56 protein-coding genes and 3 tRNA genes (2 of these 59 cut by a window edge) are annotated in these 56,196 nt (G+C 64.9%); 29 read left to right on the forward strand and 30 right to left on the reverse strand.

What is annotated here, in order from left to right; genetic code table 11:
- The 3 genes from LK12_RS09820 to LK12_RS09830 form a co-directional block, all read right to left on the reverse strand.
- Positions 1-941, reverse strand: the 5' portion of a protein-coding gene (locus LK12_RS09820; RefSeq protein ID WP_039282924.1) for an acyl-CoA dehydrogenase family protein. 76 nt of this gene lie to the left of the window's left edge; only the first 941 of its 1,017 coding nucleotides appear in the window; the start codon lies at positions 939-941; the stop codon falls past the left edge of the window.
- Between the two features lies 1 nt (position 942).
- A complete protein-coding gene (locus LK12_RS09825; RefSeq protein ID WP_197063507.1) occupies positions 943-2,136 on the reverse strand; it encodes an acyl-CoA dehydrogenase family protein in 1,194 nt (397 codons plus the stop codon).
- 71 nt (positions 2,137-2,207) lie between these two features.
- The gene (locus LK12_RS09830; RefSeq protein WP_039282930.1) at positions 2,208-2,522 is read right to left on the reverse strand and encodes a Rieske (2Fe-2S) protein; all 315 of its coding nucleotides are present in this window, start codon (positions 2,520-2,522) and stop codon (positions 2,208-2,210) included.
- Between the two features lie 219 nt (positions 2,523-2,741).
- Here LK12_RS09830 and LK12_RS09835 point away from each other — a divergent pair, with 219 nt between their 5' ends.
- The 4 genes from LK12_RS09835 (at position 2,742) to LK12_RS09850 (ending at position 7,486) form a co-directional block, all read left to right on the forward strand.
- Positions 2,742-4,460 (forward strand): FAD-dependent oxidoreductase, encoded by a 1,719-nt coding sequence (locus tag LK12_RS09835; RefSeq protein WP_039282938.1) that lies wholly within the window; start codon positions 2,742-2,744, stop codon positions 4,458-4,460.
- Positions 4,461-4,529: 69 nt separating this feature from the next.
- The gene (locus LK12_RS09840) at positions 4,530-5,303 is read left to right on the forward strand and encodes an SDR family NAD(P)-dependent oxidoreductase (RefSeq protein ID WP_039282939.1); all 774 of its coding nucleotides are present in this window, start codon (positions 4,530-4,532) and stop codon (positions 5,301-5,303) included.
- A gap of 120 nt (positions 5,304-5,423) precedes the next feature.
- A complete protein-coding gene (locus LK12_RS09845) occupies positions 5,424-6,569 on the forward strand; it encodes an acyl-CoA dehydrogenase family protein (protein WP_039282940.1) in 1,146 nt (381 codons plus the stop codon).
- A complete protein-coding gene (locus LK12_RS09850) occupies positions 6,569-7,486 on the forward strand; it encodes an acyl-CoA dehydrogenase family protein (protein WP_039282941.1) in 918 nt (305 codons plus the stop codon). The genes LK12_RS09845 and LK12_RS09850 overlap by 1 nt, the downstream gene beginning before the upstream one ends.
- A 135-nt stretch (positions 7,487-7,621) precedes the next feature.
- On the opposite strand, the gene LK12_RS09855 is transcribed toward LK12_RS09850, so the two are convergent.
- Both LK12_RS09855 and LK12_RS09860 read right to left on the reverse strand, forming a co-directional pair.
- A complete protein-coding gene (locus LK12_RS09855) occupies positions 7,622-8,410 on the reverse strand; it encodes an SDR family NAD(P)-dependent oxidoreductase (RefSeq protein WP_039285081.1) in 789 nt (262 codons plus the stop codon).
- Between the two features lie 5 nt (positions 8,411-8,415).
- On the reverse strand, positions 8,416-9,594 hold the full coding sequence (locus tag LK12_RS09860) for a DUF1214 domain-containing protein (RefSeq protein WP_039282942.1): 1,179 nt from the start codon (positions 9,592-9,594) through the stop codon (positions 8,416-8,418).
- A 98-nt stretch (positions 9,595-9,692) separates the two neighbouring features.
- Here LK12_RS09860 and LK12_RS09865 point away from each other — a divergent pair, with 98 nt between their 5' ends.
- The 6 genes from LK12_RS09865 to LK12_RS09890 all read left to right on the forward strand — a co-directional run bounded on the left by LK12_RS09865 (position 9,693) and on the right by LK12_RS09890 (position 15,360).
- Positions 9,693-10,496, forward strand: a complete 804-nt coding sequence (locus LK12_RS09865) for an SDR family NAD(P)-dependent oxidoreductase (RefSeq protein ID WP_039282945.1) — start codon at positions 9,693-9,695, stop codon at positions 10,494-10,496.
- A 122-nt stretch (positions 10,497-10,618) separates the two neighbouring features.
- Complete coding sequence (locus LK12_RS09870) at positions 10,619-11,488, forward strand: FAD binding domain-containing protein (RefSeq protein WP_039282947.1); 870 nt, start codon at positions 10,619-10,621, stop codon at positions 11,486-11,488.
- A complete protein-coding gene (locus tag LK12_RS09875; protein ID WP_039282957.1) occupies positions 11,485-11,985 on the forward strand; it encodes a (2Fe-2S)-binding protein in 501 nt (166 codons plus the stop codon). The genes LK12_RS09870 and LK12_RS09875 overlap by 4 nt, the downstream gene beginning before the upstream one ends.
- Positions 11,982-14,267, forward strand: a complete 2,286-nt coding sequence (locus LK12_RS09880; RefSeq protein WP_039282961.1) for a xanthine dehydrogenase family protein molybdopterin-binding subunit — start codon at positions 11,982-11,984, stop codon at positions 14,265-14,267. The genes LK12_RS09875 and LK12_RS09880 overlap by 4 nt, the downstream gene beginning before the upstream one ends.
- A gap of 6 nt (positions 14,268-14,273) precedes the next feature.
- Positions 14,274-14,513, forward strand: coding sequence for a hypothetical protein (locus tag LK12_RS09885; protein WP_231568313.1), 240 nt, complete (start codon positions 14,274-14,276; stop codon positions 14,511-14,513).
- Positions 14,514-14,517: 4 nt separating this feature from the next.
- Positions 14,518-15,360, forward strand: coding sequence for a TauD/TfdA dioxygenase family protein (locus tag LK12_RS09890; protein ID WP_039282963.1), 843 nt, complete (start codon positions 14,518-14,520; stop codon positions 15,358-15,360).
- 40 nt (positions 15,361-15,400) lie between these two features.
- Here LK12_RS09890 and LK12_RS09895 read toward each other — a convergent pair whose 3' ends face one another.
- From LK12_RS09895 to LK12_RS09910, 4 genes are all read right to left on the reverse strand, one after another.
- Positions 15,401-16,474 (reverse strand): ABC transporter substrate-binding protein, encoded by a 1,074-nt coding sequence (locus LK12_RS09895; protein ID WP_039282967.1) that lies wholly within the window; start codon positions 16,472-16,474, stop codon positions 15,401-15,403.
- 102 nt (positions 16,475-16,576) lie between these two features.
- Complete coding sequence (locus LK12_RS09900) at positions 16,577-17,104, reverse strand: nuclear transport factor 2 family protein (protein WP_039282969.1); 528 nt, start codon at positions 17,102-17,104, stop codon at positions 16,577-16,579.
- Between the two features lie 23 nt (positions 17,105-17,127).
- Positions 17,128-17,940: an SDR family NAD(P)-dependent oxidoreductase gene (locus LK12_RS09905; RefSeq protein WP_039282970.1), complete on the reverse strand. Its 813-nt coding sequence runs from the start codon at positions 17,938-17,940 to the stop codon at positions 17,128-17,130.
- A 90-nt stretch (positions 17,941-18,030) separates the two neighbouring features.
- Positions 18,031-18,438, reverse strand: a complete 408-nt coding sequence (locus LK12_RS09910) for a hypothetical protein (protein ID WP_039282971.1) — start codon at positions 18,436-18,438, stop codon at positions 18,031-18,033.
- Between the two features lie 138 nt (positions 18,439-18,576).
- Between LK12_RS09910 and efp the strand changes: the two genes are divergently transcribed.
- The 6 genes from efp to LK12_RS09940 all read left to right on the forward strand — a co-directional run bounded on the left by efp (position 18,577) and on the right by LK12_RS09940 (position 22,411).
- On the forward strand, positions 18,577-19,140 hold the full coding sequence (gene efp, locus LK12_RS09915; protein WP_039282972.1) for an elongation factor P: 564 nt from the start codon (positions 18,577-18,579) through the stop codon (positions 19,138-19,140).
- A 41-nt stretch (positions 19,141-19,181) separates the two neighbouring features.
- Positions 19,182-19,517 (forward strand): hypothetical protein, encoded by a 336-nt coding sequence (locus tag LK12_RS09920; RefSeq protein ID WP_156135440.1) that lies wholly within the window; start codon positions 19,182-19,184, stop codon positions 19,515-19,517.
- Between the two features lie 43 nt (positions 19,518-19,560).
- Positions 19,561-20,382 carry an inositol monophosphatase family protein gene (locus LK12_RS09925; RefSeq protein WP_039282975.1) on the forward strand — a complete coding sequence of 274 codons (822 nt, stop codon included), beginning with the start codon at positions 19,561-19,563 and terminating at the stop codon, positions 20,380-20,382.
- 58 nt (positions 20,383-20,440) lie between these two features.
- Positions 20,441-20,854 carry a hypothetical protein gene (locus LK12_RS09930; protein ID WP_197063508.1) on the forward strand — a complete coding sequence of 138 codons (414 nt, stop codon included), beginning with the start codon at positions 20,441-20,443 and terminating at the stop codon, positions 20,852-20,854.
- 93 nt (positions 20,855-20,947) lie between these two features.
- Positions 20,948-21,031: transfer RNA gene (locus LK12_RS09935), tRNA-Leu, on the forward strand.
- Positions 21,032-21,082: 51 nt separating this feature from the next.
- Positions 21,083-22,411, forward strand: coding sequence for an amidohydrolase (locus tag LK12_RS09940; RefSeq protein WP_039282978.1), 1,329 nt, complete (start codon positions 21,083-21,085; stop codon positions 22,409-22,411).
- Between the two features lie 4 nt (positions 22,412-22,415).
- Here LK12_RS09940 and LK12_RS09945 read toward each other — a convergent pair whose 3' ends face one another.
- Both LK12_RS09945 and LK12_RS09950 read right to left on the reverse strand, forming a co-directional pair.
- Entirely contained in the window at positions 22,416-22,901 is a 486-nt protein-coding gene (locus tag LK12_RS09945; protein WP_039282979.1) for a hypothetical protein, read from the reverse strand.
- A gap of 265 nt (positions 22,902-23,166) precedes the next feature.
- Positions 23,167-23,988, reverse strand: coding sequence for a hypothetical protein (locus LK12_RS09950; RefSeq protein WP_039282981.1), 822 nt, complete (start codon positions 23,986-23,988; stop codon positions 23,167-23,169).
- A 170-nt stretch (positions 23,989-24,158) separates the two neighbouring features.
- On the opposite strand from LK12_RS09950, the gene LK12_RS09955 reads away from it, so the two are divergent.
- From LK12_RS09955 to LK12_RS09970, 4 genes are read left to right on the forward strand one after another with little or no spacing between them, the layout of a single operon-like run.
- Complete coding sequence (locus LK12_RS09955; protein ID WP_039282983.1) at positions 24,159-25,544, forward strand: TIGR03013 family XrtA/PEP-CTERM system glycosyltransferase; 1,386 nt, start codon at positions 24,159-24,161, stop codon at positions 25,542-25,544.
- A complete protein-coding gene (prsK, locus tag LK12_RS09960) occupies positions 25,541-27,652 on the forward strand; it encodes an XrtA/PEP-CTERM system histidine kinase PrsK (RefSeq protein WP_039282986.1) in 2,112 nt (703 codons plus the stop codon). Before LK12_RS09955 ends, prsK begins: the two co-directional genes overlap by 4 nt.
- On the forward strand, positions 27,652-29,016 hold the full coding sequence (prsR, locus tag LK12_RS09965; RefSeq protein WP_039282988.1) for a PEP-CTERM-box response regulator transcription factor: 1,365 nt from the start codon (positions 27,652-27,654) through the stop codon (positions 29,014-29,016). The genes prsK and prsR overlap by 1 nt, the downstream gene beginning before the upstream one ends.
- A gap of 31 nt (positions 29,017-29,047) precedes the next feature.
- Positions 29,048-30,823 carry a tetratricopeptide repeat protein gene (locus LK12_RS09970; protein WP_231568314.1) on the forward strand — a complete coding sequence of 592 codons (1,776 nt, stop codon included), beginning with the start codon at positions 29,048-29,050 and terminating at the stop codon, positions 30,821-30,823.
- Between the two features lie 29 nt (positions 30,824-30,852).
- Here LK12_RS09970 and panB read toward each other — a convergent pair whose 3' ends face one another.
- Entirely contained in the window at positions 30,853-31,728 is an 876-nt protein-coding gene (gene panB, locus LK12_RS09975) for a 3-methyl-2-oxobutanoate hydroxymethyltransferase (RefSeq protein ID WP_039282991.1), read from the reverse strand.
- A gap of 122 nt (positions 31,729-31,850) precedes the next feature.
- Here panB and LK12_RS09980 point away from each other — a divergent pair, with 122 nt between their 5' ends.
- From LK12_RS09980 to LK12_RS09990, 3 genes are all read left to right on the forward strand, one after another.
- Positions 31,851-33,416: an amino acid permease gene (locus LK12_RS09980; RefSeq protein WP_039282993.1), complete on the forward strand. Its 1,566-nt coding sequence runs from the start codon at positions 31,851-31,853 to the stop codon at positions 33,414-33,416.
- Positions 33,417-33,583: 167 nt separating this feature from the next.
- Positions 33,584-34,567 carry an LLM class flavin-dependent oxidoreductase gene (locus tag LK12_RS09985; protein WP_039282995.1) on the forward strand — a complete coding sequence of 328 codons (984 nt, stop codon included), beginning with the start codon at positions 33,584-33,586 and terminating at the stop codon, positions 34,565-34,567.
- A gap of 30 nt (positions 34,568-34,597) precedes the next feature.
- Positions 34,598-35,545, forward strand: coding sequence for an SDR family NAD(P)-dependent oxidoreductase (locus LK12_RS09990; RefSeq protein WP_039282997.1), 948 nt, complete (start codon positions 34,598-34,600; stop codon positions 35,543-35,545).
- A gap of 50 nt (positions 35,546-35,595) precedes the next feature.
- Here the strand turns inward: LK12_RS09990 and LK12_RS09995 are convergent, their stop codons facing one another.
- The 9 genes from LK12_RS09995 to recJ form a co-directional block, all read right to left on the reverse strand.
- Positions 35,596-35,973: a limonene-1,2-epoxide hydrolase family protein gene (locus LK12_RS09995; protein ID WP_052223303.1), complete on the reverse strand. Its 378-nt coding sequence runs from the start codon at positions 35,971-35,973 to the stop codon at positions 35,596-35,598.
- 42 nt (positions 35,974-36,015) lie between these two features.
- Entirely contained in the window at positions 36,016-36,786 is a 771-nt protein-coding gene (locus LK12_RS10000) for an SDR family NAD(P)-dependent oxidoreductase (RefSeq protein ID WP_039282999.1), read from the reverse strand.
- Between the two features lie 3 nt (positions 36,787-36,789).
- Entirely contained in the window at positions 36,790-38,007 is a 1,218-nt protein-coding gene (locus LK12_RS10005; RefSeq protein ID WP_052223305.1) for a cytochrome P450, read from the reverse strand.
- 96 nt (positions 38,008-38,103) lie between these two features.
- Positions 38,104-38,478 (reverse strand): winged helix-turn-helix domain-containing protein, encoded by a 375-nt coding sequence (locus LK12_RS10010; RefSeq protein WP_156135442.1) that lies wholly within the window; start codon positions 38,476-38,478, stop codon positions 38,104-38,106.
- Positions 38,471-38,815: a hypothetical protein gene (locus LK12_RS10015; protein ID WP_156135443.1), complete on the reverse strand. Its 345-nt coding sequence runs from the start codon at positions 38,813-38,815 to the stop codon at positions 38,471-38,473. Before LK12_RS10015 ends, LK12_RS10010 begins: the two co-directional genes overlap by 8 nt.
- 44 nt (positions 38,816-38,859) lie before the next feature.
- Entirely contained in the window at positions 38,860-39,075 is a 216-nt protein-coding gene (locus tag LK12_RS10020) for a hypothetical protein (protein WP_039283001.1), read from the reverse strand.
- 173 nt (positions 39,076-39,248) lie between these two features.
- Positions 39,249-39,324, reverse strand: a tRNA-Glu gene (locus LK12_RS10025).
- Positions 39,325-39,361: 37 nt separating this feature from the next.
- A tRNA-Glu gene (locus tag LK12_RS10030) sits at positions 39,362-39,437 on the reverse strand.
- A gap of 91 nt (positions 39,438-39,528) precedes the next feature.
- On the reverse strand, positions 39,529-41,316 hold the full coding sequence (gene recJ, locus LK12_RS10035) for a single-stranded-DNA-specific exonuclease RecJ (protein WP_039283004.1): 1,788 nt from the start codon (positions 41,314-41,316) through the stop codon (positions 39,529-39,531).
- 70 nt (positions 41,317-41,386) lie between these two features.
- Here recJ and LK12_RS10040 point away from each other — a divergent pair, with 70 nt between their 5' ends.
- From LK12_RS10040 to LK12_RS10050, 3 genes are all read left to right on the forward strand, one after another.
- Positions 41,387-41,860 carry a flavodoxin family protein gene (locus LK12_RS10040; protein WP_039285094.1) on the forward strand — a complete coding sequence of 158 codons (474 nt, stop codon included), beginning with the start codon at positions 41,387-41,389 and terminating at the stop codon, positions 41,858-41,860.
- Positions 41,861-41,976: 116 nt separating this feature from the next.
- Positions 41,977-42,726, forward strand: coding sequence for a hypothetical protein (locus LK12_RS10045; RefSeq protein ID WP_039285095.1), 750 nt, complete (start codon positions 41,977-41,979; stop codon positions 42,724-42,726).
- Between the two features lie 25 nt (positions 42,727-42,751).
- Positions 42,752-43,267 (forward strand): AHH domain-containing protein, encoded by a 516-nt coding sequence (locus LK12_RS10050; protein ID WP_082010451.1) that lies wholly within the window; start codon positions 42,752-42,754, stop codon positions 43,265-43,267.
- Here LK12_RS10050 and LK12_RS10055 read toward each other — a convergent pair.
- On the reverse strand, positions 43,264-44,214 hold the full coding sequence (locus LK12_RS10055; protein ID WP_039283006.1) for an NAD(P)H-dependent flavin oxidoreductase: 951 nt from the start codon (positions 44,212-44,214) through the stop codon (positions 43,264-43,266). The two genes, LK12_RS10050 and LK12_RS10055, sit on opposite strands and share 4 nt — an antisense overlap.
- A 195-nt stretch (positions 44,215-44,409) precedes the next feature.
- On the opposite strand from LK12_RS10055, the gene LK12_RS10060 reads away from it, so the two are divergent.
- The gene (locus LK12_RS10060) at positions 44,410-45,576 is read left to right on the forward strand and encodes an FAS1-like dehydratase domain-containing protein (protein WP_039283008.1); all 1,167 of its coding nucleotides are present in this window, start codon (positions 44,410-44,412) and stop codon (positions 45,574-45,576) included.
- Positions 45,577-45,639: 63 nt separating this feature from the next.
- Here LK12_RS10060 and LK12_RS10065 read toward each other — a convergent pair whose 3' ends face one another.
- Positions 45,640-46,731, reverse strand: coding sequence for a YeiH family protein (locus tag LK12_RS10065; protein ID WP_052223308.1), 1,092 nt, complete (start codon positions 46,729-46,731; stop codon positions 45,640-45,642).
- 109 nt (positions 46,732-46,840) lie between these two features.
- Between LK12_RS10065 and LK12_RS10070 the strand changes: the two genes are divergently transcribed.
- A complete protein-coding gene (locus tag LK12_RS10070) occupies positions 46,841-47,761 on the forward strand; it encodes a LysR substrate-binding domain-containing protein (RefSeq protein ID WP_052223309.1) in 921 nt (306 codons plus the stop codon).
- A gap of 9 nt (positions 47,762-47,770) precedes the next feature.
- Here LK12_RS10070 and leuA read toward each other — a convergent pair whose 3' ends face one another.
- The gene (leuA, locus tag LK12_RS10075; RefSeq protein WP_039283011.1) at positions 47,771-49,444 is read right to left on the reverse strand and encodes a 2-isopropylmalate synthase; all 1,674 of its coding nucleotides are present in this window, start codon (positions 49,442-49,444) and stop codon (positions 47,771-47,773) included.
- Positions 49,445-49,754: 310 nt separating this feature from the next.
- On the opposite strand from leuA, the gene LK12_RS10080 reads away from it, so the two are divergent.
- On the forward strand, positions 49,755-50,894 hold the full coding sequence (locus LK12_RS10080; protein WP_039283014.1) for an epoxide hydrolase family protein: 1,140 nt from the start codon (positions 49,755-49,757) through the stop codon (positions 50,892-50,894).
- On the opposite strand, the gene LK12_RS10085 is transcribed toward LK12_RS10080, so the two are convergent.
- The 6 genes from LK12_RS10085 to miaA form a co-directional block, all read right to left on the reverse strand.
- Positions 50,895-51,218: an I78 family peptidase inhibitor gene (locus LK12_RS10085; protein WP_039283016.1), complete on the reverse strand. Its 324-nt coding sequence runs from the start codon at positions 51,216-51,218 to the stop codon at positions 50,895-50,897. It lies immediately after the preceding gene.
- Between the two features lie 33 nt (positions 51,219-51,251).
- Positions 51,252-51,506 carry a hypothetical protein gene (locus tag LK12_RS10090; RefSeq protein WP_039283018.1) on the reverse strand — a complete coding sequence of 85 codons (255 nt, stop codon included), beginning with the start codon at positions 51,504-51,506 and terminating at the stop codon, positions 51,252-51,254.
- A 109-nt stretch (positions 51,507-51,615) separates the two neighbouring features.
- Positions 51,616-52,635 carry a ketol-acid reductoisomerase gene (gene ilvC, locus LK12_RS10095; protein WP_039283020.1) on the reverse strand — a complete coding sequence of 340 codons (1,020 nt, stop codon included), beginning with the start codon at positions 52,633-52,635 and terminating at the stop codon, positions 51,616-51,618.
- A 110-nt stretch (positions 52,636-52,745) separates the two neighbouring features.
- Entirely contained in the window at positions 52,746-53,264 is a 519-nt protein-coding gene (gene ilvN, locus LK12_RS10100; protein WP_039285100.1) for an acetolactate synthase small subunit, read from the reverse strand.
- 29 nt (positions 53,265-53,293) lie between these two features.
- Entirely contained in the window at positions 53,294-55,036 is a 1,743-nt protein-coding gene (gene ilvB, locus LK12_RS10105; RefSeq protein WP_039283022.1) for a biosynthetic-type acetolactate synthase large subunit, read from the reverse strand.
- A 217-nt stretch (positions 55,037-55,253) separates the two neighbouring features.
- Positions 55,254-56,196, reverse strand: partial view of a tRNA (adenosine(37)-N6)-dimethylallyltransferase MiaA gene (gene miaA / locus LK12_RS10110; protein ID WP_039285101.1) — the 3' portion only. It continues 44 nt past the right edge of the window; 943 of the gene's 987 nt are visible here — the last part of the coding sequence; the start codon falls outside the window, past its right edge; it ends in the stop codon at positions 55,254-55,256.

Here is a 56,196-nt window from a genome sequence, read left to right on the forward strand (position 1 = left end):
AGCATCGCGCGCTTCATGAACAGGTGGCTCTGGTGCTCTTCGGTAAGGCCGATGCCCCCGTGAAGCTGGATCATCTCTTCCGTGACGTACTGGTAGGTCTCACCGGCGAGGGTCTTCATGGAGCCGAACTCGATGATGTCCACGTCTTCGTCGTGCACGTAGCTCCACATCAGTGCTTCGGCGACGACGATGCGGGTCTTCATGTCGGCCGCACGGTGCTTGAGCGCCTGGAACATCGCGATCGGCCGGTCGAACTGCTTGCGCATGGTCATGTATTCGACCGTCATTTCGAGGGCGGCAGCGGCACCGCCAAGGCAGTCGGCCGCGATGGCGAGATGCGCCTCGGGCGCGAGGGCATCGTGCAGGCCAGGTGCGGATTTGACCTCTGCCAGGTCGAGAGCGGGATCGGGACGATAGCCGTCCAGCACGAGATCGAACATGCGACGGCTCGGATCCCAGACCGGCCTTTCGTTCAGGCTGACGCCTTCAGCGTCGAGGGGAACGATCGCATAGCCGTGCGGCAGGCTGGCGACCACGGCGCCTGCCATGTCTGCTTCCAGAACGCCGGAGATCGTCCCGCTGAGCGCGCCGTCGTCACCGGGCGTAAGCCGGGCTGCCCGCATGTGCAGCGGCACGTACTCGCCGCCGCAGATGCGCTCTATCCAGTCGGCCCGGTCTGCAAGCGTCTTGCTCAGCACGATCGCCTGCAGGCCGAGTTGCGCCGGGATCAGCGGCGCGCGCGAGAGGACCCGGCCCATCTCGTAGTGAATTGCGGTCGAGGCTTCCCGGCCAAGGCCGAGGCCGCCGTCTTCCTCGGGCACGCGAATCATCAGCCAGCCCATCTCGGCCATCAGTTCCCAGCTCGCATCGCGGTCGGGCGAGAGCTTGTCGGCCGGAAAGGCTTTCTGCGCGGCGGAAGTGAGTTCGTTCAGCTCGATCATGTTAAACCACCCAGCTCTTCGGTTCGCGCGGCATTTCGAGCATGCGCTCGGCGATGATGTTGCGCTGCACTTCCTCGCTGCCGCCGGCAATGGTCCACGCGTAGGAGTTCATGAAGTCGGCCATCCAGTTGCCGGTGTTGAGATCGCCGAAGGTGATCGGCGCGACATACTGCTCGGCCATTCCGCCCAGGCGGAGGCCCAGCTTGGAATAGGCCCGCAGCGCGCGACTGTAGGCGTTCTTGACGATCGAGGCGTCGCCGATCCGCTCGACCCCCTTGATGCGGTTGTCGAGGAACCGGTCGGCAATCGCACAAACGGCATCGACTTCGGTGACGAGTGTACCGAAATCGCGCAGGACGCCGCGGTCTTCCTCGTGTCCGTGGGTGCGGATCAGCTCGGCCACGCGGCCCAGTGCACCGCGCATGCGGTAGCCGAGTTCCATCAGCGTCAGACCGCGCTCGCTGGCGAGCGTCGCCTGCGCCACGGCCCAGCCCTTGCCTTCCTCGCCCACGCGTTGTTCGACGGGAATCTCGACATTGTCGAGGAAGATCTCGGAGAATTCCTCGTCGCCCTGGATCTGGTGGATTGGACTGACCGAGACGCCGGGCGTCTTCATGTCCATCAGCAGGTAGGTGATGCCGGCCTGCTTCGCACCTTCCGAGGAGGTGCGCACCAGCAGCAGGCACATGTCGGCGAACTGGGCCATGGTCGACCAGACCTTCTGGCCGTTGACGACATAGACTTCCTTGCCGTCGCGGACTTCGCGCACCGCCTTGCACTTGAGCGCGGCAAGGTCGGAGCCGGCCCCGGGTTCGGAGAAGCCCTGGCACCAGGTCTCGCCCTCGAGAATGCGGGGCATGTACTTCGCCTTCTGCTCTTCGCTGGCACATTCGTGCAACGTCGCGAAGGCATGGTAGGTCGAGACGAAGGAGAGCAGCAGGCGCGGGCAATCGGCCTTGGCCAGTTCCTCGTAGATCACTTTCTGTTCGGCCAGGGAACGGCCGCCGCCGGGATATTCCTTCGGCCAGTGCGGGATCGCGTAGCCGGCTTTCACCAGCTTGGCGAACCAGTCGCGCTGGGTCTTGACGAAGTCTTCCTGGGTGCGGCTGGCATCGCGCCAGCCGTGCGGTTTTTCGGCTTCGAGAAAGCTGCGCACTTCGCCGCGCAGCGCTTCGAGATCAGCGTTTTCCGTCATGCCCTCTCCATGCACAGCGGCCCCATTCGCGTCCAGACGAGCGGCTACGCGCCCGCGATATCGCTAATTGCTCAGACCGCGACTTCGATCGTATCGCCTTCGACCCGCAATTCGTATGTTTCGATCGGCAGGGTCGCAGGCGGGTTCATAGGGTTGCCGGTTTCCAGATCGAAACGCGCCCCGTGAACCGGGCACGAAATCCATCCCGCGCGCACGCGACCGCATTCCAGCGTTTCATAGGCGTGGCTGCACAGGTTGCGCACGGCAAAGAGCTTGTCCTTGCTGTTCACCAGGATCACGCTGGTCCCGTTGACGTCCACTACCTTCTTGCCGCCGGGGGGGACCTCGTCCACTTTCGCCACGGCGACGAATGTCTTTTCACTCATGTTCGGTCTTCGACTTTCTGCATTTCTCGACTGTCGCCTGAAGCAGGCAATACGTTTCGGCCCTGCGGCCCGCACCCTCATGGCGCAAGGCCGCCGCGCGCGCCAGAGCACGGCCAAGCAATTTGCAGTACCCCGGCGGTCATTTCTAGGGCAAGCCGTGGACGCGATAAGGCACACCGATGGCCCGTACAGTCAACGGATGGCCAAAGGGAGATAAGGGTGACAGTCGGCGAAACTTTCGATGTCGTGGTCGTGGGATCGGGTGCGGCAGGCGCCATGGCGGCACTGCGCGCGGCGGAACACGGCATGAAGGTGCTGATCGTCGAGAAGGCGCACAAGTTCGGTGGCACCTCGGCGACATCGGGCGGGGTCATGTGGATCCCGAACCACCAGCTGGATGGCGACAAGGGTGACAGCCGCGAATCCGCGCTGGAATATCTCGACGCGACCATCGGTGTGCCGGTGAACCGCGAAAGGCTCGAAGCTTTCGTGGATGAAGCGCCCAAGATGCTGGATTATCTGAAATCCACCGGGGTTCAGGTGATGGCGGCGGCGTGGCCGGACTACTATCCCGATCGCGCCGGGGCCCGCGCCGACCGCTCGGTGATCGTACCTACGTTCGACGGACGTCAGCTCGGCGATGACCGCTATGCGCTGATGCGCGAGCAGTACAACCGCTTCAAGCTGTTCGGCCGATACGCGATGGACCTCACCGAGACCTTCGCGCTGATGATGCAGTCGAAGGGCTGGCGCACGGTCGCGGCCAAGGTGATCGGCCGCTACTGGAAGGATCGCAGCACGCGGAAGATATCGCACCGCGACCGCCGCTTCACGCAGGGCGCGGCTTTGATGGGTGCGACCTACGAGCAGGTTTTCAAGCGCGGCGTCGAACTGCGCATGGAAACGAAGCTGGAGCGGTTGCTGGTCGACGATGGCGGCCGCGTAATCGGGGTCGAGGTTTCGAACTTCGGCCGCAAGTATCAGGTCCCGGCGCGTCACGGTGTGGTTCTGGCGGCCGGTGGCTTCGAGTGGAACCAGGAGCTGCGCGACCGTTTCTACCCGGTCCCCGGCCTCACGCGTCATTCCTCTACGCCCGAGGATGCCAACCGTGGCGAGGCGCTGATCGAGGCGGAAAAGGTCGGCGCGTCGACCGAGCATACCGAGCAGGGCTGGTGGATGCCGACGATGACGCTGCCGATGCCCAAGGCGTCGAACTTCCACGAAATCCACCAGGCGGCCTTCGACGTGGGCCGTCCGTGGAGCGTTGTGGTCAACCGCAAGGGCGTACGCTTCGTCGACGAGGCCTGCGGCTACGACCAGTTCGGTCAGGCCATGGTGCGCGACCATATGGAAACCGGTGCCAACATGCCGTGCTGGCTGATCTTCGATTCGAAGTTCCGCAAGAAGTTCAGCGCCGGCGGCCTGATGCCCACAGTTCATACACCGGAGAAGAAAGTCCCGGCAGACTGGTGGGATCATTACGTTTTCCGCGCGGATACGATCGAGGAGCTGTGCCGAAAGACCCACTTGCCGGTGGATACAGTGAAGCAGACCGTCGCCAAGATGAACGAATATGCCAAGACCGGTGTCGATCCCGAATTCGGGCGCGGCATGAACCCCTACGACCAGATGTTCGGCGATCCCAGCTCTACGCCCAACCCGAACCTCGGCCCCATCGACAAGGCGCCGTTCTACGCGGTGCCGATCAACAACGGCGATCTCGGTACCAAGGGCGGCCTGCGCTGCGATGCGCGGGCGCGTGTACTGGACCAGCAGGGCAACCCGATCGCCGGGCTCTACGCCGCGGGCAACAATTCGGGCACGCCTTTCGGCGACACCTACCCGGGTGCCGGCGCGACCATCGGCCCGGCCATGACCTTCGGCTACGTGGCCGCCAACGACATCGCCGAGCGCGCGGGCAACCAGCGCGCCGATTGAGCGCGGCAGCCCGAACAGACATTCCCTCGTCCGCATGGATGACGGCCAAGAGATCAGGAGTACGGAAGAATGCAAGGCAAGGTAGCCATCGTCACGGGCGCTGCTGGCGGCATCGGTGAGGCCTGCGTGCGGGCGCTCGTCGCGAAGGGCGTCAAGGTGCTCGGCACCGGACGCAGTGCCGACAAGCTGCAGGCCCTCAAGGAGGAACTCGGCGGCTCGGTCGAGTTCGACTTCGTGGCCGTCGATGTCACCGCGGACGATGCGCCCGAGAAGATCGTGAATGGTGCGATCGAGAAGTTCGGCCGTCTCGACATTCTCGTCAACAATGCCGGTTCGTTCAATTTCGGGCCTGTCGATCAGACCACCGACGAGATGCTCGACGAAGTGCTCGACATCTCGCTGCGCGCGCCATTCCGGTTGTGCCGCGAAGCGCTCAAGCACATGGGTGAGGGCGCCTCGATCCAGTTCATCGGCTCGACCTGGGGCATCTACGGCACGCCCGGCGGCGGAGCCTACAGCACGGTCAAGGCCGGGCAGATTGGCCTCATGCAGACCATGGCCGCCGAATACGGCCGCCGGGGCATCCGCACCAATTACGTCGCGCCTTCCGTCGTGCGCACGGGCATGACCGATGCCTTCTGGGATCTCGACTTCTTCCGCCGCACCAATCACGAACTGACCCCGATCGAGCGCGACTGCACGGCCGAGGACATCGGCAACATGGTGGCCTTCCTCGCCTCGGACGAAGCCGGCTTCGTCAACGGCCAGACCATCGCGGTCGACGGCGGCATCTCGACGACGCGGTTTGTGGCGCCAGAGGCGGTCGCGGCGGTGCGGCAGTAGCGACCCCGGCCCGGATCGCACAGGCGATTGCGCAGGCACGCGGTGTTGTCGCGCCTGCGCTCTTGCGCCTAACGGTCCTGCCAAGGACCCGCGAGGGACGAAAACCAGGATGCTGCGCCGATGCAATTCGAATGGACCGAGGAACAGGACGCTTTCCGGCACAAGATCCGGGACTTCCTCCACGCCAATCTGCCCGACGACTGGGAGAAGTTCTCCGAACACGGCCCGGCTTCCCCGGCGCTGACGGCCTTCGCCCGCGAATTTTGCGTAAAGCTGGCCGATGCCGGCATTCTCTTCCCGCACTGGCCGGTAGAGATGGGCGGCGAAGGACTGGGGCCCTGGGAGCAGCAGATCCTCGCCGAGGAAATGTGGATCGCCGGCGAACCGCGCGGCGGCCAGTACATGAACGTCAACTGGATCGGCCCGACGCTCGAGAAATACGGCACGGACGAACAGAAGAAGCGCTATCTCGAGCCGATCACCAAGGGCCAGTCGTTGTGGTGCCAGGGCTTTTCCGAGCCCGATGCCGGGTCCGACCTTGCCGCGCTGCGCACCCGCGCCGAACTGAAGGACGGCAACTACGTCATCAATGGCCAGAAGATCTGGACCAGTTATGCCGGGCTGGCCGACACCTGCTTCCTGCTCACCCGCACCAGCGACGACCGCAAGCGCGGGATCACCATCATCCTCGTGCCGATGGACACGCCGGGCATCACTGTGCGCCAGATCCCCTCGCTGATCGGTGAGGGCGACATCCACGAAGTGTTCTTCGACGACGTCACCGTGCCCGAAAGCGCGCGTTTCGGCGATGAAGGGCAGGCCTGGGAAATCATCGGCTATTCGCTGCGCAACGAACGCCTCGGCATTCCGCGCTTCACGCTGGCGCGCGCGGCGCTCGACCGGGCGGTGCAGATGCTCAAGGACGCCGGCGACTTCGACAGCGAATACGTGAAGATCGAGGCGGCGCGTTGCGCGGCCCTGTGCGAGGCGGCGGGCACGGCGAATTACGCCGTCGTTCAGCGCCGCGTCGACGGTCTGGCAATCGGGGCCGAGTCCAGCTCGGCGCGCTATGCCACGGTCATGGCCGAGCGCGCGGTCTGCGAATTCGTGATCGAGTTCCTGCCCGAAGGCCTCGCCGGCGCATCGCCCTATCTCAAGATGCACCACCAGCGCGGCATCGTCGCCGGTGTCGCCGCCGGTTCCGCCGAGATCCAACTCAACATCATCGCCAGCGAAGTACTGGAACTGCCCAGGGAGCCGCGCTGATGCAGCTTTCGCTCAACGAAGACCAGACGCAGGTCCTCGACTTCATCGACAGCCTCGCCAAGCCCTACGCCACCGTGCCGATGCACGACGTCTCGCTCGCACTCGAAAGCGCGGAGCTGGACGAGGCGCTGGTCGAAAACGGCTTCCTCGACGTCATGGCGGTCGAGGAACTCGGTCCGGTCATGGCCGCGCTCGTGATCGAGAAGCTGGCCCGCCTGCCGTTCGCGGTGGAAGCGGCGGCCTCGGCGATGGTGCGTCCACTGATCGATCCCGAACTGCCGCGCCCGCTGTGCCTGATGGAAGAGGGCAAGGCCCGCAAGCCGCTGCGCTTCCTGCGGCCAGGCGCGACCGTGGTGGTCGTCGGCCCCTCGGGCGTGAAGAGCTTCACCGCGACCGAGAACATGATTGCGCCGGCCCAGGAAGACACGCTCTACGGCTATCCCGTCGCGTTCCTGACTTCGCAGCCCGACAGCATGACGTCACATGACGTCGATGCCGCCGAGATCCTGCGCGCCTGGCGCGTGGCGATGGCCGCCGAAGCCGCCGGGTTGCTGGGCGCAGCGCTGGCGAGCACGGTGACCTACGTGTCCGAACGCAAGCAGTTTGGGCGTCCGCTTGCGACGTTCCAGGGCATGCGTCACCGCCTTGCCGAGGACCAGGTGCTGACTAACACCGCCTACTGGATGGCCATGCGCGCGGCGGGCACGGGCTCGCAGGCGGATGCCGCGATGGCGCTGCATCACGCGCAGGAAGCGGCAAAGCGCGTGTGCTACGACTACCACCAGTTCCTTGGCGGCATGGGCATGACGCTGGAGCACCCGCTTCACCTGTGGACCTACCGCCTCAAGCTGCTCACGGCCGAACTCGGCGGGCGCGGCGCGCAGGGTCTGGCCGCAGCCGAGGCGCTCTGGGGCTGAGGCCCTCCGCCCACACACGACCGTCGTCCCCGCGAAGGCGGGGTCCCCGCTTTCTTCTCTGACGGCAGGGGCGTCGCAAGAAGCGGGATCCCCGCCTGCGCGGGGATGACGATTAAGGGGAACGCGTCGGCCCCCTCAATCCACGTCGATCATGCCTTTCGCTCCCGGGCCACCGCTTACCGCCAGTGTCTCGCCGGTGATGTAGCTCGCGGCATCGCTGGCGAGGAACGCCACCGCCTGTGCCACTTCCTCCGGCTTGCCGGGACGACGCAGCGCGAAAGCGGTCTTGGCGGCGCCAAGGGCGTCGAAGCCGGTCTTGGCCCAGCCTTTCTGCGCCAGTTCGGTCGCGGTCATGCCCGGTGCCACGGCGTTTACGCGCACGTTCGAGCCGCCCCATTCGGTCGCGGCAACCCTGGTGAACATCTGCAGGCCCGCCTTGGCCGCCGAATAGGCGCCGCAGCCCGGCGTGCCGGTGATTCCCGCCTGCGAGGAGATGTTGACGATGGCGCCGTGCCCGCTCTTCTTGAGGTGCGGGATTGCCGCGTGCGAGCAGTAGAACGCGGCATTGAGGTTCAGCTGCACGTCCTTGTCCCACATCGCCGGGGGCATCTTGGAGAAGCCGGAAAAGCTCGACTTGCCGGCGTTGTTGATGAGGATGTCGAGGTGCCCGAAGTGCTCGACGGTCTTGTCGACGAGCGCCTGCACTTGCTCGGGGTCGGTCGCATCGGTGGGCACGCACAGCACGTCGCGTCCCGTCTCGGCGCGCAGTTCCTCGGCGGTGGCCTCGAGCGCTTCCGCCTTGCGCGCAGCGAGCACCAGATCGGCGCCGCGCTGGGCCAGCAGCCGGGCGATTTCCTTGCCGATGCCCGTGCCGCCGCCAGTCACGATGGCCACGCGGCCGCCGAGATCGAATCCTTCCAACATCGTGCTCACCATCTCCGCCGGCGCTGGCAGCCCCGGACCCTCTCCTGAAGTTCGGCCGCGCGCTCCTGCGGCGATACCGTCGGGGTGTCGGGCGGGAGGTGGTTGCGCAACTCTGCGAATTTGACGCGTTTGAGCGTCGGCGTCGGGCACGAATCGCAATCGTACCAGCGCCCGTAGATCGTGCCCTGCTGGAAGCCTGCGGGATCGAGCCAGTTCGGCACGCCGGGGTCCTCGAGCGAGATGACGGCGCGGAACTTGCCGTCGCTGGACACCTTCGCGAAGTGGCCGTTGGTGCTGCTCAGCCGGTAAACGTATTCGACCGCGTTGTAGTAAGGATCGTTGAGCTGGAAGTTCCAGTACGGCCGCACTTCGGGCAATTCCGTCTCGATGATCAGCGCTTCGTCGGCCTCGAATTCGAAGACGGCGGGAATGTAGATCTGGCGCGAGAGGGCACCGCCGATGGGGGCAGGCTTGAACACGTTGATCCCGGCTTCGTCCCGCACCTGGTTCTGCATCCAGTAGAAAAGCTTGGTGGCTTTCCCAGGCATTGCCGCCATATGCTTGATTCGCTGTAGAATTTCTTCAACCGATAGCCGCGGTTTGGGCGGTACCGGATCGAGGTTTTCGATCGACAGGACCGGGTCTACCTCTCCAGCCCAGTCGTAGGAGCGCTTGCGCACCATCAGGACGGTCGCGCCGGGCTTGATCTGCAGCCAGTTTCCGGTGTGCCCATCCGGCTTTTCGGCGCTCAGAAGGATCTCGAAGGTCCCGTCCGGCGCGATCTGCAGATGCCGGTCGTCGAGATCGGCGTACTGCTCGCCGGTCATGTCGACATCGCCCGGATAGCCGGCGTTGTTCATCTGCGTGTTGAAAGTGATCATCTTCACCGTGCCGCGCGTGCCGGAGACGCGGTAGCGATAGGCCGGGCTTATCGGAGACTGCAGGTAGATGTCGTCCGGATTGGGCTGCAGCGTATAGACCGGGTTCCACAACGGCGACCAGTCCGGGTGCTCGGGCGTGGCGTGGAAGAACGCGAAATAGCCGTACGACATCTGCATCATGATCTGCCGGTAAACGTCGGCGCGATATTGCGGGTCGTCGGGCCGCCAGGTGTTGGCAATTCCGGCGACCGCCTCTTCAAGATCCTGCAGATAGTCGAACAACGGGCCTGGTTGTGTGGTCATCGTCCTGGTGATCCTCTCCCTTGGGCCCCTGTTCGGGACTCGCCTCAGCTAGATGGTATATACTATCTAGCGGGGCTGCAAAGTGGAGTGGAACACGCATGAGCGATACCGATCTTCTCGATCTTGGCGGGCAGGTCGCCGTAGTTACCGGCGGCGGCCAGAATGCGGGCCGCGCGATCGCGCTCGAACTGGCGCGCCACAACGCGGGCGGCATTGCCGTCAACGACTTCGTGGCCGAACGCGCGGAGGCCGTGGCCGAGGAAATTCGCGCCATGGGCGTGCCGGCGCTCGCCGTGCCTTTCGATGTCTGCGATCTCGACGCGGCGAAGGCGGCAGATGCGGCGATCAAGGACAAGCTCGGCGCGGCGACGATCCTCGTCAACAATGCCGGCATGGCCGGACCGGGTGGCTCGCTGCGGCCCAAGCTGAATTTCTGGGAGGAGGAGCCGGAAGCCTGGCAGCGCTACCTCGGCACCAATCTCTACGGCGTCTACAACTGCAGCTACGCCTTCATCCCCAACATGGTCGAGGCGAAGCGGGGCCGCATCGTGACGGTCGTTTCCGATTCCGGGCGCATCGGCGAGCCCAAGCTGGCCGTCTATGCTTCGGCCAAGGCGGGCGCGCAGGGCTTCATGCGTTCGATCGCCAAGGAGCTCGGCCGCTACAACGTGACCGCCAACTGCGTGTCGCTTTCCGCGCTCATGCCCGACATGCCCGAAGAGCAGTTGGCCGAGATCATGGCCAGCGACCAGACCAAGGCGATGATGTCGCGCTACACGATCCGCCGCTTCGGCAAATCGACCGACGTGGCCGCGCTCGTCACTTTCCTGTGCTCGGGCGCTTCGGATTGGATCACCGGCCAGACCTATCCGCTCAACGGTGGTTACGCGCCCTCGATGTAGAGCGGGATGGACCGCGGACCATGGGGACCGGCCGTTACAAAAATCGGCTGGTCCCGGTTGACTAAACGCATCCCGATACCGATCATCTCCGGTGAGGAACCGCCCGGTTCCGGGGAGAAATCATGCCATCAACCGCATTTCACGCACCCGACTCTGTCGAAGACGTCGTAGCCCTGCTTGCTGCCGATCCCACGGCGCGACCGCTGGGAGGCGGCACCGATCTCATCGTTCAGATGCGGTCCGGCCGGCTCGCTCCCGGCAGCGTCGTCGATTTCAAGCGCATCGCCGGCATGACAGGCGTGCGGCGCGAGGGTGACGGCTTCGTCATTGGGGCGGCCACGCCGTGCACGGCGCTCAAGGCCGATGCCGCGCTGGCGGCTGCCTGGCCGGGCGTGGTCGAGGCGGCGAACCTGATCGGCTCGGTGCAGGTTCGCAATCGCGCGACGATGGCGGGCAACCTGTGCAATGCCTCGCCGGCGGCGGACAGCGTCCCGGCACTGATCGCGGCGGGCGCCACCTGCGTTGTCGCCGGTCCATCGGGCAAGCGCGAAGTGCCGGTTCAGGAAATTCCGGTGGCGCCCGGCAAGACCTCCCTGGCTCCCGGTGAATTCGTCGTCGAGATCCGCCTTCCCGCCAGGCCTGAAGGCGGAGGCGACGCCTACCTGCGTTCCACGCCGCGTACCGAGATGGACATCGCCGTCGTCGGCGCGGGCGTCAGCCTCGTGCTCGACGCGGACGGAACCTGCACCTCGGCGCGCGTCGCGCTCGGCGCGGTCGGGCCGACGGTGGTGCTGGTCGAGGAGGCCGGCAAGGCGCTTGTCGGCACCAAGCTCGACGACGACGCGCTCGCCGCCATGTCCCGGGCCGTCCAGGCCGCCAGCAATCCCATAGACGACAAGCGCGGCAGCGTTTCCTATCGCAAGGCCATGGCCGGCGTTCTCGCCCGCCGTGCTGCCCTGATCGCCGCCACGCGGGCCGGAGCCAAGGCATGAGCAAGATACACGTTTCCACGACACTCAACGGCGATGCTGCGGAGTTCCTCTGCGATCCCTCGGCCTCGCTGCTCGATGCCCTGCGCGACGAACTGGGGCTGACCGGTTCGAAGGAAGGCTGCGGCTCGGGCGACTGCGGGGCCTGCACCGTGGTTCTCGATGGCGAGATGGTCTGCTCGTGCCTCGTCTTCGCGGCGGAGGCCGAAGGCGGCACGATCCAGACCATCGAAGGCGTTGCGGAAAGCGCAGTGCTGCATCCGGTCCAGCAGAAGTTCCTCGAACATGGCGCGCTCCAGTGCGGGTTCTGCACGCCTGGCTTCATCGTCGCGGCCAAGGCGCTGCTCGACCGCAACCCCGACCCGACCGAAACCGAAGTCCGCTACTGGCTGGCGGGCAACCTGTGTCGTTGCACCGGCTACGACAAGATCGTGCGCGCCGTCATGGATGCCGCTGCCGAGCTGCGCCAGGACCGCCCGAGTGAAAGGACGCCCGCATGAACGCGCCGGAAACCATGAAGCAGTTCCGTCCAAAGGAATTTAGGCACGTCGGCACCCGGCCCGTCCGACCCGACGGCGTCGACAAGGTCACCGGCCGGGCGCTCTATGGCCCCGACTTCAAGGCGCCGGGCATGCTATGGGGCGCGATCGTACGCAGCCCGCATCCGCATGCGCGGATCGTCTCGATCGATACGAAAAAGGCCGAAAGCCTGCCCGGCGTGAAGGCGGTGGCGACGGGCAAGGATTTCCCGACGCTGCAGTCGCTGGTCATGCATGTGGGCGAGGGCGCCTCGGACATCGTTCACGTGGCTCGCAACTGCCTCGCGCTCGACAAGGTTCTCTACGAGGGCCACGCGGTGGCCGCCGTGGCCGCGACCACGCCCGAGATCGCCCGCGAGGCGGCGGGCCTGATCGCGGTGGAGTACGAGGAACTGCCCTTCGTGCTCGGTCTGGAGGAAGCGCTCGCGGAAGGCGCGCCGCTGCTCCACGACGACGTGTTCACCAAGGGTGTCGATCCCAAGCCGGACAAGCCCTCGAACGCCTCGATGCGTGTCGAGATGGGCGGCGGCGACGTGGAAGGCGCGCTTGCCGGCGCGGCGGTGACCGTCACCGGGCGCTACACCATGGAGCCGGTGCACCAGGGCTATATCGAGCCGCACGCCTGCGTTGCCTCGTGGGGCGGGGACGGACAGGCGCAGATATGGTGTTCGAGCCAGGGCCATTTCGCGGTGCGTTCGCTTACCGCCTCGGTGCTCGCCCTGCCGCAGGCCGACATTCGCGTGATGCCGCTGGAGATCGGCGGCGGCTTTGGCGGCAAGACGACGATCTACCTCGAACCCGTCGCGATGATCCTCTCGAAGAAGTCGGGCCGTCCGGTGCGTCTCGCCATGACGCGCGAGGAAGTCTTCCGGGCGACCGGACCGGCGCCGGGCGCCGTGATCGACGTGCGCATCGGCGCGGATGCCGACGGCACGCTCGTCGCTGCCGATGTCGAGTTCAAGTATCACTCCGGCGCCTATCCGGCGGTCGATGCCGGGGCGGGCGTGGCGAGCGCCATCGGGCACTACAAGATCGCCAATACCCGCGTGGTCGGCACCGAAGTCCTGTGCAATCGTCCTGCCGCCAAGGCCTATCGCGCGCCCGGTGCGCCGCAGGTGAACTTCGCGGTGGAAAGCGCCGTCGATGAACTGGCCGGCAAGTTGGGTATCGACCCGCTCGAACTGCGCCTCAAGAACGCCGCAGTCGAAGGTGATCCGCAGACCTCCGGCGTCCCCTGGGGCCGGATCGGCTGGGTAGAATGCCTCGAGGCTGCGAAAGCCCATCCGCACTGGTCGGCGCCGCTAGGTCCGAACCAGGGCAGGGGCCTCGCGGGTGGATACTGGGGCAACTACGGCGGTCCCTCGACCGTGGTGGTCAGCCTGACCGAGGATGGCACCTTTACCGTTACGACCGGCAGCCCCGACATCGGCGGTTCGCGCGCTGCGATGGCGATCATGGCGGCCGAGACGCTGGGCGTGCCCTACGAGCAGGTGCGCTGCGTAATCGCGGATACCTCCTCCATCGGCTTTTCGATGGTCACCGGCGGGAGCCGCACGACATTCGCCACCGGTAAGGCCGTGGTCGAGGCCGCGCGGGAAGTGAAGCAGGTGCTGTGCTCGCGGGCGGCCAAGATGTGGAACGTGGCAGAGGATGCCGTGGAATGGCAGGACGGCGAGATGGTCTGCACGGCGGGCGAGAAGGAAGGTACGCGCATTACCGTGGCCCAGATCGCGCCGCGCGTCGCGTTCATGAGCGGGCCGGTGTCCTGCGTTGCGGGCATCAATGCCGCGGGCTGGCTGCCGGGCTTCGGCCTGCACATCTGCGATACCGAGGTCGATACCGAAACCGGCCACGTGAAGATCGTGCGCTATACCGCGATCCAGGATGTCGGCACCGCGATTCACCCCGATTATGTCGAAGGGCAGATCCAGGGTGGCGCCGTGCAGGGCATCGGCTGGGCGCTCAACGAGACCTACATTTACGGCGAGAACGGCAAGCTCGATAATCCGGGCTTCCTCGACTACCGCATGCCGGTGGCCTCGGACCTGCCGATGATCGATGCGGTCGTGGTGGAAGTGCCCAATCCCGATCACCCCTACGGTGTGAAGGGCGTGGGCGAAGTGCCAATCGTCCCGCCGCTCGCGGCCGTCGCCAACGCGATCCATGCCGCGACGGGAAAGCGGCTGAACAGCCTGCCGATGTCACCGGACCGGGTCTACGCGGCGCTGCATCCCGAAGGGTGACGGGCCGTGCGGATCGTCGTGATGCCGCCGTTCGACAAGGAGTTCTTCGCTACCGACCGGCTGGACCTCGCGCCGCATAACCTGTTCGATCTGGTCGACAGGCTCGATGGGTTGGCGCCCGGCTTCGCCGCGATTGCCCAGCCGCGGGTGCATTTCGCCGTCGATGGCGTGCTGGAGGCTGACTGGTCGCGCGATCTGGCGACGGCAAGTGAAGTGATCGTGCTGCCGCGCGTCGGGGGAGGATGAAACCGTGGCCGTGACATTGCCCTTCCGCCATCTCGAACCGTTCGGCGTCGAGATCGATTTCGACCTTTCGCAGCCACTCGGGCCATCGCTGGCGTACCACTTCCGCGAACTCTGGCGCGAGCATGGCCTCGTGCTGGTGCGCGGCCAGAGGCTGACGATGGAGCGCCAGCGCGAGCTTTGCGCATTGCTGGGACCGATTCTCGTGCGCGAAGGCGAGGGCGAGACGATGACCAACGCAGGCGGCGGGCCGAGCGCCTCACCGCTCGCCTGGCATTCCGATGCGGCCTATACCGATCATCCCTTCGACGCGATTGCGCTGCATGCGCTCGACGTGGTGGACGATGCCTCGTCCACGCGCTTCGTCAGGGCCGAGGTGGCACTGCCTGCCAATCTGCGGGAGGCGCTGGAGGGGCGCGAGCAGGAAATGATCTCGCCGCACTACACCCAGCTTGCCGGGCGAACGTGCGATCAGCGCGAGCCGGACGCGATGAAGCGCGGGGTGCGGCCGACAGTGCTCGAAAATCCTCACAACGGCCGGGAGTGCCTCTGGGTCAGCGAACTTCAGACTGCGCGAGTGCTGGACATGGCGTGGGAAGAGAGCAGGGATCTGCTCCATGCCGTCTTCGACCGGCTCTACGCCCCCGAGCGCGTATTCGAACACAAGTGGCGCACCGGAGACGTGATCTTCTGGGACAACATCGCCCTGCAGCACGCGCGCGGCAATCTCGAAAGCGTCGGAACGCGCGTGTTGCAGCGGGTGATCGTCGGCGTCGAGGGGGTGGCGCCGCATGTGGCGAGTCAGGTGGAACCGTCATCCCAGCGAAGGCTGGGATCGGTCTCGACGTAGCGCTCGGCTGCCAGCGTTCCCAGCCTTCGCTGGGATGAGGTCAATGCGGGGAAGCCACTTCCGCGGACTGACCGCCCAGCCACTGCCGGACCACCAGATAGCGGCCCTTCAAGGCGCCGCGATCCTGAATGCCGAAGCCGAGCAAGGTACCTTCCTCGCCCTCGGCAGCCGGTAGCCATTTGACTTGCTCCAGGCCGACGCGGACGCCTTCACGGCTGAAGTCCTTGGCGTGGGCCAGTCCCTCGGCGACGAGGCGGCCGATGTCGTGTCCCTTGGCAATCGCCAGCGCGCGCTGGGGCGGGGCGCCCAGTTCCTTCATCAGCGCCTGCAAGGTGCGGTTCGAATCCGAATGCATGTCGATATAGAACCAGCCGTCGCAGGCCTTGGCGAAGTCTCCGTGGTATCCGCGTAGGCCAGCGGTGTTCATGATCTTCGGGCCGTCCCACTGCCTATCGGCAAGCGCCGCGGCCACGGGGTCGGCCGAGAGGCCGAGACCGAGGTAGACGAAGCCGTCGGGCTTTTCTGCCAGCACCTTGGCGACTTGCTCCTGCGCTTCATCCGCCATGGGCGACACGCCTTCGGCGGCGACGACGTCGATGCCGAGGATTTTCGCCTCGTCCTTGAGGTACTTCAGGTGGCGCGTGCCGATCGGCGAGATATCGTAGACCACGCCGAGCCGGCGGGCGCCGAGCGATGCCATGTGCCGCGCCATGACCAGCGATTCGTCCTCGTGGCTGCCCACCTGATGGTGGAACATGTAGCGGCTGCGCGCGCGCTCGGCCCCGGCCCAGTTGATCGTGGGAATGCGCAGTTCCTCGGCCAGCGGCGTGGCGATCAGCGCATTGTCGCCGATGGCAGGGCCGACGATCAGGCTCACGTCCGCATCGGAAAGCTGGCGAAAGGCCCGTTCCACGGCTTCGGCAGTCCCGGAGGGCAAGCCCAGTCCGTAGGCATGGACGAATTCGACCGGAGCGGTTAGCCGCCCGGACTTGCGCAGCGCGCCGATCTCGCGTTCGAGCCAGTCGGTAATGTCGCCCGGGCCGGGGGCGCCGTCGTCCAGATCCGACAGGTCGGCCATGTCGTTGAGCACGCCGACCTTCACGCTTGCAGTCATAGGGCCTCCCGGCTCGGTTGCTTAGGCTTGTCGGCTAGCAATGAGCCAGCAGGCAAAAGGCTGCATGACAGTGTTGCGAATTCTGCGCGGCCGGAGGGGGAATTAGGCGCGCGCGCCGCGCTGGAACAGGCGCTGGGTGCAGACCGAATAGCTCGGATCCTTGTCGCCCTGGCCCAGCGTGCCACCGCCGTCGAAGGGACGACGCACCTTGAAGTCATAGGTCACGACGCGCTTGGAAAAGCGCCACTTGCCGTCGGCGCAGCGGCGGTAATTGTCGATGTAGCGCACCGCCATGAAGTCCTCTTCCTGCCCGCCTTCGCGTGTGGGGATGAGGTGGTAGGCGAGGGCATAGACTTCGCCGCTGGCCTCGTCGCCGTCCACCGCGATCAGGTGATTGCAGATGTGGTGGCCGGAATAGGGCATGTAGGGAAACGAGCCGGCTATGAACTTGCAGTAGTCCTCCGCCGAACCGTCGAAGCTGTCTCCGTGGGTATCGGTGGCATCCTCGGTGTAGAGGTCCTTGAGCAGGTCGATGTCCTGCCGGTCGATCGCGCGCGAATAGAGCAGGACGAGCTCCCGGATCGCGTCCTTGTCGATGACCTGCTGCAGCGCCTTTTCGTCGATGGCCATGCAATCCTCTCCGTACTGAATGCCTAAAGAAGGGCGCCCCCGTCGACGGGATAGACTTGCCCGGTGATGAAGCTCGCCCGGCTCGAGGCGAGGAACGTGATGAGCCCGGAAATCTCGTCAGACGAGGCAAACGGCTTGCCCACGAACGTCCGGCGCTGGCGGATGGCGCGATCTTCCTCGCTCACGCTGGCCGCGCCCTGGGAAAACATGCCGTTTTCAGGATTGAAGCGGCTGCCCTGGCTCAGTTCGGCCGGATCGGTGGGGATGGTTGCATAAGGGGCGACTGCATTCACGCGGATGCCATGCTGGCCCAGTTCCTTGGCGAGGACGATGGTGAAGCTGTGCACGGCGCCCTTGGCGGCCGAATAGACAGGTAGCATGTAGTCGCCCACGAGTGCGGCGGTCGAGCCGACATTGACGATGGCGCCCGACTTGCGCTCTATCATGCCGGGCAGCACGGCGTGCGTCATGCGCAGCACGGTGCCGAAGTTGAGGTCTATGTCGGCCATCCACTTGGCCGGATCAGAATCGACGAAAAAGCCCTGATCGACATTGCCGCCGATGTTGTTCACCAGCACTTCCACCGGTCCGAGCGCTTCGGCGGCCTCGAGGATCTTCGCGGGGGAAGCGGGATCGAGCATGTCGGCGGCAACGAAAACCGCATCGCTGGCGCCGCGCTGCTTGCAGTCTGCCACCAGCCGGGCGCCGGCTTCCGTATCACGCCCCACGGCCACGACCTTGGCGCCTTCCGCGGCCAGATCGAGCGTCGTGGCCCGACCGATATTGGCTGTGGCGCCGGTGACGATGGCGACCTTGTCGCGCAGATGACAATCCATGATCCGCTCCCGAACAGCGTTTGTACGGGAGCTACGTCGATCCTGCGCGGAGGGCAAACCGCAGCGGCGATCAGCGCCCCGACGGGCTGTCTATTTTCGTGAGGTCAGCACGCAGCGCATGTCGCCGTCGCTGCCGTCGGCGGCAATTTCACGCAGAAAGCCTTCGGAAATGCGATGTAGGGTCAGGCCCTTGAGCTTGCCCCCGGTCATGACCACGCGGTTTCCGGTGTAGAGATAGCTCCCGCGCATGCCGCCCGCCTTGTAGCTGGAAGCGTTGACCACCCGGAAGCTGGATTCCGGTACCGGCCTGCCTGCCACGCCTGTGGCATCGCCCGGCATTTCGCAGGTGTAGTGGCCGATCGCGAGGGTGTGGATTCGTCCGCCCGGCACGGGCGGAGGCGGCGGGCCGTCGGCGACGCAGGCCGTGATCGCCGGGAGCGCTGTTCCCAGCAGGATTGCCGCAAGCAGGGTAGGGCGGGACGCGAGGGATGGCATCATGGCCAAGCGCTAGCACCGGCGCGAAGCAATTGCCATGCCCGCCCGCCTCGTCTAAGGGCGCAGGCTTTCAGGGTCGGTCTCCGGCGCAACGGACCCCGGCCGAATCCACAAGCTCTTTCCCATCGAAGGCAAGAACCCATGAAGATCAGCGGCGTCGACATTCGTCCCGGCAACATTCTCGAATACGAAAAGGGCATCTGGAAGGTCGCCAAGACCCAGCACACCCAGCCGGGCAAGGGCGGCGCCTACATGCAGGTCGAGATGAAGAACCTGATCGATGGCCGCAAGACCAACGTGCGCTTCCGCAGCGCCGACACGGTCGAGAAGGTGCGCCTCGATACCAAGGACTTCCAGTACCTCTACGCCGAAGACGACATGCTGGTGTTCATGGACACCGACACGTTCGAACAGATTCAGCTTCCCGCGGATTTGCTCGGCGATGCCGTGGCCTTTCTGCAGGACGGCATGCAGGTCCTGCTCGAACTGTGGGAAGAACGCCCCATCTCGGTCCAGTTGCCCGAGCAGGTCGAAGCGACGATCGTGGAGGCCGACGCGGTGGTCAAGGGACAGACAGCTTCGTCCAGCTATAAGCCCGCCGTGCTCGACAACGGCGTGCGAGTCATGGTTCCGCCCCATATCGAAAGCGGCACCCGCATCGTTGTCGACGTGTACGAGAAGACTTACGTCAGAAAGGCAGATTGATGCGGAACATTGCGAAAATCACCACTTCGGCCCTGCTGGGTATGGGTTTGCTCTTCGGCAGCAGCAGCGCCTTTGCCGCTGCGCCGGCCAAGGCTTCCCGGGGCAAGGGCGAAGTGCAGGACGCGATGCTCTATCTCAAGGTACTCATCAGCGGCTTGCAGTCCGAGAAGGTGGCGCAGCCGATGAAAGGCGCCCTTGTCGGATGCATCTACAACAATTCGCTGGGCAAGATCACGGAGTCGATGGACAAGGTGATTGCCGAAAATCCGGGCAAGATCGACAAGGACAATCCCAGCGAACTGCTCAGCGTGATGGTCCGCATCTGCGGCTACAATCCGCAGGATGCAGCATCGGACAACCCGGCCAAGGGCCGCTGAACGTTTCCGGCCCGACGCCGGTTCCAGGAGTAGAGAATAGGTCATGGCCGCAATTTCCGGTCTCATTCGCGTCATGGAAAAGGCTGCCCGCAAGGCGGGTGGCCGGCTGCGCCGCGACTTCGGCGAAATCGAACACCTGCAGGTAAGCCGCAAGGGGCCCTCGGACTTCGTCTCCAAAGCCGATCAGGCTTCGGAACGCACCATCTGGGACGAGCTGCGCGCAGCCCGCCCGGACTGGGGATTCCTGTTCGAGGAAGGCGGCGAGATCGAGGGTGACCCGAACAAGCCGCGCTTCATCGTCGATCCGCTTGATGGCACCACCAACTTCCTGCACGGCATGCCGCATTTCGCGATTTCCATCGCGGTGCAGGAGCCGCGGCTGGACGGCAAGGGCTGGGGCGAGGTGACCGCCGGTCTGGTCTATCAGCCCATCACCGACGAAAGCTTCTGGGCCGAAAAGGCGCGCGGCGCCTGGCTCCAGGACCGGCGTCTTCGCGTGTCCTCGCGCCGTCATCTCGATGAAAGCCTGATTGCCACCGGCATTCCCTTTGCCGGTCACGGCGATGCCGGACAGTGGACCAGGATATATCATGCGCTTGCCCCGCAGGTCGCCGGTATCCGCCGGTTCGGCTCGGCCGCGCTCGATCTCGCATGGGTGGCCGCGGGCCGCTACGAGGGGTTCTGGGAAGCCGGGCTCAAGCCCTGGGACACGGCGGCTGGATGCCTGCTCGTCCGCGAGGCCGGCGGTTTCGTTTCCGACTGGAAGGGGCGTTCGCTCCCCTATTGCGACAGCGAAATTCTCGCCGGCAACGATGCCCTGCATAGCCGTCTGCACAAGATCCTGGTCAACGCCCTGAAGGATTGAGGCGAAATGGCGACCGTCGCGCCCGGCAAACGCCCGGCGCGTTTTTTTTCGGGCGTCATTGAAGCGCAATCAATTTGACGCGGCACTTTCCTGGTCCGCGTGCATTGAGTCCTGCATGGATATCAGGCGCGTCGTCGTTATTTCGCTGGCTGTCGGCAGCATTGCCGCTCCTCTTTCCGCGTCGGCGCAGAGTGGGACGGCGCAACCCGTCTTCAGCGCGGTTGGTGCGCCCTTGGCCGGCGCCGCCAGCTTTGATCTCGAGGGCCCTGTCCCAGCAGCGCAAGCGCATCCTGCCTCTTCGGATCGGCTCGCGGTGCCCCTTGCTGCCAAGGCATCGCCTCACGAAAAGATCAAGATTCGCTGGCACTACGAACCGGTCGCGGGCGGTCCCCGCTTCGAGGTCGGGGCGCTGGGCGCCGGCAAGGACACCAAGGCCAAGCTCGTGCATGTCGGGATGGACTGGGTGTTCTGATCCACGTTTTGCGACAGCAACAAACGGCGCGTTTGCAAATACGCCACTTGAATGCAGGATAAGGCGCGGCTAAGCGTCCGCGCGCGCTTCCGTGCCCCTGTGGCGGAATGGTAGACGCGAACGACTCAAAATCGTTTGTCGCAAGACGTGCCCGTTCGAGTCGGGCCAGGGGCACCACCAAGCCATTCATGGCTTGCGCACCGCCGCGCCGGGCAATAGCCTTTCCCCATGAAGTTCCTTCCGTTCGCGGCAGCCGCCGCCTTCGCCGCGTTTCCAGTAATCGCCCAGGCCCAGACCGTTGCCGAATCCGTCGCTTCCGACATGCAGGCGCTGATGGACATCTATCGCGACCTCCACGCCCATCCCGAACTCAGCTTTCAGGAAACCCGCAGTGCCGGGATCATGGCCGAGGCTGCGCGCGAGGCCGGGTTCGAGGTGACCGAGAACGTCGGAAAGACCGGCATCGTCGCGGTCTTGAGGAACGGTCCCGGTCCGACGGTGCTGGTCCGCGCCGACATGGATGCGCTGCCGGTGACCGAACGGACGGGACTGCCCTTCGCTTCCAGACAGCGCGGCGTTTCCACCGCCGGGGTCGAGAGCGGGATCATGCACGCCTGCGGGCACGATACGCACATGACCGCCTGGGTCGAGACGGCCCGCCTGATGGCCGCGCGCAAGGATGCCTGGTCGGGAACGCTGGTGATGGTCGGCCAGCCCGCCGAGGAACTCGGGCTCGGCGCTGTCGAGATGCTCAAGGATGGGCTCTACACGCGCTTTCCCAAGCCGGACTACACGCTGGCATTCCACGATACGCCCGAGCTTCCATCGGGTGTGGTCGGAGCCGCCAAGGGCTGGGCGCTCGCCAATGTCGACAGTGTCGACATCGTGGTGAAGGGCGTAGGCGGCCACGGTGCCTATCCGCAGGCGACCAAGGACCCGATCGTGCTGGCCAGCGCCATCGTGATGAAGCTGCAGACGCTTGCCAGTCGCGAGATCGATCCGCAGGACCCGGTCGTGGTGACGGTCGGCTCGTTCCATGCCGGGACCAAGCACAACATCATATCCGATCAGGCCAAGCTGGAACTGACGGTGCGCAGCTACTCAGACGAGACACGCGCGAAGTTGCTCGACGGCATCCGGCGAATCGTGAACGGCGAAGCCATCGCGTCCGGCATCCCGGAGGCTCTGATGCCGGAAGTGACGGTCAAGGAGCCCTACACGCGTTCGACCTACAACTCGCCCGAATTCACGCAGGAGGCCATCACCTACCTGCAGCAGGAGATGGGCAAGGACCGGGCCACGATCACGCCCTCTGTCATGGGTGGCGAGGACTTCGGGGAATTTCGCCGCGCCGACGAGGACCACATAAAGTCGGTCATCTTCTGGGTCGGCGGATCGCCGGCCGACAAGATTGCCGCCGCCAGGGCCGGCGGTCCGGCGCTACCGTCCTTGCACAGCCCGTTCTGGGCCCCGGAGGCGAACAAGGTGATCGCTTCGGGAGCACAGGCGCTGACGCTGACCGCGCTCCACCTGATGAACAAACAACCCCGTCCCTGACGGGTCAGAAGTCGCTTTCGCCCGGCGCCGTAGCGGCGCCGGCGCGCTGGCGCGAGAGCGCGATCATGTCGTCGATGTCCTCTTGCCGCGCCTGCTCTTCCTCGGCTTCGCGTTTGCGACGCTTCTCGATCAGTTCGTTCCACTTCTCCGGGGTCATGTTGGCCGGCAGCACGACGTCTGCCATGTCACCGAATGATCCCATCGCCGCATGTGCTCCTGAAGGGAAGTCGTCGAAACTGCTGCTGTAGGTGCCGCCGCCATAGCTGTGGGACCCGCCCGTATCGGGGCCGAACGACCCGACCACGCGGCTGGTCGACGCGATCTGGATCTTGTTGGCATCCTTGCCCTGCACGGCCAGGTCGACCTGGTCGGGTTTCTGGGCATCTTCCTGCGCCGCGGATTCCGCGGCCTCGGCCTTGCGTTCGCCGTCCGCAAAAAGGGCAACCATGAAGGTAATGACCAGTGTAACCACGGCAAAGTGCGTGTACATCCTGGTCTGCGAGGACGGGCCATCTTTTCGGGTGCGGGAAATGCGCGACATGGGACCGGTTTATAGGCCCTGACGGTTAACCGATTTTCACCATGCCGTGGTTATCATAACGTTTTCCGCGGCATCAGGGTAATGCCCCGCCGCCACCGGTCGTCTGTAAAATCTCCCGACGTCCTTGCTGTTTATCCTGCTCGTCACAAAAAAGGGGCAATCGCGGGACGGGCGCAACCTTGGGCACACGACACAAGTTCGGTACGCGATGAATTCATCGCCTGGACCACCAGCGCTTGCGCACGATTTTCATGTGTTCCGGCGTGATGTCCGAATTGTCCTCGGGGTGCGGGGGCAGGGTGGAGCGTCGGTACCTCTCGCCGGTTATGTGCTCGTCTATGAAATCGAGATCGGGTGAAAGCCGCTCGATCATGGCTTCCTGCACGTCAAGCGGAGGGCCGCCTATCGCGGGTTTGAAGTGGGGCATCTGCCGCACGAACTTGCGCAGGTACTTTCGCCCGTGAAGTTCTCCGAGCCGCAGTTCCGAAATCGAGAGGGAGCGGTTTACCCTGCCGGGGAAAGGATCGAGTTCCACCCCAAGCCATTCGTTGACGGATGACATCAGGTCGATGGCGGAATAATTGAGGATTTTCAGGTCGACATCGCAGTTTTCGAGCAGCTGGATAAACCACCTCACCCGCCGGGGAATGCTGTACTGGCGGAAGTAGTCCGGCAGGGAGTCGACGGTAAGCCGCCCCATTTTCACATTCTGTTGCCATACCGAAAGAGCATGTTCGACCGGGTCGCGAACGAACAGCAGGAGGCGCGGTCTGCCCATCTGTGCCAATTCGTACTCCAGGATTTCGCGGGTCAGCATCCGCCGCCACATATGCTCGTTGCAGTACAGCACATTCGGGGCCGACGGGGGCGGTAGCGGGGCATGGAACAACCCAGCGCCGTTGCCTCCATGCTTTTCGTACTTTGCCTTGGGATAGGCGATGCCAGCATCGCGCAAGCGGGACCGACTGCGGCTGAGAGTGTGTTGCAGATAGGTCGACCCGGTTTTGCCGTGTCCGATAATAAGATGCCAGGTCATTCCGGCAGCATCGCCCGGTCGTTTCAAAAGGCAAGCGGATTAATCGGAACACAAGGGGCGGCCCAGAAGGGCACGGAAAATGGTCCTGTAAACTTTACCGACATTTTACGCCTTTGCCTTAGTCCGAGAGCCCAGCGCTGAAACGGCTCCGAGGATGGCTTCACTCGACGATGATTCGTCTCTTCAAACATTACATTCCGCACGCAGTGGTTCTGCTGTGGCTGGTGGACACCCTGTTGTTGATGGGGGCCAACGAGATGTCGTGGCGCCTGCGGGCGGAACAAATCGGGATCGACCCCGGTTTTCTTGGTGATCGCCTTAGCTTGCACGCGGGCTTTGCTGCGATCATCGGGCTTTCGATGGTGGCCGTGGGAGTCTACGGAGCGGATGCGTTGCGCTCGATGCGTTTCGCGGCTGCCCGTTTGCTGGTGGCGATCTCGCTCGGCATCATCGCCCTGTCTTTCGTCGACTTCCTGCTTGGCGGCGAGAACTTCTGGCGCTCCACGCTGGCCTATTCGATGGCCTTCGCAATCGTGCTGCTGATCTTGAACCGCCTGTTGCTGAGCGGCCTTCTGGGAACGTCCGCGTTTCGCCGGCGCGTGCTCGTACTTGGCGCGGGCCATCGCGCCCAGCGATTGCGGGAGCTTGCCGAGCGGCAGGAGAGCGGCTTTCTGATCGTCGGCTTTATCGGCATGGGCGAGGCCAGTGCAGCCGTCGAAGAGGCGATCCCGCGGGCGGCCATTCCCAACCTGACGCGCTTCGTCGAGAACCTGGGCGTGAGCGAAGTGGTCCTGGCGCTCGAGGAGCGGCGCAATGCCCTCCCGCTCAAGGACCTGTTACGGATCAAGACTGCCGGCGTGCACGTCAACGAATTCTCCAGCTTCCTCGAGCGCGAGACGGGCCGGGTGGACCTCGACACGGTGAACCCCAGCTGGCTGATCTTTTCCGACGGTTTTTCTTCCGGCCGGGCCATTTCCAGTGTTGCCAAACGGCTGTTCGACATTCTCGCCAGTGCGCTGCTGTTGTTCATTACCGCGCCGGTGATCGTGCTTTTCGCGCTGCTGGTGAAACTCGACAGCAAGGGACCGGCCTTCTACCGCCAGTCGCGGGTCGGCCTGTTCGGGGAGAATTTCGACGTCATCAAGCTGCGCTCTATGCGTACCGATGCCGAAACCTCCGGGGCCAAATGGGCCGAAAAGGACGACCCGCGCATCACGCGTGTTGGCCGTTTCATCCGCAAGGTGCGCATCGACGAGCTGCCGCAGGCCTGGACGGTGCTCAAGGGTGAGATGAGTTTCGTCGGCCCCCGGCCCGAGCGGCCCGAGTTCGTCGCCGACCTTGAAGAGCAGCTGCCGTATTATGCCGAGCGGCACATGGTTAAGCCCGGCATCACCGGATGGGCCCAGATCAACTATCCCTACGGCGCGTCGATCAGCGATTCCCGGCACAAGCTCGAATACGATCTCTACTATGCCAAGAACTATACGCCCTTCCTCGATTTTCTGATCATTCTGCAGACGCTCAGGGTCGTGCTCTGGAGCGAGGGCGCGCGGTGACGATCGTCGGCATCTGGGGCACTGTCGGCATGGCGCTCGACCTGACCGGGGCGATCGCCCTGGCCACGCTTGCCATCTGGCTGTGGTCGCGGCTGGATCGGTTCGGCAATGCCGGCGGGTGGATCGTGGCGGCCTTGTTTGTCACGGCCGCATGGTGCCTTGCGGTCGCGTCGGCATCCGGCGCGATCCTGACTTCGGTGGCGGAAAGTTCGCGCAATCTCATTTGGCTCATGGTGATCTATCGCCTGTTCGCAAGCGACGGGCGCCATACCAGCCTTGCCCCGATCCGGCCGGTGCTCATGGCCCTGGCATTCGTCGAATTGCTGCATCTCGGCGTCGATTTCGGGCTGTCGCGTGCCACCTCGATCGAAGGCATGACCCGGGTGGCCTTCGACTTCAACGTGATGTTTCGCCTGCTGGTCACGGTTGGCGGACTGGTCCTGGTGCACAACCTCTATGCCGGTGCCCCGCGCGAGGCGCGCCCGGCCCTGCGCTGGCCGGCGACCGGACTGGCCGTGCTCTGGGCCTTTGACCTCAACCTCTATACGGTCGCCTATCTCGCCGCGCGCTGGCCGGCGGAGATTGCGGCGTTCCGGGGGCTGGCCGCCATGATCCTGACGGCCTGCATTGCCATCGCGGCGGCGCGCGATCGCGACACGCTGAAGCTGCGTCCATCCCGCGCCGTTACCTTCCAGACCTTCTCGCTGCTGGTCATCGGGTTCTACCTGATCGCCATGGTGGCAGTGGCGCAGTGGCTGTCGTACGTCGGCGGCAACTTCGCGCGGCTGATCGAACTGGCCTTCGTGACGCTCGCCAGCGCGGTTGCGCTGGTCGTGCTTCCCTCACGCCGCCTGCGCGGCTGGCTGAAGGTGATCCTGGCCAAGCATTTCTTCCAGCATCGCTACGATTATCGCGAGGAATGGCTGCGGTTCACCCGCACCATCGGCAATGGCGGGGAGACGGCCTTGCCGCTGGGCGAGCGCGTCGTGCAGTCCGTGGCCGATGTCTTCGAGAGCCCCGGCGGCCTCCTGCTCACGCCCGGCGAGCAAGGCGAACTCACCCTTGCGGCTCGCTGGAACTGGCCGGAGATCGAAGTCCCGGCCGTCGCCTATCCCCTTCGAGCCCTGTCCTTCTTCGAGAGAACTGGCTTCATTGCCGATCTCGACGAGCTGCGCACGGGAGAGGCCCTTCACGGCGCGGACATCGAAGTGCCCGAATGGCTGCTAAGCAACAACCGCGCCTGGGCGCTCATTCCCCTGGTTCACTATGAACGGCTTGTCGGCATGGTGGTGCTGGCGCGCGCGCAACTGGCGCGCAAGTTCGACTGGGAGGACTTCGACCTGCTGCGCGTGATCGGCCAGCAGGTCGCCAGCTATCTTTCCGAAAATGCCAGCCAGGAGGCCTTGGCGGAATCGAGCCGATTCGAGGATTTCCATCGCCGCATCGCCTTCGTGATGCACGACATCAAGAACCTCGCCAGCCAGTTCAGCCTGCTTGCGCGCAATGCGGAACTCCACGCCGACAAGCCGGAATTCCGAGCAGACATGCTGATCACGCTGCGCAACTCCTCCGAAAAGCTCAATGCCTTGATCGCGCGCCTGTCTCGCTATGGTACCGGCGCCGTCGACAAGCTGGAGCAGATACCGGCGGCCGACGTGGTGGCTTCGGTGATGGAGCGCTTTCGCGACAATCCGCAGGTAGTGGCCGCCGAAACGCGCGATGTCGCAATTACGGCCAACCGGCATTCGCTCGAGCAGGTGCTGGTGCATCTGGTCCAGAACGGTATCGAGGCCAGCCCTGCCGACAGCCCGGTATTCATCTCGCTGACGGTGGAAGGGCTGCATGCCCGCTTCGAAGTCGTCGACTCCGGTTGCGGCATGAGCGCCGATTTCGTGCGAAATCGGCTCTTCAAGCCCTTCGTTTCGACCAAGAGCGGGGGGTTCGGCATCGGCGCGTTCGAAGCGCGCGAACTGGTGCGCGCAATGCGCGGGCGGCTCGACGTGGAATCGCGCGAAGGGCTGGGCTCGCGCTTCATCGTCTACGTGCCGCTCGCAGCGGCAACCGATGTCTATCAGACCATGACCAGCCATGATCAGAAGGTGGCGTGATGACAGATACCCGACCGAAACTGCTAGTCGTGGAAGACGACGCCGGCCTCCAGGCCCAGCTCAAGTGGGCCTACGAGGACTTCGAGGTCATGGTGGCGGGAGACCGCGCCAGCGCGATGGCGACGCTGCGTGCGGAAATGCCCGATGTCGTCACGCTCGACCTCGGGTTGCCGCCTGATCCGGATGGCGTGAGCGAAGGCTTTGCCGTGCTCGACGAGATCATGGCGCTCAAGCCCGATACCAAGGTCATCGTAGCCAGTGGGCATGGCGCCCGCGAAAGCGCGTTGCAGGCGATCGCGCGCGGGGCCTACGATTTCTACCAGAAGCCCGTCGACATCGACGCGCTGGGGCTGATCGTGCGCAGGGCGCTGCAGCTCAACAAGCTCGAACGTGAAAATCGCACCCTGGCGTCGAAAGTCGAAAAGGACGAGAAGGTTCTTGGCCGGCTGATCACGGCCGCGCCGGAAATGATCCGCGTCGCGCGCACCATGGAGCGGGTCGCCAACACGAACGTCTCGGTGATGCTGCTCGGCGCCAGCGGCACCGGCAAGGAACTGCTGGCGCGCGGCCTGCACGATGCCAGCGACCGGGCGGACGGGGAGTTTGTGGCGATCAACTGCGCCGCAATTCCGGAAAACCTGCTCGAGAGCGAACTTTTCGGTCACGAGAAGGGGGCCTTTACCGGCGCGGTCAAGACCACCCAGGGCAAGATCGAACAGGCCGGCGGCGGCACCTTGTTCCTCGACGAGGTCGGCGACATCCCGCTCCAGCTTCAGGTCAAGCTGCTGCGCTTCCTGCAGGAGCGGGTGATCGAACGCGTCGGTTCGCGCGAGGCGATACCCGTGGACACGCGAATCGTCTGCGCTACCCACCAGGACCTGGAGGCGATGATTGCCGACGGGCGCTTCCGCGAAGACCTGTTCTACCGCCTTGCCGAGATCGTCGTGAAGATTCCGAGCCTGGCCGAGCGACCCGGCGACGCGACGCTGCTCGCCAAGGCCTTCCTCAACCGCTACGCCACGGAAATGAACCCGCGTGTGCGCGGTTTCGCTTCCGATGCGCTCGCCGCGATCGACGCCTGGCCCTGGCCGGGCAACGTGCGTGAGCTGGAAAACCGCGTGAAGCGTGCGGTCATCATGGCCGACGAGAAACTGGTCCATGCCGCCGACCTCGACCTTGCCGAGCCGGACGAGCAGGTGATCAATGCCCTCAACCTGAAAACCGCGCGCGAGCAGGCCGACCGCAAGGTCATCCGTCATGCGCTCGCCCGTAGCGAGGGGAACATCTCCAGCACCGCCAAGATGCTGGGGATCAGCCGGCCCACGCTTTATGACCTGCTCAAGCAGTACGATCTGCAACCCTGACTTATCCCGGACGGGAGGGAAGCGACCCGGCGTGTGGCGGCGGGTGCTCGCGCTGGTCGCATTCACTCTCCCGCTGGCGCTGACGTCGAGTCCGGGCCTGGGCGAGGGGCCGCCGGGCGAGGCGCTGATCGAAGCGGCTCGAGCGGCGCTGTCGCGCGGTGACGGGATCGACAGCGAGATGAAGCTGCGTGCGGCGCTCGCCAAAGGCGCGTCGCGCAGCGAGGTCGCGGCATGGATGGGCAAGGCCTACCTAGAGCAGGACGATCTCGACAAGGCCCACGATTGGCTGGCCTCGGGAAATTTCTCTGCGTCGACAGCGGCGGACGGCTGGCGTGCTCTGGGGCTGGTCGAGCGGCTGCAGGGCAATCTGGCGGCATCGGACCGGGCCTACGCCAAGGCTCTCGATCTCATCCCCGACGATGCCTCGCTGTGGGTGGAAATCGGGCGTCTGCGCTATGCGAGCGGACAGCACGTGCGGGCGATAGCTGCCGCCGATCATGCGCTCGCGCTCGACCCCGCCGATGTGCGTGCACTCCAGTACCGGGGGCAACTTGTCCGCGACCGGTACGGGCTGCGTGCCGCACTGCCGTGGTTCGAACAGGCGCTCAGGCACGACGCGAAGGACGTTTCGGTCCTCCTCGACTATGCCGCGACGCTGGGTGAAATGGGCCGGGCCGGGGAGGCGGTGACGGTGACCCGGCAGGTACTGGAAATAAGTCCGAAGAACCCGCGCGCCTACTATCTGCAATCGGTGATCGCTGCCCGGGCGGGCAATTATGAACTCGCGCGCGGCTTGCTGATGCGCACGGAAGGCAAGCTCGACGATCAGCCCGGCGTGCAGATGTTGCACGGCGTCGTCGAACTCGCGGCAGGAAATTATGCTGCCTCGTCCGAGGCGCTGGAAGCCGTGCTGCGCACCAAACCCGACAGCCGGCGTGCCAAGGACCTCCTGGCGCGGGCAATCTACCTGGGCGGGCAGTACCGCTATGCCACCTTGCGCTTTGCCGACGAGATCGCCCGCGACGAGGCCTCGCCCTACCTTCTCACTGTGGTCGCCCGCAGCTACGAGGCGCTGGGCGAGCGTCGACATGCCGGCGAACTGCTGGACCGGGCCGCGCGCCCGCAAATGGCGCCGCTTCGGGTGTTGCCGGGGCAAGGGCGTATCGGAGACCTGCTAGCCCGGGGACAGGGAAACATGGCGCAGGCGGCGGCGGAGGCGGCCCGGCGGTCGGATCCCGGCTTCTACGATAGCCAGGCGCTGGCCGGGGATGTGCAACTCGCGCTCGGCCATGCCCGGGCCGCGCAGGAACGCTATGTCCAGGCCGCCAGGATCCGCATGCCAGAAAGCCTGTTTGAACGCCGCGTCGCCGCCTATGCGCTTGCTGGCGATCTTCGTGGCGGACAGGTACTGGTGGAAGAATATCTGCTCCAGCACCCCAACAGTCAGGCGGCCTTGCGGGCTGCGGCCTGGCTGGCGATCGGCACGGGAAACGCGGCCCGGGCGCGGGCGATCCTGACGTGGCTGCGCGACAATGGCAATTCGCGCGATGTGGAATTGCTCACCAGCCTGGCACTCGTCGAGGCGGGGGAGGGAAATCTGGAGGCGGCGCGGCAGAACGCGCAGGCCGCCTATCGCCTGCAGCGAGCCAGCCCCGCGGCCACCCAGGCGCTCGGCTTCAGCTATGCCTCCCTGGGTATCCGCACGAATGACGCGACGGCCCTGCTGGACAAGGCCCAGGCGATGGTGGGCGATACGCCCCTGATTGCGCAGGCGCGCGACCGCCTGCGCGAGAAGCGGCGGGGCTGACCGGCGCGGCTCGCACGGGGGCGCGGCCGCTACTTCTTCTTGGGCTGATAGGTCTGTTCGACCCCGGGGAACGTGCGCGAGCGCACTTCTTCCGCGTACCTGGCAGCGGTTTCCGAGATGACGCCGGCGATATCGCCATACTTCTTCACGAACCTGGGAACCCGCTCGAACATGCCCAGCATGTCGTCGGTTACCAGAACCTGCCCATCGCACTGGGCGGAGGCACCGATGCCGATCACCGGGATTTCCACGCTCCGGGTCAGCGCGACGGCGATCGGCTCGAGCACGCCTTCGACGACGACGGCAAAGGCGCCTGCGTCCGCCACGGCCTGTCCGTCGGCAATGATCTTGGCATGTTCTTCCTGGCTCCGCCCGCGCGCGCCGTAACCGCCGAGGGCGTTCACTGCCTGCGGGGTGAGGCCGACGTGGGCCATCACCGGGATTCCGCGCTGGCTCAGGAACGCGATGGTTTCGGCCATGGCCTGCCCGCCCTCGAGCTTGACCGCGGCGCAGCCGGTTTCGGCCATGATCCGGCTCGCGGATTCGAAGGCCTGCTGCGGGCTGGCCTCGTAGGAGCCGAAAGGCATGTCGACGATGACGACCGAGTGATAGCTGCCGCGCACTACCGCCGCACCATGCGCGATCATCATGTCGAGCGTCACCTGCAGCGTGGAGGGCAGCCCGTAGATCACCTGTCCGAGCGAGTCCCCCACGAGCAGCATGTCGCAGTGCTGGTCGAGCAGCTGCGCCTGGCGGGCGGTGTAGGCCGTCAGCATGACCAGCGGTTGCTCCGTCTTGCCCTCGAACTTGCGCCGCTGGATCGCGGGCACGGTCAGGCGCTTCATCGGGGCCGGGGTGGGGTTGGCGCGACTGGTCGCGGTGTCGAGCTGGAAAGTCGTGGACATGGCCGCGTCTTAGCCACTGCGAGGAAATTCTGCAAAGCTGGGGACCGCCCCGTTCTTCGCTCTTGCCAAGCGGTAGCAGGCCGCTAGCGTCGCGCGATCAAAAAAGATCCGGGGGTCCACGCATGTTCGGACGCGTAAAGCCGCTTGATGCCATTCTGGCCACGGCTGAAAAGAAATCTCTCCACCGCTCGCTCGGGCCGGTCCAGCTGACCCTGCTGGGCGTCGGCGCCATCATCGGCACGGGTATCTTCGTGCTTACGGCCGCGGCCGCGCAAAAGGCCGGGCCGGGCATGATGTGGAGCTTCGTCATCGCCGGCTTCGTCTGCGCGGTGGCGGCACTGTGCTATTCGGAACTGGCCTCGATGGTGCCGGTTTCGGGTTCCGCCTATACCTATACCTATGCCGTGGTCGGCGAACTTCTCGCGTGGATGGTCGGCTGGGCGCTGATCCTCGAATACGCCGTTGCCGCCTCCGCAGTTTCGGTGGGCTGGTCCGGTTACTTCATGGGCCTCCTCAAGAGCTGGACGGGGTTCGAGCTGCCAGCGATGCTGGCCGCCGGGCCGACGTGGTCGCTCAGCGGCGTCGACTTCAGCACAGGCATCATCAACGTGCCGGCCATTGTCGTGGCTCTCTCGGTGACCGGCCTGCTGATGATCGGCACCAAGGAAAGCGCCACCTTCAACGCGATTCTCGTGGCCGTCAAAGTCACGGCGCTGACGATGTTCATCGCCCTGGCCCTGCCGGTGATGAACGGCGAGCACTTCGCGCCGTTCGCGCCGAACGGCTGGTTCGGCCCTCCCGGCACCAGCGGCATGGGTATCGTCGGTGCCGCGGCCTCGATCTTCTTCGCCTACGTCGGGTTCGACGCGGTCTCCACCGCGGCCGAGGAAACCAAGAACCCGCAGCGCAATGTGCCGATCGGCCTGATCGGCAGTCTTGCGATCTGCACCATCTTCTACCTGTTCGTCGCGGCCGGGGCGATCGGCGCCATCGGTGCCCAGCCGACGGCGCTCGGCGTGCAGCCCGGCTCGCCCGAATTCGCGGCCCAGTGCGCCGCGCTGGTAGAGCAGGGGAAGGAACCGCTGGTGTGCTCGCGTGAAGCTCTCGCCCACGTTCTGCGCGCCATCAACTACACCTGGGCGGGCGACCTGATCGGCCTTGCCGCCAACCTGGCATTGCCCTCGGTGATCCTGATGATGCTCTACGGACAGACCCGCATCTTCTTCGTCATGGCGCGAGACGGCCTTCTTCCCGAGAAGCTGGCGACCGTGCATCCGAAGTGGAAGACGCCGCACATCGTCACCATGCTGACCGGCATCTTCGTGGCCATTGCCGCGGCCTTGCTCCCCGTGGGGCAGCTGGCGGACATCTCCAATTCGGGCACGCTCTTCGCGTTCTTCATGGTCGCGATCGCGGTGCTCGTCCTGCGTGTGAGGGACCCCAAGCGCACGCGTCCTTTCCGGACGCCGTTCGTGTGGATCATCGCGCCGGTCGCCGCGCTCGGCTGCGTGGCGCTGTTCTTCAACCTGCCCATCGAAGCCATGCTGGTGCTGCCGATATGGGGCGGGATCGGCCTGCTGGTCTACTTCGCCTACGGTCGGCGCAAGAGCCACGTCGGTCTCGGCAAGATCGAGATCCACGAGGAAGATCCCGACGTGCCGCCGCAGCCGGTACCGCCGATCGACTGACTTCGATCCGCGATGGACAAAGGGGAAGGGGAGCCGCCGCGCTCCCCTTTTTCGTTTCCGAACCGAAAACCGTTTGACTGGGAACGGCGTCTCCGTACTTTGCAGTGCAAAGCTAATGGTGCGGTTTCCATCCCGGGAAGCCGCGGATCAGGGGAGACAGGATCGCAATGTTCAATACGGTTATCAGCTTCGACATGCGGGCCCCGGACTTCGGCGCGCCGACGACTGAACTCTACGCCGCGGCGCTCGAGATGTGCGCCTTTGCGGACAAGATCGGCATCGATGCCGTCGTGCTCCCCGAACACCATTGCTCGGAGGACGGGTACAACCCGGTTCCCTCCCTGATGGCGGCGGCTGTCGCGGCGCGCACGGAAAAGATCGCGATCATGCTGGGAGCACTGGTCCTGCCTCTCCACGATCCGGTGGAACTGGCCGAAACCATCGCGGTAACGGACATCATCAGCGGCGGCCGCCTCTACACCACGCTGGTGCCCGGCTACGTCGAGGCCGAGTTCCGCATGTTCGGCAAGTCCCTGCGCGACCGGGCGAAGCTCATGGACGAAGGGCTGGAGGTCATATCGCGTGCGCTTTCGGGGGAGCGGTTCACGTACGGCGAGCGGGAAGTTTTCGTGCGGCCGCTGCCCCTCAACCGGCCTCCACGGCTTCTCGTCGGCGGCGGCGTTCCCGCTGCGGCCCGGCGCGCGGCAAAATACGGGTACGGCTTCTGGGTGTTGCAGCCCGACATGATGCCCGAAAGCCGGAAGCTCATCGCGCTCTACAAGGAGGAATGCGAGAAGAACGGGCATGCGCCGGGACCGATCATGTCGACCCATCCGGCGGTCCACGTCACGCGCGATCCCGATGCCGCCTGGGAGCAGATCGGGCCGCACATCGTCCACATGGTCCGCAGCTATGCCGGCTGGGCCAGCGACGACGATACCACCACCTCGCCCTTCTACGGGCTCGATACGGTCGATGCCATTCGCAATGCCGGGATCATCAACGTCCTGACGCCCGATGACGCCATTGCCTTTGCCCGCAAGACGCAAATCTCCCTGACGCCGCTGATTGCCGGCCTGCCGCCGAAGATCGGCTGGGAAATGCTCGAGCTGTTTGCGTCCGAAGTCCTGCCCCACCTGCAAGACAATTGATCGGCGCGCCCGAAGCAAGGGAGACATGATGTGACATCCATCTCGTTCGAAGGCCGCGTGGCCATCGTGACCGGTGCCGGCGGCGGTATCGGCAAGGCGCATGCGCTGGAGATCGCGCGACGCGGCGGGCAGGTGCTGGTCAACGATCTGGGCGGTGACGTCGCAGGCCGCGGCGGATCGGCGTCGATGGCCGAACAGGTCGTCGAGGAAATCCGTCAGGCCGGCGGTAAGGCCGAGGCGAACCACGATTCGGTGGCGACGACCCAGGGCTGCAATGCCATCGTGGCCCATGCGCTCGACGCCTTCGGGCGGGTGGATGTGCTGATCAACAATGCCGGTATCATGCGCAACAGCACCCTGGCGGAAACGAGCGATGAAGACTGGGATGCGGTGATCGCCACGCACCTGACCGGCAGCTTCAAGCTGACCCGTGCGGTCTGGCCGCACATGGCGGAGCAGGGGTATGGTCGCATCATCTATACCGCATCCAGCGCGGGCGTGTTCGGCAATCCCATGGTCGGCGGCTATGGCGCGGCCAAGGCAGGGATCGCCGGGCTCATGCATGTCGCGGCTCTCGAAGGGGAGGCGCACGGCATCCTGTGCAACGGACTGATGCCGAATGCCGTCAGCCGTATGGCCATGCAGGCGGCGGCGGACTGGTCGGGCAAGCTCGACGGGTTCGAGACGACGATGCCCGAGACCATCGGCAATTCGATGCAGCCCGAGTTCAACACGCCGCTGGCGGTCTATCTGGCGAGTGAGCAATGCACCGCCACGCGCGGTCTCTATTCGCAGTGTCTGGGCCGGATGGCGCATGTCTTCATCGGCGCCGTCGACGGGTGGCAGGCCGACCGTCAGGCTCCGCCGAGCGTCGAGGAGATTGCCGAGCATTGGCAGGAGATCTCCGATACCGGGAACGGCTTTGCGATCCCGCTTAGCGCCACGGACGAACACGCCATCGTGCTGTCGCACCGATAACGGACGAGGGCAGGCCCATTTACTTCAGAAGGGCCTGCCCGAAAGCTGCCTCAGCCCATGCCCAGTTCGGCCACGGTCTTGCGGTCGTAGTAGTCGCGGAACATTGCGATTTTGCCGTCGACCACGCGGATCGCGCCCATTACCGGGAGCGGCATGTGCTTTTCACCGACGACATGATCGTCCAGCCGCTCGCACAGTACCCATTCGCCGTTCACGGCGATGTTGAGCACTTCCACGTCGATGCGGGTCAGGTGCTGGAAGCACATGTCCAGCCATGCACCGATCGCCTCATGGCCGGTCATGGGCTTCTTCTCGGGGACATTGTCGTAGACGCCGTCCTCGGCGAAGCAGGCCACCATCGCGTCGCGGTCGCGCGTGGCCCAGTAGCCGAGAAAGCGGCGCAGCAGGTCTTCATTGGATTCGCTCATGTTTCCTCTCCCTTTGTATCGTTCTGGCGGATGTGCGGACCGTCAGCCGCTGATCGTGACGCCGCCGTCGACCACCAGGCAGTGGCCGTTGATGTAGGATGATGCCTCGCTCGCCAGGAACAGCACGGCGCCGGCAATGTCCTGCGGTTCCCCGATACGGCGGCTTGGCGCGCGGGCTGCGATCATCTCGAAGAGCTGGGACGGGGTGGCCGAAGTGCCTTCGGTATGGATCAGCCCCGGCAGGATCGCGTTCACGCGAATGCCGAGCGGTGCGAAGTCCACGGCGGCCTGCCGCGTCAGGGCATTGAGCGCGGCTTTCGTGGCGCTGTAGTTGGCGATGCCGGGGCCGCTGGGGCGCAGCGATTCCATCGAGGAAATGTTGATGATCCGGCCGCCCGGCACCATCTGTCTGCCCGCCTCGACCATGCTGTGCAGCGGACCGAAAAGATTGACGGCAAAGGTGCGCTCGAACAGGTCCCAGTCGAGATCGGGCAGCTTGCCGCCCGGCCGGTAGATCCCGGCGTTGTTCACCAAGACGTCGATGCGGCCGAAGTGGTCCATGGCCGCTTCCACCGCCTTGTCGCCGCCGTCGTCGGCACCGATGTCGACGGCCACGGGCACTGCACGGCCTCCGTCCTCGGCGATCAGGGCGACGGTCGCTTCGGCGGCTTCCTCCGAAAGATCTACGGCCACGACCGCCATGCCGGCCGCAGCCAGCATGGTGGAAATCGCGCGCCCGAGGCCGGCGCCGGCGCCGGTAACGACGGCCACCTGGCCGTCCATGCGGAACATCTGCTCAGGACCGTCAGTCATGGCTCAGCCCCACGTCAGCGGCAGATAGTCGAGACCGAAGGTGCGGCCGGTATGATAGCGCGGCGTTTCGCCCGGCTTGATGCGGATGTTGTCGAAGGCCTTGAGGAATTCCTCGACGACGATGCGCATCTCGCGCTTTGCCAAATTAACGCCGACGCAGTTGTGCGTGCCGGTGCCGAACGCGATGTGACGCGGCTTGCGATCGATATTGACGGTGTGCGGATCGTCGTAGACCTGCGGATCGCGGTTCGCGAGCATGATCGGCAGGTTGACTTCGTCGCCCTTTTTCAACGGCACGCCGTGGAAGACGAAATCCTTGGCCACGGCGCGATGGGTAATGACCACCGAATAGGCGCGGCTGAATTCCTCGATCGCTTGCGGCAGAAGATCGGGATTGTCGCGCAGCCGCTGCTGCAGCTCGGGATGCGTGGCGAGGTGCTGCATGATCCAGCCGATCGTAGAATAGACCGTGTCGAGACCGCCGACGTAGAGCACGTAGAACATGCCCATCATCTCGTAGAAGTTCATCGGCCGGCCCTCGACCTGGCCGCTGACAATGCCCTTGAGCAGGTCCGTGGTGGGATTGGCCTGCTGGGCCTCCATGTGCTGCTTGAGGTAGCCGTAGATCGAGCGGGCGGCCGCAACGCGCACCATGGGATCGCTGGCGCGCATCAGTTCGTCCTGCCAGCCCATGAACTGGTCGAGCAGGTCGCGCGGCATGTCCATAAGATCGAGGAAGACGTACGACGGGAAGGGTACGGCGAATTCATCGACGAACTCGCACTCGCCCCGGTCGCGGAACTTGGCGATCAGTTCCCGACAGATCTGTCGGACCGGTTCGTCATAACCGCGGATTGCGGCGGGCGTGAAAAAGGGATTGAGGATCTTGCGGTACTGGTGGTGTCGGGGCGGGTCGATCTCGATCGGGTTGAGCAGGATCGGCTCGCCCAGCATGTCCGCGATCATGCCCGGACGCTCCGACGAGAAATGCTCGTAGTCGATGAAGGCCTCACGGATTACGTCGTCGCGCGTGAAGATCCAGCCGGGGCGCTTGAAGTTGGCCTCGGTGCCCCAGATGACCGGCGGCCCGTCCTGCAACCGCGCGATCGAAATAAACGGATCGTCGCCTTCCAGAGTGAAGGTGTCGAAGTCGTGGTCCCAGACGAGTTCGGTGGGGACATTATCCGGGATGCGCTCGGTCGTGGCGAATGGAACACTCATGCGATCTTCTCCTGATCATCAGGCATGGCGCGATCGCCACACCGCAATTTGTACAAAGTGGTTTGCATTGCAAAGTAAATGGGCCTGCAAAAAGCATCAGGCGGGCCGTTCCCTCCATGACCGCGGCGCTTCGTCGACGGCGGCGGCCTGGTTGGCCTGCCGCAACACGCTCTCCAGCGCCTCGAGATACCCGTTGAAGGCAGCGCGCCCCTGCGGGGTAAGCCGGCAACGCGTCTGCGGGCGCTTACCCTCGTAACCCTTTTCGATTTCCACGTGGCCGGCTTCTTCCAGCACTGCGAGGTGCCGGTTGAGATTGCCGTCGGTTAGGCCGCACAGGCTCTTCAGGCGCGAAAAGGAAAGGCCGTCGGGCTGCCCGGCCAGCGACGTCACGATGCCGAGCCGCGCGCGTTCGTGAAACACCCGGTCCAGCCCGTCGAAAGCGAACGGCGTATTGCGCTCCACATCAAGCACGAAAGGAAATCTCCCGATCAGATAAGACCCAGGCAATCGCGAAATGCCCGATGATGAAAGGACTGCCGACCATCAGCGGCGTCAGGCCGCCGTGTTGTCCGGCCAGGAACAGCCCTGCGGTGCCGCTTAGCAGGAACCACGCGCCAGGCCAGACTATCTTGTGGGGCATCGAGGGAAAGGCCGCAAAAGCGACCAGCCCCATGACCATTTGCCAGATCCCCGGAACAAGCCAGGAGGCCTGAGGAGCGTAGAGCAGGATGACGAGCGGAACGACAGTGGAGATCGCGGCGCTCGGAAGGGTAAAGCGCATGGCCGACGTCAGCATCTGCCTTGCCATGTCGTCGCCTTCGCGCAGTGTCCGCGCGACGGCCTCGATCCCGATCAGCAGGAAGCCATCAGCAGGCCCCAGATGATCACGAACTGCGTGTCGTCGGCCGCGAAACGGTGAGGCCAGGCGAGTTGCAGCACGGTTATCATGACGGACATCAGGCCGACCATGCCGACAGCTGCCGGGGCGAATCCACTGAACCGCGTACTGACTGCCAATTGCGCGCGAATGTCTGCGATCTGGGCAATCGCTCGGTCGACGTCGGACATCGGTGATCCCTCTCTATCTTTGCAGGGCAAAGTAAGGGGCATCGCGGTTCCGTCAAGATGTCTGAACCCGGATACGGCGATCATGTCCTGCGGAGTGCGCCAGAGCCAAGCAAGCGGGGGGCGGATAACTTCCGAATCTTTCCGAAAGGCTATTGCCAGATGTCTGAAAACATTGGTGACCCCTACGGGACTCGAACCCGTGTTTCAGCCGTGAGAGGGCCGCGTCCTAGACCGCTAGACGAAGGGGCCAAATGCCATGATGCGCCACCCCGGGCACTGTATCGGATGGTGACCCCTACGGGACTCGAACCCGTGTTTCAGCCGTGAAAGGGCCGCGTCCTAGACCGCTAGACGAAGGGGCCATTCCGATCAGTGCCGGTGGCAGGACCGGCCCTCTAGCGGTGGGGTGGAGGGGGGTCAAGCCCCCGCGAAAGATTTATCGAGCAGGGTCTCTCAGTCGGCAAAGGCCGCGTCGTCCAGATGAAGCTCGGCCTGCGGACGGCTGCCCCAGTCGTCGATCTTTGCCCGGCCTGCAAGCCATAGCCGACGATCCTGCGAAGCGTGCAACAGGGCCTGGCCCATTTCCGTTTCTGCGCAACGGAACGCCATGGCCTTGAAGCGTCCCCCGTCCTGTCCGCCGACGATAAGACGGACATGGTCCGCACCGACGATATCGGCCTTGACGATCCGTACCGGTCCCACGGCGACGCGCGGGCCAGGCCAGCCCATGCCGAAGGGCCCGGCGCTTTCCAGCGTCTCCACAAGGGTGGGGGTCAGACCGCCCGGCGATAGCGCCAGATCGAGCAGCATGGCCTGGTTGGCGCTGGCGCGCGACACGTCGCTCGCCAGCAGCGAATCGAGCCATTCGGAGAGCGCTTCGAGCTTGCCGGGCGCGATGGTGAGGCCGGCCGCCATGGCATGGCCGCCCCCGGCAACCAGCAGACCTGCTTCGCGAGCGGCAATGATAGCGGCGCCCAGGTCGACACCGGAGATCGATCGGCCCGAACCCTTGCCGTTGCCTGCATCGTCGGCATTGAGGGCGATGACGAGCGTGGGCTTGCCGGTCTTTTCCTTTATGCGGCCGGCAACGATGCCGATCACGCCGGGATGCCAGCCCTGACCTGCAAGAACCAGAACCGAACGGTTGTGCTGACGCTCGATCTGCATTTCGGCTGCTTCCTGCACCGCCTGCTCGATTGCGCGGCGCTCGTCATTGAGACGCGAAAGCTGGCTTGCCAGTTCGCGCGCCTCGTCGGGATCGGTCGTCGTGAGCAGGCGGACGCCCAGCGTCGATTCGCCGACGCGCCCGCCGGCGTTGATGCGCGGACCGAGAGCGAAGCCGAGGTCCGAGCAGGTCGGGGCCCGATTGAGGCGGCTGGCGTCGATCAGGGCCGCCATGCCGATGTTGTCGCGCCGGGCCATGACCTTGAGGCCCTGCGCCACCAGTGCGCGGTTGAGCCCGTGAAGTGCCGCGACGTCGGCCACGGTTCCCAGGGCGACGAGATCCAGCAGTGCGAACAGGTCCGGTTCGCGCCGGGTCTCGAAGTAGCCGCGCTGGCGCAAGGTACGCACCGTCGCAACGGCGAGCAGGAAAGCCACGCCGACGGCAGCAAGATGGCCGTGGCCTGCCGCCAGTTCGCTTTCATCCAGCCGGTTGGGGTTGACCAGCGCCGCGGCGCGCGGAAGCTCCGGCGCGCACTTGTGGTGATCGACGACGATGACGTCCACGCCGGCTTCATGGGCCATGTTCAGCGCTTCGTGCGCCATGGCTCCGCAATCGACGGTGACGATAAGGCTGGAGCCTTCCCCCGCGATCCGCACCAGTGCCTCGCCGCTCGGGCCGTAGCCCTCGAGCAGACGGTCCGGGATGTAATACCGGGCCTCGTGGCCGAGCCGGCGCATCAGCAGGATCAGCAACGCCGCGCTGGTCGCCCCGTCGACATCGTAGTCGCCGTAGACGGTCACTGTCTCGCCGGTCATCACTGCCTGAGCGAGCCGGTCGGACGCTGCGTCCATGTCGCGGAATGCGGACGGGTCGGGCAGGAAGGCGCGAAGGGAAGGGGTGCGGTGGCGTTCCAGGTCTTCGCGCGCGACACCGCGCGAAAGCAGCAGCTGGGTGACGATATCGTCCTCGAGGCTGGCGGGGCCTTCTGACAGGTCCATGTTGCCACCGCGCCAGCGCCAGGACTTGCCGGTGAGGGATCGGTCGATACCGAACAGGGAAGCGGGTCGCGAAGCCATGGCTACATGGTTAGACTACCTCGTGCAGGGCGCAAAGAGCCGCGCGAAGTTTGCTGAGGAAGGTTACGCGATGCTTGCAATCATCTGGCACAGTCGCACCGGTGCCGCTCGCGCCATGGCGAGGGCGGTGTTCGAAGGTGCCGACGGCAATGCGCGGCTGCTGGCGGCTGCAGACGTCGAACCGAACGACCTGCTGCAGGCACAGGGCTATGCTTTCGTGTGTCCGGAAAACCTGGCCTCCATGTCGGGCCAGATGAAGGAGATGTTCGACCGGTGCTATTACCCGCTGCTCGGGCGCGTCGAGGGGCGGCCCTATGCGACGGCGATCGCGGCGGGCTCCGACGGTTCCGGCGCGCAGGCCCAGATCGACCGCATCGTGACGGGTTGGCGCCTCAAGCGCGTGGCGGAACCGATGATCGTCAACATGGGGGCGCAGACGCCGGAAGAGATCATGGCCGAAAAGACCGTGGCCGAAGACGTGCTGGACGAATGTCGGCACCTGGGCATGGCTTTTGCCGAGGGTCTTTCGCTCGGGATATTCTGAAAACACACATCGCGAATTGTTCGCCCGCATCGTAAATGGATTCGACGAGCCATTGATAATCATGCCTGTTTTGTGCAGTCATCATGCCAATCGTTCAGAAATCGGATCTGCCCCGCATGCAAAATGACAGTAAGGAGCGTGCAGGGCTCCAGATCCTGTTTGCCCGAAACAGCCGTCCCAGCGCAGACGATGTCGCTGCGATGCTGGACAGTGCCGAATCCGGCATCAGTGCGCGCATAACGCACCGCCCGCCGTCGGACGAAGGTTGGCTGGAACTGCTGGCAAGCGGCCTGACGTTCGATCTTCGCGGCCTCGCGCCGGCCGCGCCGGTTCCCTTTGAACCGATGATGCATCGCTATGGATTCGAGACGGAAGCCCCGGTCGAAGATATAGAAGCGGTGGAACTCGTTGCATCGGGGCACATCGCGGCGGGTGCCGGGTTGCAGCCGGTCGTGCGCATGCTTGCGAACCTTGCTGCGGATTTAGTGCTGCGCCTGCCGGCGCGGGCCGTCGTCTGGCAACCGGCGCAGACGATGATGGAGCCGCAATACTTCTCGCGTACCGTCTATAACTGGCTTTCCGGCGGCGCTTTCCCTGCGCTCGGGCTTACCGCGCTGGAGGCGGGAGCGGACGGGAGCGTAAACAGCACCGGGCTTTCCTATTTCATCGGGCAGGACCTGCAACTCGAAGGCAGGCGGGGCGAAGCTCCGGTCGATGCCGTGAAGCTGGCGATACGCCTGGTCGACTATCTGGTTTGCAACGGTCCGCTGGTGGAGCGACAGGTCATCGAGGCAGGGGAAGGCGGGCTGATTGCCGAGCCGTCGCCGTTCCAGAACCGCGTCCTGATCTGGCGGGAACGGGCCTGATCGGTCACGGGCTCTGCGGGACTATCTGCCTTTTCGGGCGGTCAACCGCCGCGGGTGGCCGGGTCATGATCCTGGTCTGCAACGCCATCACCTCCTGCCCCGCGAATTGCTGACCCACTCCGCGTTCCGGCGCATGTTCATGCAAGGTAGCGCAAAGCGGCGTAGCTTCGACGATTTTCGCGACAATGGCCTGCTGCTGCCCTGCCGGGAATCGGCGGCCTTGCGGATGGGCCTGCCGCTCCATCGCGGACCGCACCGCCATTACAATGCGATGGTTATCGAGCGGGTCGGTCAGATCGAAGGAGAATGGACCACCTTGCGGCCGCGGGACGACGCCGCAGCCGCAGCCCAGGTGCAATGGCGCCTAGCACTGCTGCAACGGGCCTTGCGCCGTTTCCTGCTCGATGGCCGCAGGCGCCGGCTTCTGCTCAACCGCCAGGATCCCCTGGGCGCGGGGATCAATTATTCCGATCTGGACGTTGTTGCAGAGGCCCTGTGGGGCGCATCCGGCTCGCCGCACAGGGACAAGGAAGCCGCCTAGACCGCACCGATCCGGCTGAGCAGTTCGGTCTTGGCGGCCTCATATTGCGCCAGCAGCGCGTCCACGCGTTCCGCCACGGGTTCGACGGCCTCGACGGCGCCGATGCCCTGACCGGAGCCCCAGATGTCCTTCCAGGCCTTGGCTTCCATGTTGCCGCCCGAACCGAAATTCATCTGGCTCTTGTCGCCTTCGGGCAAGTTGTCCGGGTCCATCCCGGCGGCCGCGATCGAGCTTCGCAGGTAGTTGCCATGAACTCCGGTGAACAGGTTGGAATAGACGATGTCGGCGGCATTCCCGTCGACGATGGCCTGCTTGTAGGCGTCGACGGCATTGGCTTCGGTCGTCGCGATCCACGGCGTGCCGATATAGGCGAAGTCGGCGCCCATGGCCTGTGCCGCAAGGATCGAGCGTCCGCACGCGATCGAGCCCGACAAGGCGATCGGACCATCGAACCAGGCGCGGATTTCCTGCATGAGGGCGAAAGGCGATTGCGGGCCGGCATGGCCGCCTGCGCCCGCGGCAACCGCGATCAGGCCGTCAGCCCCCTTTTCGACCGCCTTGCGGGCAAACGCATTGTCGATGACGTCATGCATGACCATGCCGCCCCAACCGTGGACGGCCGCGTTGACCTCCTCATTCGCACCCAGCGAGGTGATGACGAGCGGCACCTTCCACTTTTCGAGCGTCTTGAGGTCTTCCTCGAGCCGGTTGTTGGTGCGGTGCACGATCATGTTGACCGCGAAGGGGGCAGTGCAGCTAGTGGTTTCCTCGGTGATGCGGTGCAGCCATTCGTCGAGCTGGCTTGCCGGGCGCGCGTTCAGCGCAGGAAAGCTGCCGACAATCCCGGATCGAACCTGGGCGATGACCAGGTCGGGATTGGAAACGATGAACATGGGGGCGGCAATGACAGGCAGGCGCAGCCGTCGGAAAAGCGCGGGCAGGGGCATGGACATTCCGTTTAATCGAGCGATTAAACGGCGCATAATGCGGCTCTCGCTGCATGTCGAGGGGGGGCGGTAACGCCATGGCGTTTCGCGGGTCTGCCGGTGCAAAGGAACGTGACCTTGACCGCGCATCATGTAATAGGCAGCACTGTCGACTAGTTTACCAGCCCATCAGCGGCCTTGAGAGAGGATCACCCGATGTCCGAACAGACGCTCGATTGCAGCGATATCGACCAGTATCTCGGCAAGCCGATCGATTCCTCGCCCGTGCGCGAGCCCATCGGCAACAACGACATCCGTCGTTGGGCCCAGGCGATGCACTACCCGAACCTGCTGCATTTCGACCCGGCCTATGCCGCCGGCAGCCGCTACGGGAAGCTCGTGGCGCCGCAAAGCTTCCCCATCGTCATCGACGATGGCCATGGGTCGGCGCCGGCCTGCGTCGGCAAGATCCCGGAATCGCACCTGCTTTTCGCGGGTGACGAATGGTGGTTCTACGACGTCAAGGTCCACGGCGGCGACACGCTGAGCAACGAGCGCATTCCCTTCGACTACACGGTCAAGCAGACCGGTTTCGGCCCCACCTGCTTCCAGCGCGGCGACAATTTCTATCGCAACCAGAACGGCGAACTGATCGCCAAGCAGCGTTCGACTTCGCTGCGCTACAGCGCGCAGGCGGGCGGCGAAAACGTCAATCCGGCCGATTTCGACGAGCCGGAGTGGAGCGACGAGGAAATGGAAAAGCTGGAGGAGCGCAAGTTCGCGTGGATCCAGATGCTCCACGACCTCGGTCACAAGGAACGCTGGTGGGATGACGTCAAGGTCGGCGACCAGCTTCCAGAGCGCGTGTTCGGTCCGCATACCATCGCCAGCTTCACCACCGAATGGCGCGCCTACCTGTTCACCTGCTGGGGCACGCTCGACCGCCGCGAACTCGATCTCGAGGCGCTCGGCTTCACCAAGGAAATGGCCGGGCACGAGAACGATCCCCACATGGAGCGGATCAATCCGGAACTGACCGACGGCGCCTATTTCGGTCCCTCGCGCGGTCACCTCTTCCCCAAGTATGCCCGCAAGATCGGTATGCCGCGCGGCTACGGCTATGGCGCTTCCATGGGGGCGTGGGTGACCGACTATCTTTCGGGATGGGCCGGGGAGCACGGCATGGTCGTGCACTCCACCGCCAATTACCGCGGCCCGGCGCTGACCGGCGACATCACCATCCAGACCGCCGAAGTTGTCGACAAGATGGTCGATGACGAAGGCCGCCATCTGGTGCAGGTCAAGCACCTCATGCAGAACCAGAACGGCGTGAAGATGTGCATGGGCACGGCGGAAATCGCCCTGCCCAAGAAGCCGGACTGATCCGCTGGCCAAAGCTCCGTAAAGGAAAGGGTGCCCGAGCGGCGCCCTTTCTTTTGCGCCCGGTCAGGCCAGATGCAGCAGCTTGATCAGCGCGAAGCTCATCAAGCCAAGCGTGGCCAGTGACAGGATCACCGCCGACGTCACGCGTCCACCGGCCTTGGCCACGGTGCGTACGTCGACGCCCAGTCCCAGCGCTGCCATCGACACCACTGTCAGCAGGGTCGCGGCAGTCCCGATCGGGGCAAGAGCGGCGGTCGGGATCAGCCCGAGCGCGCGGCAGCCGAGCATCACGACGAAGCCGATGATGAACCAGGGGACGAGGTGGGCAAGGCCGGGCCGCTTGGCAACCTCCTCACCGGCAACGACGGCATCGTCGGGCTTCACCTGAAGCGGCAGTCGCGGTGCCAGCATCGACAGTGCCAGACAAACCGGTCCCAGCATCAGCACGCGCACCAGCTTGACCAGCGTGCCCATCTGGATGGCGGCTGCGCCCAGCGGCGAGGCGGCGGCAATGACCTGCGGCACGGCATAGACGGTCAGGCCCGCCAGCGCGCCGAAAGCGATGCCGCTCAGGCCCAGCGCGATACCGATCAGCGGCAGGCCCAGCACCACGACAACCCCGAGAACGGCAGTGAAGGCGATGGATGCGGCCACGTCGTCGCCGTCGGCGCCTATCACCGGGGCCACGGCGGCAATCGCCGAGTTACCGCAGATCGAATTGCCGCAAGCCACCAGCAGCGCCATCCGTGGCGGCAGCCGCAGTGTCCGCCCGATGGCGTAGCTCAGGAGAAGGGCGAGGATGACGACGCCGGCAATGCCGGCCAGCAGCCCGGGCCCTGCCGCCGTGATCGCCGCGCCGCTCACCGAGGCGCCGAGCAGCACGACGGCGATCTCGAGCAGGTACTTGGCGCTGAAGGCGATGCCCGCATGCCAGCGCTGCGAAGGCGTCCAGATGCACCGGACGGCCGTACCCGCGAGAATGGCGAGCACGAGCGCTTCAAGCCATGCCTTCCCGGTCAGGGCTCGTTCTCCGGCCTCCAGCCCATAGGCGACCGCCGTCACGACAACGCAGAGCGCTAGACCCGGCAAGATGGCGGGCGGAATGCTCTCGTTGGTGGCAGCTGGAGTGGTGCGGTGATCGGCTAGGGAGGCCATGACGAATTTCCTTTCGCCGCCCGGTCTAGATAGTACCTATCGTTCGATCTAACTTATCATATTTGTCATTTTAATCTGAATTAGAGATTGAATATGCTAGGAGGAGGGCATGACGCTGGAACAGCTCCGCATATTCGTCGCCGTAGCCGAACGCGAACACATGACCGCTGCGGCGCAGGCGCTGCATGTCACGCAGTCGGCCGCATCCGCCGCCATCGCCGCGCTGGAGGAGCGCCATGCCGTCAAGTTGTTCGACCGGGTAGGGCGAGGCATCAGGCTGACCGAGGCGGGCCGCCTCTTTCTCGACGAGGCGCGCGGCGTTCTTGCAAGGGCCGCTGCGGCCGAAGCCGTTCTTGACGAACTGAGCGGCCTCAAGCGGGGCACGCTGAGGCTCGTCGCCAGCCAGACCATTGCGGCGTACTGGCTACCCCCGATTCTGGCGGCTTTTCGCGCGCAGCATCCCCTGCTGTCTATCGACGTCACGGTGGGGAACACCGAACAGGCTGCCGAGCGCGTACACAATGGCGAGGCCGATCTCGGCATCGTCGAAGGCGACGTCGATGATCCGGCATTGGCGCGCTGGCCGATCGGGGAAGACCGGCTGGTCCTCGTGCAGGCAGGTCCTTTCGCCGAGGCGTCAGCCGATGCCGACTGGTTGCGCCAAGCGCGCTGGATCATGCGCGAGCAGGGATCGGGCACGCGCTCTACGCTGGACAAGCACTTGCGCGGCATGGGTGTGGATCCGGAGGCGCTCGACGTGGCGCTGATGCTGCCGTCGAACGAGAGCGTGCGCACCGCCGTCGAGGCCGGTGGCGGCGTCGCGGCTCTGTCGTCGCTGGTCGTGGCGTCGGCGCTGGAGACGGAAAGGCTGCATGCGGTGCCGCTGGAGTTCGGTCCGAGGTCGTTCTTCGGGCTGCGGCACAAGGAACGCTATCGCAGCAAGGCCGCCGATGCGCTGCTCGATCTGATCGGCAGCGTCGCAAACGAAAAGGGCCCGGACATCGCGTCCGAGCCCTTCGCTATTGAATGACGGACTGCCTCAGGCCGTAGCGGCGTTGGCCGCGCTCAGTACGGCCCGCACGCTGGCCGTGGCGACGTCCTCGTCGATGCCCACACCCCAGATCGTGCGGCCATCGGGCAGGGCGCATTCGACATAGGCGGCCGCGCGCGCGTCCGAGCTCTTGCCCATCGAGTGCTCGGCATAGTCGCGCACTTCCAGTTCGACGCCGAAGCTGTCCTTGAGCGTGGCGACGACCGAGGAAATCAGGCCGTTGCCCTTGCCGGAGACGGTCTTTTCCTGACCGTCGACGCCGATCTTGCCGGCGAAGACGCGGGTGCCGTCGGCGCTCTTGGCCTCGTCCCAGTCGATCAGCTGGTAGTGCTGCGGCTCGTCGAGGCGGTAGGCCTTGCGGAACACTTCCCAGATGTCGGCCGCCTGCAGTTCGCGGCCGAGTTCGTCGGCCAGGTTCTGCACGTGCTTGGAGAAGTGCGCCTGCATGCGTTTGGGCAGCTTGAGGCCCTGATCCTGCTCGATGACCCAGGCAAAGCCGCCCTTGCCGGACTGCGAGTTGACGCGGATCACGGCTTCGTAGTTGCGGCCCAGATCAGCGGGGTCGATCGGCAGGTAGGGCACCGACCACTGCTGGTCGTTGCGCGTTTCCTGCGCGGCGAAGCCCTTCTTGATCGCGTCCTGATGGCTGCCGGAAAAGGCCGTGAAGACCAGTTCGCCGCCATAGGGATGGCGCTCGGGCACCTTGAGCTGGTTGCAGTACTCGACGGTCTGGATGACTTCGTCGATGTCCGAGAAATCCAGTTCGGGATCAACGCCTTGCGTGTACATGTTGAGAGCGACTGTCACCAGGCAGCAGTTGCCGGTGCGCTCGCCGTTGCCGAACAGGCAGCCTTCCACGCGGTCGGCACCGGCCATCAGGCCCAGTTCCGCCGCCGCAACGCCGGTACCCCGGTCGTTGTGGGTGTGCAGGCTGATCACCGCGCTCTCGCGGTTGGGCAGGTTGCGGCAGAAGTACTCGATCTGGTCGGCATAGATGTTGGGCGTTGCCGCCTCGACCGTCGCCGGCAGGTTCAGGATGATCGGGTCTTCCGGCGTCGGCTGCAGCACGTTCATCACCGCTTCGCAGCACTCGATCGAGAAATCGAGTTCGGCGGTCGAGAAGGTCTCGGGCGAGTATTCGAAGTGCCACTTGGTCTGCGGATACTTCGCTGCCTGATCGCGCAGCACTTTCGCGCCGTTTTCGGCAATCGCACGGACTTCGGAGCGTTCCATGCCGAACACGACCTGACGCCACAGCGGCGAGACCGCGTTGTAGAGGTGGACGATGGCGGCATGGACGCCGGCCAGGCTCTCGAACGAACGCTCGATCAGGTCCTGGCGCGACTGGGTCAGCACCTGCACCAGAACGTCTTCCGGAATGCGGCCGGAATCGACGAGCCCACGGATGAAATCGAACTCGGTCGCGCCCGCGCTCGGGAAACCGACTTCGATTTCCTTGAGGCCCACGTTGACCAGCAGGTCGAAGAAGCGCGTCTTCTTTTCCGCGCCCATCGGGTCGATCAGCGCCTGGTTGCCGTCACGCAGGTCGGTGGAGAGCCAGCGCGGGGCCTTGGTTATGACCTGCGAGGGCCATTGGCGGTTGGGCAGGTCGATCTGCGGGAACGGTCGGTATTTTACCGAGGGGTCTTTCAGCATGGTCATCGGTGTGTCTCGCTCGGGAATTCGTCTTCTACTGGGCCCGTTCGTTTCGGGCATCGTTACTGGGGTCCCCTTGGGCGCCGAGCGCGCCGCAGGAGCAACGCGTCACCTCACGCCCAAGGGCGGGTAAGTCGCAGGAGAAGGCCGAGACGGAGAGTCATGCATGTGCCTATGGGCACTGACTGGCGTTCTGTAAAGGGGGAACGCCGCCGATCCGAGGCGATATCGCGGTTTTGGCCGGGGCGGCAAACGCGCGAGCCTGCCGCGGCCATGGCCTTGCCCGCCTGACCGCCGCGCGCCTAGGCTTCGACGCATGACCGACATTCGCCCTTTGACGCTCGCCATTCCCGACACGCAGATCGAGGACCTGCACCGGCGCATTGCGATGACGCGATGGCCCGAGGCGGAGACCGTCGACGACTGGTCGCAGGGCACGCCGCTCAAGGCCCTGAAGGCGCTCGTCGCCTATTGGGCGGACGGGTACGACTGGCGCCGCTGTGAAGCGCGGCTCAACGGGTTCGGGCAGTATCTCACGCAGATCGACGGGCTCGATATCCACTTTCTCCACGTCCGCTCGCCGCATTCGAAGGCCGTGCCGCTGATCCTCACGCATGGATGGCCGGGTTCGGTGATCGAGTTCATGGAAGCCATCGGACCGCTGACCGATCCGGTCGCCCATGGCGGAAAGGCGGAGGACGCCTTCCACGTGGTCGTACCATCGCTTCCCGGATACGGTTTTTCCGGCAAGCCCGTGGAAGCCGGATGGGGCGTCGAGAAGATCGGGCAGGCGTGGGCGGAATTGATGCGCCGGCTCGGCTATTCGCGCTGGTTCGCGCAGGGTGGAGACTGGGGCGCGATCATCACGACGACTATGGGCGGACAGGCGCCAGAGGGTCTGGCCGGTATTCACACCAACATGCCCGTCGCACGCCCGACGCGGGAAGACTACGCCGATACCAGCCCGGAAGTGGCGGAGGCCAAGGCCGCGGGTGAGAAGTACAAGACATTCGATTCCGGCTATTCGGCGATCCAGTCCACCCGGCCGCAGACCATCGGCTATGCCCTTGTCGACAGCCCGGTCGCGCTGGCGGGCTGGATCTACGAGAAGATGTGGTCGTGGACCGACAATCAGGGCTCGCCGCTCGATGCGCTCTCGATGGATGCGATCCTCGACAACGTGATGCTTTACTGGCTGCCGGCCAACGGGGCATCGGCAGCGCGGCTCTATTGGGAAAGCTTCGGCGCGATTGGCAAGTCAGGCCCGGTGCTGTTGCCGGCCGGTGTCTCGACCTTTCCGCGCGAAATCACCAAGGCTCCGCGCAAATGGGCCGAGCGCATCCTTCAGAACCTCGTCTACTGGAACGACGCCCCACGCGGCGGACACTTCGCGGCATGGGAGCAGCCGCAGATATTCGTCGAGGAAGTGCGCAAGTGCTTTGCGCTGATGCGCTGATCAGGTGCAGCGGAAGCCAGTAATCGTGCCGTTTTCATCGACGTCGATGTTCAGTCGTTCCGGGCGGTAGTCCATCGTTACGACCGTGCCGGGCCGGATGACGCGCACGAGATTGTCGCCGCGCCACTCGCGAATTGCTGCGATGGTGGAATCGCTGGCGGGCCGGCCGATATAGGCATCGAGCATGTCGGCGCCGCAGGTCGGTTGCATGTCCGGCGGTGGCGGCATGGTGGCGGGATTCTCCGTGCCATCGGTGGAACAGCCGGCCAGAGCCATCAGCGCGGCACCGGCAGCGGCGGGCAGAAGGGGAAGGCGTCTCGTCACAGCGAATCCTCTCGGTAGCCGGGCACCCGATCTTTATCGAACCAATGCCGGGATGCCAGCGTCCTGTTCGACAGTTCCAGTCTCGGTGGCCGAAACGGCCTGCAGAGAAGCCGCGGATGTATCCTCGGCATTCAGCCTCGCCGCCTGGGACAGTTCACGGTGCAAAGTGGCGTTTGTCATCGAAACCGCGTCTTTTGCCTCTGCCTTTTGCGCGGGCAGAGGAGCGCTCACGGTGAAGGCGATGGTGAATGCGGCCGCGGACGGCAACGCACATGCAGCGGCGAGCATATTTCGCGTCAAAACAACAACTCCCGAACCTGACATTGCAGAAGCAAACGGCAGGTTCGGGAGATTGTTCCGCGGATGCAGGACCGGAACAAGTCCGGTCCGGTGCAGATCAGTTCTTGGTCTTGTCGACCAGCGCGTTGGCACCGATCCAGGGCATCATCGCGCGCAGCTTGGCGCCGGTTTCCTCGATCTGGTGACGCTGGGCAGCCTTGCGCGAGGCCTTCAGCTCCGGCTGGCCGGCGCGGTTGTCCATCACGAAGTCCTTCACGAAGCGGCCCGACTGGATGTCGGCGAGAACGCGCTTCATTTCCTTCTTGGTCTCTTCGGTGATGATGCGCGGGCCGGTCTTGATGTCGCCGTATTCGGCGGTGTTCGAGATCGAGTAGCGCATGTTGGCGATGCCGCCTTCATACATCAGGTCGACGATCAGCTTCAGCTCGTGGAGGCACTCGAAGTAGGCCATTTCCGGCGCGTAGCCGGCTTCCACCAGCGTTTCGAAGCCGGCCTGGACCAGCGCGGTGGCGCCGCCGCAGAGAACGGCCTGCTCGCCGAACAGGTCGGTTTCGCATTCCTCGCGGAAGTTGGTCTCGATGATGCCCGAACGACCGCCGCCGACGCCCGAGGCGTAGGCGAGGGCGATGTCGTGGGCATTGCCGGTGGTGTCCTGCGCGATGGCAACGAGGCAGGGCACGCCGCCGCCACGCTGGTATTCGCTGCGCACGGTGTGACCCGGGCCCTTCGGTGCGATCATGATCACGTCGATGTCGGCGCGGGCTTCGATCAGGCCGAAGTGCACGTTGAGGCCGTGTGCGAAGGCAAGCGCCGCGCCGGGCTTCATGTTGGCGTGCAGGTCGTCGGCGTAGATCGCGGCCTGATGCTCGTCGGGCGCGAGGATCATGAGGATGTCGGCCCACTTGGCGGCTTCGGCGTTCGAGAGCACCTTGAAGCCGGCGGCTTCGGCCTTCTTGGCAGTGGCCGAACCTTCACGCAGCGCGATGGCGACTTCCTTGACGCCGCTGTCGCGCAGGTTCTGCGCGTGGGCGTGGCCCTGGCTGCCGTAGCCGAGCACGGCAATCTTCTTGCCCGTGATCAGATTGATGTCGCAATCGGCGTCGTAATAGACCTTCATCGTACTGTCCTTTCGGCGGCCCGCCATCTCTTCGGGCCTGTTGTATCGGTGCGCCCATGGCGCGGGGGTCGGATAGGCTTCCCTAGCGAGGCAAGCCACAAATCAAAATGTCAGGCTTCCTCGGCACCGCGGATCATGCCGACGACGCCGGTGCGGCCCACTTCGACAAGGCCCAGTTCGCGCATGATCGCCACGAAGGTGTCGATCTTGTCGGGCGCGCCGGTCAGCTCGAAAATGAAGCTGGAGGTGCTGGTGTCGACCGGCTTGGCGCGGAACACATCGGCGATGCGCAGCGCCTCGACGCGCTTCTCGCCCATACCGGCAACCTTGATCAGCGCCAGTTCGCGCTGCACGAAAGGTCCGGCCTCGGTGAGGTCGACGACCTTGTGCACCGGTACCAGCCGCTCGAGCTGGGCGTGGATCTGGTCGATCTGGCTCGGCGGGCCGTGGGTAACGATGGTGATCCGGCTCACCGCGTGGTTCTCGGTGATGTCGGCCACGGTCAGGCTGTCGATGTTGTAGCCGCGCGCGGTGAACAGGCCCGCGATCTTGGCGAGAATACCGGCCTCGTTGTCGACCGTCACGGTCAGGACGTGGCGCTCTTCGGCCTCGTGCTTGATATGCATCATGTCAGTCATGTCCTAGGGAAACCCGGCGCTCAAACGAGCGCCTTGGCCTCGTCATCCATCGTGCCGGCAACGGTGTCGCCGTAGAGGATCATTTCGGTGTGCGCCGCGCCCGAGGGGATCATCGGGAAGCAGTTGGCCTCGTTGTGCACGCAGCAGTCGACGATCACCGGACCGGGATAGTCCATCATCGCCTGAATGCCGGCATCCAGTTCGCTTTCATTGGCGATGCGGATGCCCTTCCAGCCATAGGCCTCGGCCAGCTTCACGAAGTCGGGCAGGCTGTCCGAATAGGAATTCGAATAGCGGCTTTCATAGGTCAGTTCCTGCCACTGGCGGACCATGCCCATCCATTCGTTGTTGAGGATGAAGATCTTCACCGGCAGGCGATATTGCGTCGCGGTGCCGAGCTCCTGGATGTTCATCTGGATCGAGGCATCGCCGGCAACGTCGATGACCAGCGTGTCGGGGTTGCCGAGCTGCGCGCCGATTGCGGCGGGCAGGCCGTAGCCCATGGTACCCAGACCACCCGAGGTCAGCCACTTGTTGGGGCTGAAGAAGTGGAAGTGCTGAGCCGCCCACATCTGATGCTGGCCCACCTCGGTCGAGATGATCGGGTCCTTGTCCTTGGTCAGCTCGAACAGGCGCTGGATCGCGAGCTGCGGCATGATCGCATCGGCATTGGCCGGGAACGAGAGGCTCTTGCGCTCGCGCCAGGTGTCGATGCGGCCCTTCCAGCCGGTCAGGTCCTGCGCCTTGCGGTCGCCCCAGGCGTCGAGGATCTGCTCGAGCACCTGTGCGCAGTCGCCGATGACCGGCAGGTCGACCGGAACCGTCTTGTTGATCGACGAGCGGTCGATGTCGATGTGGATCTTCTTCGAATTCGGCGCGAAGGCATCGAGGCGCCCGGTCACGCGGTCGTCGAAGCGGGCGCCGACGCAGACGATCAGGTCCGACTGGTTCATCGCCATGTTGGCTTCGTAGGTGCCGTGCATGCCCAGCATGCCCAGCCAGTCGGGATGGTCCGCGGGGAAGGCGCCAAGGCCCATCAGCGTCGAGGTGACGGGCGCGCCGGTCCTCTTCTGCAGCTCGCGCAGCAGTGCCGTGGCTTTCGGACCCGAGTTGATGACGCCGCCGCCGGTATAGAGGATCGGCGCGCGGGCGCTCGCGATCATCTCCACGGCCTGCTCGATCTCTTCGCTCGCGCCCTGCGTGCGCGGGGCATAGCGCTGACGGCGCTGGGGCGGGGAATCGCTCCAGGCGGCCATGGCGATCTGCACGTCCTTGGGAATGTCGATCAGGACCGGGCCGGGACGGCCGGTGGTGGCGATCTGGAAGGCCTCGTCGACGACCGCGGCGAGGTCGGCCGGGTCCTTCACGAGATAGTTGTGCTTGGTGCAGTGACGCGAGATGCCGACGGTATCGGCTTCCTGGAACGCGTCCGAACCGATCAGGGCCGTGGGCACCTGTCCGGTAATGACCACCAGCGGAATGGAATCGAGGAAAGCGTCGGCAATGCCGGTCATGGCATTGGTCGCGCCGGGGCCCGAGGTGACGAGGACGACGCCCGGCTTGCCGGTCGAACGTGCGTAACCTTCGGCAGCATGAGCCGCGCCGGCTTCGTGGCGGACGAGAATGTGGCGAATGCGCTCCTCTCCGAAGAGGGCATCGTAGATCGGCAGTACGGCACCGCCGGGATAGCCGAATACGAACTCGACCCCCTGCTTGGCCAGACTTTCGACCAGGATGTTCGCGCCGCTGCGCTCTTCACTCACAACCCATTCCTTTTCGACTCGAGACCGGACCCGCCATTGAGGCGGTATCCGAATGCGCGCACCCATACTCCGGTAACCTCCGGAAACAAGGCTTTCCGGGGGATTTCGCGCTCCAATGAAACCGACCCGACACGACTAGGGGCCGTGCCGGGTCATCCTCTCCTCCCTGCATAACTTCCCATCAGCAGGTGACAGGGCCTCTAGGGAAACGTATGTATTACGTCAACCCCAGATTACGAAATAAAATTACTGTAATATTTTTGAAATCGAAATTTTCAAACTCGATCCTGGGCCATTGTTCCGGGGGCTGGTGTCGCAGCCACGTGTACTGGCGCTTGGCGTAGTTGCGCGTTGCCTGAGCGCCGCGGGCCACGGCCTCCTCGAGCGAGCACGTGCCTGTCACGACTCCTGTGAGCTCTGGAACGCCGATGGCGCGCATGACCGGAAGATCCGGATCGAGCCCGCGCGCCAGCAGAGCCTCCACTTCGGCCAGGGCGCCGCGTTCGATCATGCGCGCAAAGCGCAGGTCGCAGCGCGCATAGAGCGCTTGCCGTTCCGGCAGCAGGATGGCCGGGTAAAGCGTAACCGCCTCGCCGATCCCGCCACTGGTTTCCTGTTGCCAGTAGGCGAGTGGATGCCCGGTGGAGAGTACGACTTCGAGGGCACGGCAGATGCGTGCCGTATCGGCAGGGGCGAGCCGGGCGGCGCGCTCCGGGTCCTCTACCTGTAAAGCGGCATAGGCATCCGCGACCGGCATCGCGCGGACCTGCTCTCGGACATTTGCGTCGATAGCAGGAATCGGCGCGATGCCGTCGAGCAGAGTGCGGATATAGAGGCCCGTGCCGCCAACCAGAATCGGCACGGCCCCTTCGGCGTGCACATCGGCGATGGTTTCGCGTGCAGCCCGCGCCCAATCGGCAGCGGAACATCCCTCCGCCCCGTCCCACGCCCCGAACAGCCGATGTTCGATTCCGCCCATTTCCTCTTCGGTCGGGCGCGCACTGAGGACGGTGAGGTCTGCGTAGACCTGCGAACTGTCGGCATTCACGACGACTGCGCGGCGTCCGCGCCGTTCCAGTTCCTGCCCCAGCGCCACGGCACAATCGCTCTTGCCGCTGGCGGTCGGCCCTGCGATGAGCGCCAGTGGAGGCCGGTCACCG

This window comes from Novosphingobium malaysiense (genome assembly GCF_000802225.1).
In the GTDB taxonomy this organism is placed as follows: domain Bacteria; phylum Pseudomonadota; class Alphaproteobacteria; order Sphingomonadales; family Sphingomonadaceae; genus Novosphingobium; species Novosphingobium malaysiense.

Coding starts and splice junctions, on each gene's coding strand:
- panB (WP_039282991.1), bottom strand. CDS start 31,728: ATGTCCACGACTTTCCAGCTCGACACCGCGACCAGTCGCGCCAACCCC.
- LK12_RS10070 (WP_052223309.1), top strand. CDS start 46,841: ATGACGCTGGAACAGCTCCGCATATTCGTCGCCGTAGCCGAACGCGAA.
- LK12_RS09985 (WP_039282995.1), top strand. CDS start 33,584: ATGTTCAATACGGTTATCAGCTTCGACATGCGGGCCCCGGACTTCGGC.
- LK12_RS09905 (WP_039282970.1), bottom strand. CDS start 17,940: ATGGATTGTCATCTGCGCGACAAGGTCGCCATCGTCACCGGCGCCACA.
- LK12_RS10090 (WP_039283018.1), bottom strand. CDS start 51,506: ATGCTCGCCGCTGCATGTGCGTTGCCGTCCGCGGCCGCATTCACCATC.
- LK12_RS09880 (WP_039282961.1), top strand. CDS start 11,982: ATGAACGCGCCGGAAACCATGAAGCAGTTCCGTCCAAAGGAATTTAGG.
- LK12_RS09830 (WP_039282930.1), bottom strand. CDS start 2,522: ATGAGTGAAAAGACATTCGTCGCCGTGGCGAAAGTGGACGAGGTCCCC.
- LK12_RS09940 (WP_039282978.1), top strand. CDS start 21,083: ATGAAGTTCCTTCCGTTCGCGGCAGCCGCCGCCTTCGCCGCGTTTCCA.
- ilvN (WP_039285100.1), bottom strand. CDS start 53,264: ATGATGCATATCAAGCACGAGGCCGAAGAGCGCCACGTCCTGACCGTG.
- recJ (WP_039283004.1), bottom strand. CDS start 41,316: ATGGCTTCGCGACCCGCTTCCCTGTTCGGTATCGACCGATCCCTCACC.
- LK12_RS09860 (WP_039282942.1), bottom strand. CDS start 9,594: ATGACCACACAACCAGGCCCGTTGTTCGACTATCTGCAGGATCTTGAA.
- LK12_RS10065 (WP_052223308.1), bottom strand. CDS start 46,731: ATGGCCTCCCTAGCCGATCACCGCACCACTCCAGCTGCCACCAACGAG.
- LK12_RS10080 (WP_039283014.1), top strand. CDS start 49,755: ATGACCGACATTCGCCCTTTGACGCTCGCCATTCCCGACACGCAGATC.
- LK12_RS10020 (WP_039283001.1), bottom strand. CDS start 39,075: ATGTCCGACGTCGACCGAGCGATTGCCCAGATCGCAGACATTCGCGCG.
- LK12_RS10000 (WP_039282999.1), bottom strand. CDS start 36,786: ATGACTGACGGTCCTGAGCAGATGTTCCGCATGGACGGCCAGGTGGCC.
- efp (WP_039282972.1), top strand. CDS start 18,577: ATGAAGATCAGCGGCGTCGACATTCGTCCCGGCAACATTCTCGAATAC.
- LK12_RS09910 (WP_039282971.1), bottom strand. CDS start 18,438: ATGATGCCATCCCTCGCGTCCCGCCCTACCCTGCTTGCGGCAATCCTG.
- LK12_RS09980 (WP_039282993.1), top strand. CDS start 31,851: ATGTTCGGACGCGTAAAGCCGCTTGATGCCATTCTGGCCACGGCTGAA.
- LK12_RS09855 (WP_039285081.1), bottom strand. CDS start 8,410: ATGTTGGAAGGATTCGATCTCGGCGGCCGCGTGGCCATCGTGACTGGC.
- LK12_RS09865 (WP_039282945.1), top strand. CDS start 9,693: ATGAGCGATACCGATCTTCTCGATCTTGGCGGGCAGGTCGCCGTAGTT.
- LK12_RS09955 (WP_039282983.1), top strand. CDS start 24,159: ATGATTCGTCTCTTCAAACATTACATTCCGCACGCAGTGGTTCTGCTG.
- LK12_RS10015 (WP_156135443.1), bottom strand. CDS start 38,815: ATGGCAAGGCAGATGCTGACGTCGGCCATGCGCTTTACCCTTCCGAGC.
- prsR (WP_039282988.1), top strand. CDS start 27,652: ATGACAGATACCCGACCGAAACTGCTAGTCGTGGAAGACGACGCCGGC.
- LK12_RS09920 (WP_156135440.1), top strand. CDS start 19,182: ATGGGTTTGCTCTTCGGCAGCAGCAGCGCCTTTGCCGCTGCGCCGGCC.
- LK12_RS10055 (WP_039283006.1), bottom strand. CDS start 44,214: ATGCCCCTGCCCGCGCTTTTCCGACGGCTGCGCCTGCCTGTCATTGCC.
- LK12_RS09895 (WP_039282967.1), bottom strand. CDS start 16,474: ATGACTGCAAGCGTGAAGGTCGGCGTGCTCAACGACATGGCCGACCTG.
- LK12_RS09850 (WP_039282941.1), top strand. CDS start 6,569: ATGCAGCTTTCGCTCAACGAAGACCAGACGCAGGTCCTCGACTTCATC.
- leuA (WP_039283011.1), bottom strand. CDS start 49,444: ATGACCATGCTGAAAGACCCCTCGGTAAAATACCGACCGTTCCCGCAG.
- LK12_RS10040 (WP_039285094.1), top strand. CDS start 41,387: ATGCTTGCAATCATCTGGCACAGTCGCACCGGTGCCGCTCGCGCCATG.
- LK12_RS09845 (WP_039282940.1), top strand. CDS start 5,424: ATGCAATTCGAATGGACCGAGGAACAGGACGCTTTCCGGCACAAGATC.
- LK12_RS10060 (WP_039283008.1), top strand. CDS start 44,410: ATGTCCGAACAGACGCTCGATTGCAGCGATATCGACCAGTATCTCGGC.
- LK12_RS09945 (WP_039282979.1), bottom strand. CDS start 22,901: ATGTACACGCACTTTGCCGTGGTTACACTGGTCATTACCTTCATGGTT.
- ilvC (WP_039283020.1), bottom strand. CDS start 52,635: ATGAAGGTCTATTACGACGCCGATTGCGACATCAATCTGATCACGGGC.
- LK12_RS09950 (WP_039282981.1), bottom strand. CDS start 23,988: ATGACCTGGCATCTTATTATCGGACACGGCAAAACCGGGTCGACCTAT.
- LK12_RS10005 (WP_052223305.1), bottom strand. CDS start 38,007: ATGAGTGTTCCATTCGCCACGACCGAGCGCATCCCGGATAATGTCCCC.
- LK12_RS09900 (WP_039282969.1), bottom strand. CDS start 17,104: ATGGCCATCGACGAAAAGGCGCTGCAGCAGGTCATCGACAAGGACGCG.
- LK12_RS09825 (WP_197063507.1), bottom strand. CDS start 2,136: ATGACGGAAAACGCTGATCTCGAAGCGCTGCGCGGCGAAGTGCGCAGC.
- LK12_RS09870 (WP_039282947.1), top strand. CDS start 10,619: ATGCCATCAACCGCATTTCACGCACCCGACTCTGTCGAAGACGTCGTA.
- LK12_RS10045 (WP_039285095.1), top strand. CDS start 41,977: ATGCAAAATGACAGTAAGGAGCGTGCAGGGCTCCAGATCCTGTTTGCC.
- LK12_RS09840 (WP_039282939.1), top strand. CDS start 4,530: ATGCAAGGCAAGGTAGCCATCGTCACGGGCGCTGCTGGCGGCATCGGT.
- LK12_RS09875 (WP_039282957.1), top strand. CDS start 11,485: ATGAGCAAGATACACGTTTCCACGACACTCAACGGCGATGCTGCGGAG.
- LK12_RS09995 (WP_052223303.1), bottom strand. CDS start 35,973: ATGAGCGAATCCAATGAAGACCTGCTGCGCCGCTTTCTCGGCTACTGG.
- LK12_RS09925 (WP_039282975.1), top strand. CDS start 19,561: ATGGCCGCAATTTCCGGTCTCATTCGCGTCATGGAAAAGGCTGCCCGC.